This is a genomic window from Streptomyces sp. DSM 116795, assembly GCF_055792905.1.
Genome location: NZ_CM147707.1, coordinates 512,732 through 570,277, shown reverse-complemented (window position 1 = coordinate 570,277; position 57,546 = coordinate 512,732). Strand labels below are relative to the sequence as shown.

General features: G+C 71.2%; 45 protein-coding genes and 1 pseudogene (2 of these 46 only partly in view). 23 read left to right on the top strand and 23 right to left on the bottom strand.

Annotation, left to right across the window (positions count from 1 at the left end):
* Window positions 1-2,637 carry the 5' portion of a HAMP domain-containing protein gene (locus tag ACSMXX_RS02460; protein ID WP_473182372.1) on the bottom strand. 1,791 nt of this gene lie to the left of the window's left edge, so the window shows 2,637 of its 4,428 coding nt (coding positions 1-2,637); the start codon lies at window positions 2,635-2,637; its stop codon lies off the left edge, out of view.
* Between the two features lie 290 nt (window positions 2,638-2,927).
* On the opposite strand from ACSMXX_RS02460, the gene ACSMXX_RS02455 reads away from it, so the two are divergent.
* Complete coding sequence (locus ACSMXX_RS02455; RefSeq protein WP_473184596.1) at window positions 2,928-4,583, top strand: SpoIIE family protein phosphatase; 1,656 nt, start codon at window positions 2,928-2,930, stop codon at window positions 4,581-4,583.
* A gap of 58 nt (window positions 4,584-4,641) precedes the next feature.
* Here ACSMXX_RS02455 and ACSMXX_RS02450 read toward each other — a convergent pair whose 3' ends face one another.
* Complete coding sequence (locus ACSMXX_RS02450) at window positions 4,642-7,323, bottom strand: LuxR C-terminal-related transcriptional regulator (protein WP_473182371.1); 2,682 nt, start codon at window positions 7,321-7,323, stop codon at window positions 4,642-4,644.
* Window positions 7,324-7,639: 316 nt separating this feature from the next.
* On the opposite strand from ACSMXX_RS02450, the gene ACSMXX_RS02445 reads away from it, so the two are divergent.
* Window positions 7,640-10,210: an AAA family ATPase gene (locus ACSMXX_RS02445; protein ID WP_473182370.1), complete on the top strand. Its 2,571-nt coding sequence runs from the start codon at window positions 7,640-7,642 to the stop codon at window positions 10,208-10,210.
* Window positions 10,211-10,324: 114 nt separating this feature from the next.
* On the opposite strand, the gene ACSMXX_RS02440 is transcribed toward ACSMXX_RS02445, so the two are convergent.
* The gene (locus ACSMXX_RS02440; protein ID WP_473182369.1) at window positions 10,325-11,167 is read right to left on the bottom strand and encodes a helix-turn-helix transcriptional regulator; all 843 of its coding nucleotides are present in this window, start codon (window positions 11,165-11,167) and stop codon (window positions 10,325-10,327) included.
* A gap of 112 nt (window positions 11,168-11,279) precedes the next feature.
* Here ACSMXX_RS02440 and ACSMXX_RS02435 point away from each other — a divergent pair, with 112 nt between their 5' ends.
* Window positions 11,280-12,935: an AMP-binding protein gene (locus ACSMXX_RS02435; RefSeq protein WP_473182368.1), complete on the top strand. Its 1,656-nt coding sequence runs from the start codon at window positions 11,280-11,282 to the stop codon at window positions 12,933-12,935.
* 138 nt (window positions 12,936-13,073) lie between these two features.
* On the opposite strand, the gene ACSMXX_RS02430 is transcribed toward ACSMXX_RS02435, so the two are convergent.
* Window positions 13,074-14,279 (bottom strand): amidase, encoded by a 1,206-nt coding sequence (locus ACSMXX_RS02430; RefSeq protein ID WP_473182367.1) that lies wholly within the window; start codon window positions 14,277-14,279, stop codon window positions 13,074-13,076.
* 149 nt (window positions 14,280-14,428) lie between these two features.
* Window positions 14,429-15,232: an IclR family transcriptional regulator gene (locus ACSMXX_RS02425; RefSeq protein ID WP_473182366.1), complete on the bottom strand. Its 804-nt coding sequence runs from the start codon at window positions 15,230-15,232 to the stop codon at window positions 14,429-14,431.
* A gap of 101 nt (window positions 15,233-15,333) precedes the next feature.
* Here ACSMXX_RS02425 and ACSMXX_RS02420 point away from each other — a divergent pair, with 101 nt between their 5' ends.
* From ACSMXX_RS02420 to ACSMXX_RS02395, 6 genes are all read left to right on the top strand, one after another.
* Window positions 15,334-16,821, top strand: coding sequence for an MFS transporter (locus ACSMXX_RS02420; protein WP_473182365.1), 1,488 nt, complete (start codon window positions 15,334-15,336; stop codon window positions 16,819-16,821).
* Window positions 16,818-18,263: a mannitol dehydrogenase family protein gene (locus ACSMXX_RS02415; RefSeq protein ID WP_473182364.1), complete on the top strand. Its 1,446-nt coding sequence runs from the start codon at window positions 16,818-16,820 to the stop codon at window positions 18,261-18,263. Before ACSMXX_RS02420 ends, ACSMXX_RS02415 begins: the two co-directional genes overlap by 4 nt.
* Before the next feature lie 204 nt (window positions 18,264-18,467).
* Window positions 18,468-19,613: an L-idonate 5-dehydrogenase gene (locus tag ACSMXX_RS02410; RefSeq protein WP_473182363.1), complete on the top strand. Its 1,146-nt coding sequence runs from the start codon at window positions 18,468-18,470 to the stop codon at window positions 19,611-19,613.
* Entirely contained in the window at window positions 19,610-20,863 is a 1,254-nt protein-coding gene (locus tag ACSMXX_RS02405) for an alpha-hydroxy acid oxidase (protein ID WP_473182362.1), read from the top strand. Before ACSMXX_RS02410 ends, ACSMXX_RS02405 begins: the two co-directional genes overlap by 4 nt.
* Window positions 20,864-21,074: 211 nt before the next feature.
* Window positions 21,075-21,806, top strand: coding sequence for a creatininase family protein (locus ACSMXX_RS02400; protein ID WP_473182361.1), 732 nt, complete (start codon window positions 21,075-21,077; stop codon window positions 21,804-21,806).
* Complete coding sequence (locus tag ACSMXX_RS02395) at window positions 21,803-22,822, top strand: RibD family protein (protein WP_473182360.1); 1,020 nt, start codon at window positions 21,803-21,805, stop codon at window positions 22,820-22,822. Before ACSMXX_RS02400 ends, ACSMXX_RS02395 begins: the two co-directional genes overlap by 4 nt.
* 105 nt (window positions 22,823-22,927) lie before the next feature.
* On the opposite strand, the pseudogene ACSMXX_RS02390 reads toward ACSMXX_RS02395, so the two are convergent.
* From ACSMXX_RS02390 to ACSMXX_RS02370, 5 genes and pseudogenes are all read right to left on the bottom strand, one after another.
* Window positions 22,928-23,749, bottom strand: a pseudogene (locus tag ACSMXX_RS02390) (lysylphosphatidylglycerol synthase transmembrane domain-containing protein); the annotation flags it as partial.
* Entirely contained in the window at window positions 23,746-24,609 is an 864-nt protein-coding gene (locus tag ACSMXX_RS02385; RefSeq protein WP_473182359.1) for a class I SAM-dependent methyltransferase, read from the bottom strand. The pseudogene ACSMXX_RS02390 and the gene ACSMXX_RS02385, both read right to left, overlap by 4 nt.
* An 11-nt stretch (window positions 24,610-24,620) precedes the next feature.
* Entirely contained in the window at window positions 24,621-25,808 is a 1,188-nt protein-coding gene (locus ACSMXX_RS02380) for a glycosyltransferase family 4 protein (RefSeq protein ID WP_473182358.1), read from the bottom strand.
* On the bottom strand, window positions 25,781-26,179 hold the full coding sequence (locus ACSMXX_RS02375; protein ID WP_473182357.1) for a 6-pyruvoyl trahydropterin synthase family protein: 399 nt from the start codon (window positions 26,177-26,179) through the stop codon (window positions 25,781-25,783). Before ACSMXX_RS02375 ends, ACSMXX_RS02380 begins: the two co-directional genes overlap by 28 nt.
* An 80-nt stretch (window positions 26,180-26,259) precedes the next feature.
* The gene (locus tag ACSMXX_RS02370) at window positions 26,260-27,291 is read right to left on the bottom strand and encodes a zinc-dependent alcohol dehydrogenase (RefSeq protein WP_473182356.1); all 1,032 of its coding nucleotides are present in this window, start codon (window positions 27,289-27,291) and stop codon (window positions 26,260-26,262) included.
* Window positions 27,292-27,398: 107 nt separating this feature from the next.
* Between ACSMXX_RS02370 and ACSMXX_RS02365 the strand changes: the two genes are divergently transcribed.
* The gene (locus ACSMXX_RS02365; protein ID WP_473182355.1) at window positions 27,399-28,190 is read left to right on the top strand and encodes a CDP-alcohol phosphatidyltransferase family protein; all 792 of its coding nucleotides are present in this window, start codon (window positions 27,399-27,401) and stop codon (window positions 28,188-28,190) included.
* Window positions 28,191-28,331: 141 nt separating this feature from the next.
* Window positions 28,332-28,985, top strand: a complete 654-nt coding sequence (ribA, locus tag ACSMXX_RS02360; RefSeq protein WP_473182354.1) for a GTP cyclohydrolase II — start codon at window positions 28,332-28,334, stop codon at window positions 28,983-28,985.
* Between the two features lie 141 nt (window positions 28,986-29,126).
* On the opposite strand, the gene ACSMXX_RS02355 is transcribed toward ribA, so the two are convergent.
* Both ACSMXX_RS02355 and ACSMXX_RS02350 read right to left on the bottom strand, forming a co-directional pair.
* Complete coding sequence (locus tag ACSMXX_RS02355) at window positions 29,127-29,813, bottom strand: histone deacetylase (RefSeq protein ID WP_473182353.1); 687 nt, start codon at window positions 29,811-29,813, stop codon at window positions 29,127-29,129.
* Window positions 29,814-29,992: 179 nt separating this feature from the next.
* Window positions 29,993-30,481 carry a GNAT family N-acetyltransferase gene (locus ACSMXX_RS02350; protein ID WP_473182352.1) on the bottom strand — a complete coding sequence of 163 codons (489 nt, stop codon included), beginning with the start codon at window positions 30,479-30,481 and terminating at the stop codon, window positions 29,993-29,995.
* A gap of 251 nt (window positions 30,482-30,732) precedes the next feature.
* On the opposite strand from ACSMXX_RS02350, the gene ACSMXX_RS02345 reads away from it, so the two are divergent.
* A complete protein-coding gene (locus ACSMXX_RS02345) occupies window positions 30,733-31,587 on the top strand; it encodes an SAM-dependent methyltransferase (RefSeq protein ID WP_473182351.1) in 855 nt (284 codons plus the stop codon).
* A gap of 59 nt (window positions 31,588-31,646) precedes the next feature.
* Here ACSMXX_RS02345 and ACSMXX_RS02340 read toward each other — a convergent pair whose 3' ends face one another.
* Together ACSMXX_RS02340 and ACSMXX_RS02335 are read right to left on the bottom strand one after the other, a co-directional pair.
* Window positions 31,647-32,900, bottom strand: a complete 1,254-nt coding sequence (locus tag ACSMXX_RS02340) for a phytase (protein ID WP_473182350.1) — start codon at window positions 32,898-32,900, stop codon at window positions 31,647-31,649.
* Between the two features lie 320 nt (window positions 32,901-33,220).
* Window positions 33,221-33,661 (bottom strand): subtilase-type protease inhibitor, encoded by a 441-nt coding sequence (locus tag ACSMXX_RS02335; protein WP_473182349.1) that lies wholly within the window; start codon window positions 33,659-33,661, stop codon window positions 33,221-33,223.
* 799 nt (window positions 33,662-34,460) lie between these two features.
* Here ACSMXX_RS02335 and ACSMXX_RS02330 point away from each other — a divergent pair.
* Entirely contained in the window at window positions 34,461-35,438 is a 978-nt protein-coding gene (locus ACSMXX_RS02330) for a ricin-type beta-trefoil lectin domain protein (protein WP_473182348.1), read from the top strand.
* Between the two features lie 102 nt (window positions 35,439-35,540).
* On the opposite strand, the gene ACSMXX_RS02325 is transcribed toward ACSMXX_RS02330, so the two are convergent.
* Window positions 35,541-36,758 (bottom strand): MFS transporter, encoded by a 1,218-nt coding sequence (locus ACSMXX_RS02325; RefSeq protein WP_473182347.1) that lies wholly within the window; start codon window positions 36,756-36,758, stop codon window positions 35,541-35,543.
* A 177-nt stretch (window positions 36,759-36,935) separates the two neighbouring features.
* On the opposite strand from ACSMXX_RS02325, the gene ACSMXX_RS02320 reads away from it, so the two are divergent.
* The gene (locus ACSMXX_RS02320) at window positions 36,936-39,677 is read left to right on the top strand and encodes a glycosyltransferase (RefSeq protein ID WP_473182346.1); all 2,742 of its coding nucleotides are present in this window, start codon (window positions 36,936-36,938) and stop codon (window positions 39,675-39,677) included.
* A 5-nt stretch (window positions 39,678-39,682) separates the two neighbouring features.
* Window positions 39,683-41,161: a radical SAM protein gene (locus tag ACSMXX_RS02315; protein ID WP_473182345.1), complete on the top strand. Its 1,479-nt coding sequence runs from the start codon at window positions 39,683-39,685 to the stop codon at window positions 41,159-41,161.
* Window positions 41,162-41,298: 137 nt separating this feature from the next.
* On the opposite strand, the gene ACSMXX_RS02310 is transcribed toward ACSMXX_RS02315, so the two are convergent.
* Window positions 41,299-41,925 (bottom strand): helix-turn-helix domain-containing protein, encoded by a 627-nt coding sequence (locus ACSMXX_RS02310; protein ID WP_473182344.1) that lies wholly within the window; start codon window positions 41,923-41,925, stop codon window positions 41,299-41,301.
* Window positions 41,926-42,009: 84 nt separating this feature from the next.
* Here ACSMXX_RS02310 and ACSMXX_RS02305 point away from each other — a divergent pair, with 84 nt between their 5' ends.
* Complete coding sequence (locus tag ACSMXX_RS02305; protein ID WP_473182343.1) at window positions 42,010-43,083, top strand: NAD(P)/FAD-dependent oxidoreductase; 1,074 nt, start codon at window positions 42,010-42,012, stop codon at window positions 43,081-43,083.
* A gap of 92 nt (window positions 43,084-43,175) precedes the next feature.
* Window positions 43,176-43,817 (top strand): class I SAM-dependent methyltransferase, encoded by a 642-nt coding sequence (locus ACSMXX_RS02300; RefSeq protein WP_473182342.1) that lies wholly within the window; start codon window positions 43,176-43,178, stop codon window positions 43,815-43,817.
* A 130-nt stretch (window positions 43,818-43,947) separates the two neighbouring features.
* On the opposite strand, the gene ACSMXX_RS02295 is transcribed toward ACSMXX_RS02300, so the two are convergent.
* Window positions 43,948-45,204 (bottom strand): NAD(P)/FAD-dependent oxidoreductase, encoded by a 1,257-nt coding sequence (locus ACSMXX_RS02295; protein ID WP_473182341.1) that lies wholly within the window; start codon window positions 45,202-45,204, stop codon window positions 43,948-43,950.
* A 192-nt stretch (window positions 45,205-45,396) separates the two neighbouring features.
* On the opposite strand from ACSMXX_RS02295, the gene ACSMXX_RS02290 reads away from it, so the two are divergent.
* The 3 genes from ACSMXX_RS02290 to ACSMXX_RS02280 all read left to right on the top strand — a co-directional run bounded on the left by ACSMXX_RS02290 (window position 45,397) and on the right by ACSMXX_RS02280 (window position 48,491).
* Window positions 45,397-46,593: a CdaR family transcriptional regulator gene (locus tag ACSMXX_RS02290; protein WP_473182340.1), complete on the top strand. Its 1,197-nt coding sequence runs from the start codon at window positions 45,397-45,399 to the stop codon at window positions 46,591-46,593.
* Between the two features lie 322 nt (window positions 46,594-46,915).
* On the top strand, window positions 46,916-48,322 hold the full coding sequence (locus ACSMXX_RS02285; protein WP_473182339.1) for a sodium:solute symporter family protein: 1,407 nt from the start codon (window positions 46,916-46,918) through the stop codon (window positions 48,320-48,322).
* Window positions 48,323-48,368: 46 nt separating this feature from the next.
* Window positions 48,369-48,491 carry a hypothetical protein gene (locus ACSMXX_RS02280; RefSeq protein WP_473182338.1) on the top strand — a complete coding sequence of 41 codons (123 nt, stop codon included), beginning with the start codon at window positions 48,369-48,371 and terminating at the stop codon, window positions 48,489-48,491.
* Between the two features lie 27 nt (window positions 48,492-48,518).
* On the opposite strand, the gene ACSMXX_RS02275 is transcribed toward ACSMXX_RS02280, so the two are convergent.
* Window positions 48,519-49,475: an arginase family protein gene (locus ACSMXX_RS02275; protein WP_473182337.1), complete on the bottom strand. Its 957-nt coding sequence runs from the start codon at window positions 49,473-49,475 to the stop codon at window positions 48,519-48,521.
* 157 nt (window positions 49,476-49,632) lie between these two features.
* Here ACSMXX_RS02275 and ACSMXX_RS02270 point away from each other — a divergent pair, with 157 nt between their 5' ends.
* Together ACSMXX_RS02270 and ACSMXX_RS02265 are read left to right on the top strand one after the other, a co-directional pair.
* Complete coding sequence (locus ACSMXX_RS02270; RefSeq protein WP_473182336.1) at window positions 49,633-51,648, top strand: glycoside hydrolase family 5 protein; 2,016 nt, start codon at window positions 49,633-49,635, stop codon at window positions 51,646-51,648.
* A gap of 219 nt (window positions 51,649-51,867) precedes the next feature.
* Window positions 51,868-52,482 carry a hypothetical protein gene (locus ACSMXX_RS02265; RefSeq protein ID WP_473182335.1) on the top strand — a complete coding sequence of 205 codons (615 nt, stop codon included), beginning with the start codon at window positions 51,868-51,870 and terminating at the stop codon, window positions 52,480-52,482.
* Between the two features lie 36 nt (window positions 52,483-52,518).
* Here ACSMXX_RS02265 and ACSMXX_RS02260 read toward each other — a convergent pair whose 3' ends face one another.
* The gene (locus ACSMXX_RS02260) at window positions 52,519-53,256 is read right to left on the bottom strand and encodes a hypothetical protein (protein ID WP_473182334.1); all 738 of its coding nucleotides are present in this window, start codon (window positions 53,254-53,256) and stop codon (window positions 52,519-52,521) included.
* 15 nt (window positions 53,257-53,271) lie between these two features.
* Complete coding sequence (locus ACSMXX_RS02255; RefSeq protein WP_473182333.1) at window positions 53,272-53,592, bottom strand: type VII secretion target; 321 nt, start codon at window positions 53,590-53,592, stop codon at window positions 53,272-53,274.
* Between the two features lie 85 nt (window positions 53,593-53,677).
* On the opposite strand from ACSMXX_RS02255, the gene ACSMXX_RS02250 reads away from it, so the two are divergent.
* Window positions 53,678-54,070: a hypothetical protein gene (locus ACSMXX_RS02250; protein ID WP_473182332.1), complete on the top strand. Its 393-nt coding sequence runs from the start codon at window positions 53,678-53,680 to the stop codon at window positions 54,068-54,070.
* A gap of 118 nt (window positions 54,071-54,188) precedes the next feature.
* On the opposite strand, the gene ACSMXX_RS02245 is transcribed toward ACSMXX_RS02250, so the two are convergent.
* From ACSMXX_RS02245 to ACSMXX_RS02235, 3 genes are all read right to left on the bottom strand, one after another.
* Window positions 54,189-54,569, bottom strand: a complete 381-nt coding sequence (locus ACSMXX_RS02245) for a TraR/DksA family transcriptional regulator (RefSeq protein ID WP_473182331.1) — start codon at window positions 54,567-54,569, stop codon at window positions 54,189-54,191.
* A 222-nt stretch (window positions 54,570-54,791) separates the two neighbouring features.
* Entirely contained in the window at window positions 54,792-56,129 is a 1,338-nt protein-coding gene (locus ACSMXX_RS02240; protein WP_473182330.1) for an MFS transporter, read from the bottom strand.
* A gap of 42 nt (window positions 56,130-56,171) precedes the next feature.
* Window positions 56,172-57,546 carry the 3' portion of an MmgE/PrpD family protein gene (locus ACSMXX_RS02235; protein WP_473182329.1) on the bottom strand. Its footprint extends 128 nt past the window's final position, so 1,375 of the gene's 1,503 nt are visible here — the last part of the coding sequence; its start codon lies off the right edge, out of view — the gene reads right to left on this strand; it ends in the stop codon at window positions 56,172-56,174.

Below are 57,546 nucleotides of genomic sequence, written 5' to 3'. Positions count from 1 at the left end.
CACCTCCGTACGGGCGTTGGCCAGGATGGTGTTGATCGAGACGCCGATGGTGTGCACGAACTGGTCGATGAAGGTCAGGTAGACCTCGTTGAACTTGCTGAACGAGGCCACCTCGATCACTCCGAGTGCCCTGTCCTCGAAGAGGATCGGCAGGATGAGGATGTTCGCCGCGGGTGCGGCACCCAGCCCGGACTCCACCCTCACGTAGTCCGGCGGTGCGTCCTCGATGAGGATGCGCTTCTTCTCCGAGACCGCCTGGGCGAGCAGCCCGCGCAGCGGGGAGTCGGGTGCGCTGGTGTCGTCGCCCCCGCTGGTGCCGTAGCCGGCGATGAACTCCAGCTCCTCGCCCGGCCTTCCGCCCGAGCCGACCAGGAAGAAGGCCCCGGCCTGCGCGTTGACCAGCGGCGTCAGCTCGCGCAGGATCAGGTCGGCGACCTCGACGAGATCGCGCTGGCCCTGCATCAGGCCCGCGATGCGGGTGAGGTTGGACTCCAGCCAGTCCTTGGTACGGGTGGTCTCGCGCAGGTTGGCCACCATCACGTTGATGTTGTCCTTGAGCTCGGCGACCTCGCCGCGGGCGTCGACGGCGATGGAGCGCGACATGTCGCCCTGGGTGACGGCGCTGGCGACCTCGGCGATCGCGCGGACCTGGGTGGTCAGGTTCCCGGCGAGTTCGTTGACGCTGGTCGTGAGGCCCTTCCAGGTGCCGTAGACGCCGTCGACGCGGGCCTGTCCGCCGAGCTGCCCTTCGCTGCCCACCTCGCGTGCGACGCGGGTGACCTCGGCGGAGAAGGAGGAGAGCGTGTCGACCATGGTGTTGAGGGTGGTCTTCAGCTCCAGGAACTCGCCGCGTGCGTCGACGTCGATCTTCTTGGAGAGGTCTCCGTTGGCGACCGCTGTGGCGACCTGGGCGATGTTGCGCACCTGCGAAGTCAGGTTCGTCGTCATGAAGTTGACGTTGTCGGTGAGGTCCTTCCACACGCCGGAGACACCGTGGACCTGTGCGCGGCCGCCGAGGTTGCCCTCGGTGCCGACGTCGCGGGCGACGCGCGTGACCTCGTCCGAGAACGCGCGCAGCTGGCTGACCATCGTGTTGACGGTGTCCTTCAGTTCCAGGATCTCGCCGCGTGCGTCGACGTCGATCTTCTTCGAGAGGTCTCCGTTGGCGACGGCCGTGGTCACCTGGGCGATGCTGCGTACCTGCGAAGTCAGGTTCAGCGCCATGGAGTTGACGCTGTCGGTCAGGTCCTCCCAGACGCCGGAGATGTCCCGCACCTGCGCCTGCCGGCCCAGATTGCCTTCGGTGCCGACTTCGCGTGCGACGCGGGTGACTTCGTCGGCGAAGGCGGAGAGCTGGTCGACCATCGTGTTGAGAGTGGTCTTCAGCTGGAGGATCTCGCCCTTGGCGTCGACGGTGATCTTCTGGCTGAGGTCGCCGTCGGCGACGGCCGTTGCGACCTGGGCGATGCTGCGTACCTGCGAAGTCAGGTTGGACGCCATGAGGTTGACGTTGTCCGTCAGGTCCCGCCAAACACCCGAGACGCCCCGCACCTCGGCCTGACCGCCGAGGTTGCCTTCGGTGCCGACTTCGCGTGCGACGCGGGTGACTTCGTCGGCGAAGGCGGAGAGCTGATCGACGGTCGTGTTCACCGTGCCCATGAGCTGGAGGATCTCGCCCTTGGCGTCGACGGTGATCTTCTTGCTGAGATCGCCCTGTGCGACGGCGGCGGAGACCTGGGCGATGTTGCGTACCTGCGAAGTGAGGTTGGACGCCATGAGGTTGACGTTGTCGGTCAGGTCCCGCCAGGCCCCCGAGAGTCCCCTTACCTCGGCCTGACCGCCGAGGTTGCCTTCGGTGCCGACTTCGCGTGCGACGCGGGTGACTTCGTCGGCGAAAGCGGAGAGCTGGTCGACCATCGTGTTCACGGTGAGCTTCAGCTCCAGCAGCTCGCCCGAGGTCTCGACCATCACCTTCTGCGTCAGGTCGCCGCGGGCGACCGCCGTCGTCACACCGGCGATGTCGCGCACCTGATCGGTGAGCCGCTCGGCCATGGTGTTGATGGCTTCGGTCACCCGCCGCCAGTCGCCGGAGAGCTCGCCCACCTCCGCGCGTCCGCCGAGGTTGCCTTCGGTGCCGACCTCGCGGGCGACCCGCGTGACCTCTCCGGTGAACTTGGACAACTCATCCACGAGACGGTTCAGGCCGTTGTCCAGACGGCCCAGTTCCCCCTTGGTCACGTGGTGGGTGCCCTCGAAGCGCTCCAGGTGCTGGGAGAGGTCGCCGTCCGCCACGGCTTCCAGCACTCGCGTCGTCTTCATCACCGGTTCTGACAAAGCCTCGATCAGCTGGTTCGTCTCGTCGACGCCGGCCGCCCAGGCACCCTGGCCGGGACTCGGCGAGATCCGCTCGTCGAGCCGGCCCTCCTTGGCCACCTGGCGGCGGACCCGGCGCAGCTCCCCTGCCAGGTGCTCGTTCCGCGCGGCTATCTGATTGAACGCCCCGGCGATCTCGCCCAGCACTCCCTCGCTGTCTGTCGCCGCGCGCACCGAGAAGTCGCCGTCGCTCAGTGACCGCATGGCTCCCAGCAGGGGACGCAGCTCAGCCTCGCGCACCGACCGGCCCTGGGGGTCGTCCATGGCATCCCATCCCAAGCATCCTGGATGTGTAGCTTTATCCTATTGTAGAGGCTTTATCGCTATGACATCCGAGTCAGGAGAGGCTTGTGCGACTGCCGTCCGCCGGCCTGAGCGATCCCGCGTCGCGGAGGGCCCTGCCCGCAAGTCAGCTCGCACCCTCCACCGCTCGTGCACTCGTGCGCTCGGAGATCGACAAGTGGGCGCGTTCGAGCGCGACGCCGGGACGGCTGACCCAGCGGCTGGCTGACGATGCGGAGCTGCTCGTCAGCGAGCTCGTCACCAATGCCCTCATGCACGCGGGCACCCGGATCGAGGTGGCCTGCGGCATCGAGACGGTAGCGGCCGCCCCGTCCGGCGGCACCTCCTCGCAGGACACCCCTGACGCCGCTGACTCCGCTGACCCGGACGAGGGCCCGGTGGACATCGCCGCCGTGCTGGTCGAGGTGACCGACAGACAGCCCACCAGCCGGGTCACCGGAGACGCGGCCTCGCGGCGCAGCGGGCGCGGCCTGGGGCTGCAGATCGTCGGGGCGCTGTGCGAGTCCTGGGGCGTGACCTACCGGCGTACCGAGAAGGTCGTCTGGTTCCGCCTGGCGGTCTCAGAGATGGCGACCAAGCCGTCCGGGTCGCTCAGCGAATCGATGCACCGCGAGCTGGACGCCGCCGAGATCTTCACCTCCTCGCCGCAGGCCGACCGCCGCCGCAGCGCCGAGTGGGCCGATCGCGGCGGGGCGTTCCTGGCCGAGGCCAGCGAGCTTCTCTCGGGACAGCTCGACGAGGACATGGTCGCCGCGCTGGCCGGCCAGCTGCTGGTGCCGCGGCTGGCCGACTGGTGCGCGGTGTGGCTGACCACGGAGAGCGGCGCGATGCGCCTCTCCCGTGTCTGGCACTCCGACGAGCGCAAGGTGGACGCGCTCCGCTACGCCCTCGAAGCGGAGCCGCCGCCGCCCGGCCTGCGGACCGTGGGCATCCCCTGGCCCTGGCCGGAGCGGGCGGACGGATCCGGGAAGGGCGGTGCGGCGCTCGCCTTCTCCCTGGTCTCCGGCGGGACCTGCCTGGGCTCGCTCGTCATCGGACGGGCGGGGCCGGCGGAGATGACCGCCTCCGTGGCGCGCACGGTCGAGGACGTCGCGCGCCGGGTGGCGCAGGCGGTGGTCACGGCCCGCCAGTACACGCGTCAGACGAGCATCAGCCGTGCGCTCCAGCGCAGGCAGCTGCCGCCGTCGCTGGCCAGCCTGCCGGGCGTGGAGACGGCGATCGTCTACGAGCCGCACGCCATGGGCCAGACCGTCGGCGGCGACTTCTACGACCTCTTCCCCATGGGCGACAACCGCTGGTCCTTCCTCCTCGGGGACGTGCAGGGCAAGGACCCGGAGGCGATGTCGGTCACCGGCCTGACCCGGCACCTGGTGCGGCTGCTCGCCCGTGAGGGCCACGGTGTGGAATCCGTGCTCAGCAGGCTGAACGCCGCCATGGCGGAGGAGGGCGCCGAGGCCGTGGCGGTGGGCGGCGAGAGCGCACAGCCGCGGTTTCTGAGCCTGGTCTACGGCGAGCTGGAACCGGACCCGGAGGCGGGCGGCGCGCACTGCAGCATCGCGAGCGCCGGACACCCGCCTCCGCTGAAGCTGTCGGCGGACGGCGACGTGGTGCCGGTGGTGGAGTCGCAGATGCTGCTCGGCATCGACGAGGGCACCGAGTTCGCGGCCTTCGAGTTCGATCTGGCGCCGGGGGAGTCGCTGCTGTGCGTCACCGACGGTGTCACCGAACGGCGCAGCGGACAGCGGCAGTTGGACGACGACGACGGCCTGGCGGAGATCCTCGCCGACTGCGTCGGCATGGGGGCCATGGCGGTGGCGGAACGTGTGCGTCAGTCGGCGCACGACTTCGGGCCGGAGCCGGTGGAGGACGACCTGGCGATTCTCGTGCTGCACGCGGTGGCCGCCTGACGGGCCCGCAGGGCGAGGTGGCAGGGCGCGGGTGGCAGGGTTTCCGGGCGTGGTCGGGTCAGGTGGGCCGGGCCGCGGTCATGTCCTCGCCGCCGACGCCGCCGTCACCGTCGCGGCGGTGGTCCGGGTCGCCTCCGAGGACGCCGGCGAGTTCCGTACGGGAGCGGACGCCGAGCTTGGCGTAAACGGTCTGCAGATGGTTGGCGACGGTACGTCCGGCCAGGCCGAGTCGCGCGGCGATGGCCGCGTTCTCCAGCCCTTGCGCCGCCAACTCGCCCACCTCGCGCTGCCGTTCGGACAACGGCTCCTGGCGGGGTGCCGGGGCAGCCCACACCGGGTGGAAGCCTCCGCACATCTCGCGCAGCCGGGCCGCCCGACGTGCGTGGCCTGCGGCGTCCCGTCCGCGCCCGTGGACCGCGGCGCTCGCCGCCGCCTCGGCGGCGATGCCGTGGTAGCCGAGCCCGGCCAGCGTTCCCGAGACCTGGCCGAGCGCTGCCGAGTCGCCCTCCGCGGCGGCCCGCGCATGGAGTGCCAGTACGGGGAAGAGGGCGCTGTCGCAGGCGGCGGCCACCTCCTCCAGGCGTACCGCGGCATCGGCCGAAGGCCGCGTACGAGCGGCGTAGTACAGGGCCTCGGCGGCGTTGGTCAGCCGGCCGCGGGCGAGATACGTCCCGGCGAGGGCGACGGCCTCCGCGGCGGCCTCCTCCAGGCGGCCCGAACAGGCCAGGACGCGCACCCGGCCCAGCGTCAGATGGGCCCGCATCGCCGAGTCCGCGGGCAGCCTGCCGGCGCCGTCCTCCAGTACCCGCCACGCGGCGTCCACCTCGCCGCGGGCGGCCAGTCCGGCGGCCAACTCGCTGCAGACATACGCCTGTACGGGGAACGGCGTGTGTTCGTCAGTGAGTGCCCGCGCTTCCCGGAAGTGTGGCAGGGCGGCGTCGTGGCGTCCCGCCCACGCCTCGCACACGCCCAACTCGAGGCTCAGCAGGGCGGTTTCCTCACCGGCACCCTTCTCCAGCGCGGCTTCGTAGTACTGCCGCCCGGTGGTCAGGGCCGCCAGGAGCCGCCCGTCGAGCACCAGCGCGTGGAGGTGGCAGGCCCGCACGGCGCCGTCCATCGCCGGCCACAGCCCGGTCGGTGGCGCCTCGTTCGTACCGGCCTGCGCCACGACCCTCGCCGGACGGCCGGTGAACGTCAGCAGATAGGCGCGCAGCGGGGCCACCGCACTGGCCACCGCACCGCACGGCGGCAGGTCCGTGAACCGGTCGGCTCCGGCGGCCTCGGGGACATCCATGGCTCCCGTGACATCTGTGAGCCCCGTACCCCCCGTGGCATCCGTGGATTCGGGGAACCGCGCGTCTCCGCCGGAGCCGAAGACCGCCAACGCCAGTTCGGCCACGGCCAGTTCGGGGGCAGTGTCACCGTCGAGGCGTGCGGCGCGCACGAGACCGGCGGCCTCGTCGGTGCGCCGCAGCCCCCAGAAGAGGTTGAGCGCCCGCAGCGCGGCGAGGTGCCGCAGATCCCGCGCCGACAACACGGCCTCCGCCTCCTCGGCCTTGCCCTGCACCACGAGCGCTTCCGCCAGCAGCGCTCGCCCGTCCGCGTCCGCGACCCTGCGGGCGAGCTCCTCGGCGAGCTGCGGGTCGTGGCCCGCCAGGGCTTCGGACGCCGCCGCGAGCACATCGCCGTCGGGGACCGTCTCACCGGCCAGCAGCCGCCAGTTGACCAGCGGAAGGCGCTCCTCGCCGGCGAGGCCGCTGCTGCCGAGTGCGTCCGCGAACCGGGAGTAGACGGCCCGGCGCGCGTCGGCGGAGGTCCGCGAGCGTACGACCTCGCCGTAGAGCGGGTGTCCGGTGCGCACCACCGGCCGCCGGCCCCGCGTCTCCAGAACGATGAGGGACCGGCGCTCCAGCTCCTCCAACTCGTCAGGTCCTGTGAGGCGTTCGAGGACCGGCAGCGGCACGGGTTCCACATGGGCGACGAGTTCCAGCGCACGGGCGGGTGTGTCACCGAGCGCACCCAGCTGTGAGGCGACGAGGTCCCCGAGCCGCTCGTGACCGCCCGGCTTCCCGTGCCACCTCCACACCCCGGCACCCGCGCGCAGGGCTCCGGACGTGCGGCCCGCCGCGACGACGTGCCGCAGGAAGAGCGGGTTGCCCTTCGTCAGCCTGAAGAGCCGGTCGGCGGTCACGCCGTCGACGGGGCCGCCGAGCGTGAGCCGCAGCAGTTCGCCGACCTGATCACGGTCGAGTCCGCCGACGGTGATCTCCCGTACGAGGAGGCGTCTGCGCAGCGCCCGTATCGTCGCTGCCTCCGGTGTGCCCGTACGCGCGGTGACCAGAAGCCGCGCGCTGCCGGCGGCCGCAAGATGCCGGACGAGGGCGGCGGAGACCTCGTCGAGATGGCCGGCCTCGTCGACTCCGAGGACGACGCGGCGTCCGGCTGCTCTCCGGCGCAGTTCCTGTGCCGCCCGGGCGAAGAGGTCCGTGGCCGGTTCGCGTGTGAGCAGCCCGGACGCGGCGCCGAAGGGCAGCGAGCTGCTCGCCTCCGCGCCCGAGATCCGTGCCGTGTACACGCCTTCGTGGGCGCACCGCTCCAGCACCGCGTCGGCCAGCCGGGACTTGCCGACGCCCGGTTCGCCGGTCAGCAGCGCGCCCGGCCCGTTCCCGTCCAGCAGGAGCGAGGAGAGCGTGCCGATCGCCTCGGCGCGTCCCACGAGCGGCCAGGGGGCACCGTTCACGGGGCCGCGCTCATCGCTCGCGAGAGCTGCGCGGCCGCCGTGACGGCGGCGGGCGGCGGGGGCCCCGGACTCGGTGGTCCCGGAGTAGGTGGTCGCAGCATCGGCGGTCCCAGTATCGTCCGCACGCCTGTACGGGGGAACGGTCCGGCAGGGGCGGGCCGGCTTGACGGGGCGAGCCGGCGGGACGGCGGCCAGGGGCGGGCGCCGTCCCGCCGGAGTTCCCCCTTGCCGGCCACCCTTCACCGGCCCGTGTGCACCGGTCATGAGTAAGCCGTGACCATTGCTTTTCCGCCGCGCCCGTGGCCAGGATCGACACGTGCGCTCCGACTTCCTGACCTGCTCCTGGCCGCTGGCCGGCCGGAGCGACGAAGTCGCCGGACTGGCCGGGCGGTTGACCCGGTCCGACACCGGTCGCGTGCTGCTGCTCGGCGAGGCGGGGGTCGGCAAGACCGCGCTGTGGCGCCAGGTTCTGGAGCGGTGCGGAGAGCGAGGGGCGTACGTTCTGTCCGCGGCGGGCGGCGCCTCGACCAGCGACATCCCCTTCCTCGCCCTCTCCGACTGGGCCGGCACGGCAGCGGCCGGAACCTTCGACGGCATGCGCCGGGCGGTCCGCGCGCAGGCCGGCTCCCGTCCCCTGGTCGTCGGGATAGACGACGTGGACCACCTGGACGGCGCGTCCGCCTCCCTCGTCGCCGCCCTGGCGCAGGAAGCCGGCGCGGCGCTGCTGCTGACCGCACGCAGCCCTGAGCCGCGGGAAGGCGTGCTGCCCGGGCTGCTGGGGCGTGTGCCCTGCGAGACGGTGCAGGTCGAACCGCTGCCCGAGCCGGCTTTCGACGGCCTGCTCCGTGCCGTCCTGGACGGCCCGGTCGACGGCCTCACCACGGGCGCGCTCTGGCGGATGTCCGAGGGGAATCCGCTCTTCCTGCGCCATCTGCTGCTCGCCGGCGCGGAGAGCGGCGGACTGCAGCGCAGACACGGGGTGTGGACGTGGCGGGGCCCGGTCGGCGGCCATCCGCGGCTGCGGGACCTGGTGGCCGGCGCGGTCGGTGTGCTTCCGGACGAGGAGGCCCGCGCTCTCGAATACGTCGCACAGGCCGGATCCGTGCCCCGTACCGCGCTGGAAACCCTGATCGGCGCGGACGCCCTGGCCGGGCTGGAGCGGCGGTCGCTGATCACCGTGCTGCCCGAAGCGGAAGGCGAACAGGTCCGCGTCGCACACCCGTTGTACGGCGAGGTGGTACGCGCCGGGACGGGACCTCTGCGGCGCCGGCGCATACACCGGGATCTGGCCGACGCCGTGGACCGGTGCGGCGGTGCGCCCGACCCGATCCGCCCCGTGCTGTGGAGGCTGCGCGCGGGAGCCGAGGTCCCCGAGGCACGGCTGGTGCGCGCGGCCTCCGCCGCGCTGCGGCAATCGGACCCGCGGCTCGCGCAGCGTCTCGTGGCCCACCTGCACAGCCCCGGAGCGGTACGGGTGCACGGCCAGGCACTCGTGGCCCAGGGGCTGGCCGCCGAGGCGGAGGAGTTGCTCGCCGCCCGCGACGGGCCGCCCGCGCTGCGCGCCCTCAACCTCTTCTGGGGGCTGCGCCGCCCCGCTGAAGCACGCGCCGTGCTCGACGGGCTCGACGAGGCAGCCGCGAAGGAGCCGGAGGCGAGGGTGGCCGCACGGGCGCTGGCTCTCTTCACGCACGGCGAGAGCCACGCCCGGGACGTGCTGCCGTCGGCGCTCGACGCCTCGGACAGCGGGGACTGGCTGACCGACAACGCCGCGGCGACCCTGCGGGCCTACGCTCTGACTCTCCGCGGCAGGCCGACGCGGGTCACCGAGGAGTTCGAGCGCGGGGCCGTCGCGCTGCCGTCCGCGTGGGGCTCGATGCGCGGCGCCGCCGAGGCGTGCCACGTGTACGCCATGGTCATGGCCGGCCGGCTGGAGGGTGCGCTGCGTACGGCCGGGCGCTACTGCCGGGAGGCGCTGGAGCGCGGCGACGAGGCCGAGTTGGCGCTGGTGGCGTTCATCCGCGGCGTGGCCCTGTACTGGGCGGGCCGGCCCGATGAGGCACTGGAGCCGCTCCGGGAGGCGCAGGCGCTGGTCAACGAGCAGACGATCTTCCCCGTCGAGGGCATCATCGTCACCGAGTACGCCTCGTGCGCGGCGGCCCTCGGCCGTACCGAAGAGGCCTCCGAAGCGCTCGCGACGGCGGCCGGCCGCTTCCCCGAGGGCTCCAGCATGCGCGAGAACCTGCGCAAGGGTGAGGTACGGGTGCACGCCGCGGCAGGACGGGTGGCACTGGCCGCGGACCTGGCCGACCAGCTCGCCGGGACGTATCTGGCCGGGGGCAGGCTGACCACCGGCGTGGAGATCGCCTATCTGTGCTGCCGGCTGCGGCCCTCCGCCGCTGCCGCACGCCGTCTGCACGAGGCGGCGCAGGAGTGCGACAGCGAGCTCTTCACGCTCTTCGCCCGCCACGGGAGTGCGCTCGCCGGACGGGACACGGCCGGACTCCCGGCGGTGGCTGAGGAGTTGGCCTCACTCGGCTACGCGGGTCTCGCCCTGGAGGCCGTCGAGGCGGCACGCGATCTGAGCAGCGGGCGTGCGTCGGACGAACTCGCCAGGCGGGCCGAGGAGTTGAGGCGAGGCTGCCGCCCGGGCCCGCGTTCCCCGTGGCCCGCTCCCACGCGCGGATCCGGCGAACTGACCGGCCGGGAGCGGCAGATCTGCGAGCTCGCCGCGTCCGGGCTGAGCAACCCCGACATCGCCGGGTACCTGCGCATCTCCGTGCGCACCGTCGCCAATCATCTGCAGCGCGCGTACGACAAGCTGGGCGTCCAGCGCCGCGCGGATCTCTCAGCCGCGCTGGCACTGCCGGCCGCCGGGCGCGGCTCGTGACGCCTGCAGCTCATGACACCCGCAGCACCCTCGCGGCATGTGACGCGACGCCCGCCGGCACGCTACGGGATCCAGGCGTCCCGGGGACCTGACGAGCCGGGGGACCGGGGCGGTTCAGGGGATGATGCCCGCCCGGCGGGCCGCCACCACCGTCTCCAGCCGCGTGTGCGTCCCCAGCTTGCGCATCGCCGAGCGCAGATACGCCTTCACGGTCTCCGGTTTCAGCCCGGTACGGGCGGCCACCGCGGCGTTCGTGCCGCCTCCCGCGATGCACGAGACGACGTCGACCTCACGCGGGGTGAGCGAGACCGCCTCCTCGGGGCGCCCCTTTCTGGACGCCTCCGGCCCGCACGCGGACGCCAGGCGGCCGCACGCGTCGAGCAGTTCCTGCCGCACTTCGCCCTCCGGCAACCGCTGGGCGAGAGTGCGCAGTTCGGCGTGTGCCTCGCGCACCTCCTCCCACGCGCGCGGATCGCCGACCGGAGTCTGCTGCGCCTCCATCAGGCGCTGTGCCTCCTCGCGCACGGCCAGCGTCTGCTCCAGCTCCCGTACGGCGTCGGCGGCGGTGTCCAGCGCGCGGTCGCCCAGCGCGAGCGACTCCCGCAGCGCCGCGTACACCACGCCCCGCACACGGCGGCGCACCACCACGGGCACCGCCAGCACGGAGCGCAGGCCCTCCGCCGCCACGGCGGCGTCGTACTCGTGGCTGATCACACGTGAGGTGCGGTAGTCGGTGACGGAGGCAGGTCTGGCCAGCGCGGCGGCCTTGCCGCCCAGCCCGTTGCCCGGTGCGATCGCCAGGCCGCGCAGCGCCTGCGTCGTGGTGCCGGTCATCTCGGTGATGCGGTAGCCGCGGCCCTCCCCGGTCATCCCCGCGAAGGCCACCGGTATCTCCGTCGTGCGCCGCAGCCTGGACAGTGCCGCCCGTATCGCCCCGGATTCGGCCTGATCCGTCATTGGCAGTCCCCTCTCGCGTGCGCCGCGCGACCTCACCCCCGTTCGGGGGTGGTGAGGCGCAGATCACTCCAACACGATGCTAAAGCCATGGCTCAAGGACGAGGAGGTCCCGGTGACCGGAGAATCCACGGCGCTCTCGTATGCGAGCGGGACCGCCACGACGCCGCTGCTCGGCGAGACGATCGGCAGCAACCTCGACCGCACCGCCGCCGCGTTCCCCGACGGCGAGGCCCTGGTCGACACGACCGACGGCAGGCGCTGGACGTACACGCAGTTCGTCGCGGACGTCGACCAGCTCGCGCGCGGACTGCTCGCGCGCGGCATCAGCAAGGGCGACCGGGTGGGGATCTGGGCGGTGAACTGCCCGGAGTGGCTGCTGGTCCAGTACGCGACGGCACGCATCGGCGCGGTGATGGTCAACATCAATCCCGCATACCGAACACATGAACTGGCCTATGTACTGCGCCAGTCGGGGGTGCGTCTGCTCATCGCGTCCACCGCGTACAAGACCAGCGACTACCGCGCGATGGCGCGGGAAGTGGCCGGCGAGTGCCCGCAGTTGCTGGAGACGGTCCACATCGGCACCCCGTACTGGGAGGTGCTGACCAACGCCGGACACGAGATCACCGACCAGCAACTCAGGGCGGCCGAAGCCGGGTTGAGCTGTGACGATCCGGTCAACATCCAGTACACCTCGGGGACGACCGGCTTCCCCAAGGGTGCGACCCTCTCGCACCACAACATTCTCAACAACGGCTACTTCGTGGGTGAACTGCTGGGCTACACCGAGCAGGACAGGGTCTGCCTGCCGGTGCCCTTCTACCACTGCTTCGGCATGGTGATGGGCAACCTCGCGGCCACCAGCCACGGCGCATGCGTCGTCATCCCCTCGGCGACCTTCGAGCCGGCCGCCGCGCTGCAGGCGGTTCAGGACGAGCGCTGCACGTCGCTGTACGGAGTGCCCACGATGTTCATCGCGGAGCTCGGGCTCTCCGACTTCCCCTCCTACGACCTGGGTTCGCTCCGTACCGGGATCATGGCCGGCTCGCCGTGCCCGGTGGAGGTGATGAAGCGGGTCGTCGCGGAGATGCACATGGAGGAGGTGGCGATCTGCTACGGCATGACCGAGACGTCACCGGTCTCCACGCAGACACGTACGGACGACGACGTGGAGCGGCGCACCGAGACCGTCGGCCGGGTGCTGCCGCACCTGGAGGTGAAGGTCGTCGACCCGGGCAGCGGTGTGACGGTGCCGCGCGGCGAGCCGGGCGAACTGTGCACCCGCGGCTACTCGGTGATGCTCGGCTACTGGGAGGACAAGGAGCAGACCGAGGAGGTCATCGACCCGAGCCGCTGGATGCACACCGGCGACCTCGCCGTGATGCGCGAGGACGGGTACCTCGCCATCACCGGACGCATCAAGGACATGATCATCCGCGGCGGCGAGAACATCTACCCGCGCGAGATCGAGGAGTTCCTCTACACCCATCCCAAGATCTCCGACGTGCAGGTGGTGGGGGTCCCCGACGAGCGGTTCGGCGAGGAGGTCCTCGCCTGCGTCATCCCGGTCGACCAGGACGATCCGCCCTCCGAGGACGAGATCGTCGCGTTCTGCGAAGGCCGGCTGGCGCACTACAAGATCCCGCGCCTGCTGCGCGTCATGGCGGAGTTCCCCATGACGGTCAGCGGCAAGGTCCGCAAGGTCGAGCTGCGCCGGGACGCGATGGAGGGAGCGGGAGCGGAAGCGGCGGTGCCCGGAGTGCTCTGAGCCGTCGCCTGGGGTGCCCCCGGCGGGGGCGGTCAGGGGGACGGCGGGCCGGAGCGCGGGAAGGCCGCGGGTCCGCACGGACCGGGAACGCCCCCGGACCGGCTCCGCCCGGGCGCGCGGCCCCGACCCCGTACCTGTTCAGCTCCGGCTCTCGGCGACCCCGAGGTCCAGCAGCGCACGGTCTCCGCCGCGGTCCGCGATCACACACAGCCCCACGGGCAGACCGCCGGCCGTCATACGGGGAAGCACCAGGCACGGCACCCCCGCACCGGACGCCAGACAGGTGAGCTGGAGCGCCGCGGCCCTGGCCGCGTCCCGCTCCGCCGCGCCGGAATCCCTCGCCGGGGCGGGCGCCGGCGCGGCCGGCAGCAGCAGCGCCGTGCCGGGGGAGAGGACCGCGCGCAGCCCACGGGTGGTCCTCCGCAGGGACTCGCGGGCCCGCGCCAGACGCTCCCCGCCGACGCCGGAGGCCCAGGCGAAACGGCACTCGACGTCCGGCCCGAGCACGCCGGGGTGCGAGCCGACCCACGCACCGTCGGACTCCCACACCTGCGCGGCCTGCACGACGGAGAAGGCGTTCGCACGTTCCTGCGGATCGCCGCCGAACGCGCACTCCTCCCTGCGCAGTCCGAGCCGCCCGGCAAGCCCGGCGGCAGCCGCCAGGAACGCCTCACGCACCGCGGGTTCCACGGGGGCCAGCAGGTCCGGCGCCACCAGCGCGGTGTGGAACTGGCCGGAGTCCTGCGTCCCGTCCGCACCGGGCAGCAGTACGTCGCCGATCCGGGCCAGCGTGGCGGCGTCACGCGCGAGCCAGGCGACGGTGTCGAAGCCGGGAGCGAGAGGCAGCATCCCGGTGACCGGGACGGCCCCGTGCGTGGGGCGCATGCCGTACAGACCGCAGTAGGAGGACGGCACGCGGATCGAGCCCGCGGTGTCGGTGCCCAGCCCCGCGTCCGCCTCGCGCAGCGCGACTGCGGAGGCCGGGCCGCTGGAGGAGCCACCGGGGATGTGGCCGGGGGCCTGGGGGTTGGGCGGGGTGCCGTAGTGCGCGTTCATGCCGTCGAGGCTGTAGGTCAGCTCGTCCGTCTGCGCGATGCCGGTGATCTCGGCGCCCGCGCCCAGCAGGGCGGCGACGGCCCACGCGTGCGTGGTCTCCGGTTCCGCTTCGGCGAGCCAGGCGGGGTTGCCCGCGCCGGTCCGGTGCCCCGCGACCGCGTACACGTCCTTCACGGCGAGGCGCAGCCCGCTGAGCGGTCCGCTGCGGGACGGAGCGAGCAGCGGGGCGCCGCGCTCGCGCCAGACCGCCTTCTCCGCGTTGGTCTCGGACGTCGCGGACGTGGTCATGGGAGCCTCCAGCAGCCAGTTCGGGCGGGGTCGCTCCGGCCGGGGCGTGAACCGGGCCGGGGTGCGATCTGTACCCGCCCGCGGCGGTCCGCCGGCAGAGGCCACTCCGGGCCCCGCCCGGTCGGTCCCCCGCGCGGGGCCGTGCGGTCTCACCGGCCGAAGAGCGGCTCCAGCCGCGCGGCGGTCTCCGTCAGCGCACCGCGCAGCGCCAGCAGCTCCTCACGGGTCACCACGAAGGTGACGGTCGAGATGCTGACCGCGCCGGCCACCTGGTCCCCGGCCGCGCGCACGGGCACGGCGATGCACCTGACGTTGGCCTCGTTCTCCTCCTCGTCCAGCGCGTACCCCTCGTCCCGCACGTGCGCCAACTCCTTCTCCAGGGCGGCGCGATCGGTGACCGTGGCGTCGGTACGGGGCTCCAGACCGGCACGCCCGACCAGCCCGTCGAGCGCCTCCGTGTCAAGGCCGGACAGGAGGCACTTGCCGATCGCCGTCGAGTGCAGCGGCTGGTACATGCCCACCCGCGAGGCCATGGCGAAGGGCTGGTCACCCTCGACCTTGTGCGTGTAGATGATGCGGTCGCCGCTGCGCACCCCCACGTGGATGGTCTGCCGTACCTCCTTCTGCAGTTCGACGATCACGCGCTCGATGCTGTCGCGGCTGCCCGAACCGGTGATCGCGGCGCCCAGCGCGCGTACGGCCGGTCCGATGCTGTAGCTGCCGCCGTCGTGTGCGACCGCCCAACCCTCTTCGGTCAGTACGCGCAGCAGCCGGTGGGCCGTCGGTTTCGACAGCTCCGCGGCGGCCGCGAGTCCGGCGAGCGGGGCGGGCGCCTGCGACGCGCAGAGCGCGTCGATCAGCCGTAGGAGGCGGCGCGGACCGGCTCCGTCGCCTCTCGGGGCCTCCCCGCCGGGGACACGGGAGACCTGCGCTCCCCGGTCGGCAGAAGTCATTGACACCACCACGGACCTCTCCATAGGTTGCCGAAGGATTCTAGTTCACGGAACTCTGTTCCGGGAGACGGAATACGAGTGCGACGGACGTGAGGAGGCTTATGACTGCCCAGACAGAAGTACGACACCTCTCCGACGTCGCAGCCAGACACGTCCTCGCCAAGCACGGCACCGACACCGGCCGCCGCACCGGCTGGCTGATGATCTCGACGATCCTGATCGAGGCGTGGGATCTCTACTCGATCTCCTTCCTCCTGCTCTTCGTCAAGGAGGACCTCCACCCCAGCGCGAGCATGCTCGGCCTCGCCTCCGCCGCAGTGCAGCTGGGCGCGCTGATCGGAGCGGTGTGCGGAGGCTGGTTCGCCGACCGGTTCGGGCGCCGGAAGGTCTTCATCACCACGATGGTGCTGTTCGTGGTCCTGGCGCTCGCCCAGTCGTTCGCCACCAGCATGTGGGAGCTGGTGATCATCCGCTTCCTGCTGGGGCTTCCGCTGGGCAGCGACATCTCCACCGGCTACACGTACATCATGGAGACGATGCCCAAGGGCAAGCGGGAAGTGATGGGCAACCGCTGGCAGGGCATGTTCGGCCTCGGTGAGATCGCCGCCATCGCCGTCATCACCGGCATGTATCTCAGCGGCATGGACCACAGCCTGCTGTGGCGCATCGGTCTCGGCCTCGGTGCGGTGCCCGCGCTGGTGCTGCTGATCGGCCGCATGGATGTGCCGGACACCGCGCTCTGGCTCATCCAGCGGGGCAAGTTCAGGCAGGCGAAGACCGTCGCGAAGAAGATGTTCGACGACGATCTGCCGATGCTGCCCGACGAGGACTTCACGATGGAGCGCCCGCGCACCCGCGACTTCCTCGCCGGCATCCGGAAGGACCCGGTACGCAGGCGTGCCAGCATCTTCGCCTGGATATCCAACGCGATGCAGGGAGCGGAGTTCTCCGCGTTCGCCTTCTATCTGCCGGTCATCCTCGTGCTCACCGGGGTCTCCGGCATCGGAGCCACCAACTTCATCACCGGCGCGATCTACGTCATCGCCACCGTGAGCGGCTTCGTCGCCCCCGTGGTGACGCCTAAGCTGGGGCACCGCGGCGTCGCCCGCTGGGGATTCGGCATGGCCTTCGTGTCCCTGCTGCTGGCCGCGCTCTTCCTCCAGCTCGACTGGAAGCCGCTGGTGCCCCTGGCCGCGGCGGGCCTGATGTGGGGTCACTACTGGGCGGCGTCCAACGGCATGACCATCGCCTCGATGGTCGCTCCGAGCCGCTACAAGGCGACGGCCTCCGGCTTCGGGTATGTCTTCGTGAAGCTGGCCGCCTTCGTGACGATCTTCTTCTTCCCCGTGCTCTTCGAGAGCCTGGGCGTGCCCCTGGCCACCGTCATCGTCTCCGTGCTCTCCCTGACCGGCTATCTCGCCGCCACCTATGTGCTGCCCGAGGTGTACGGGTACGTGGAGCAGGAGGAGCAGAGCGCGGACGCCCAGGACGCCCAGGACGGCCGGGACGGCCGGGACGGGCACGGCAGCAAGCCGGGCGGAGGCGGCGCGGGCACGCCGTCGAAGTCCCTCGCGGAGGAAGGCTCTTGACCGAACGAGGCGGCGCGCACCGCATCCTGCATCTGGGCCTCGGCAACTTCCACCGTGCCCACCAGGCCCTGTGCACCGAGGACGCCGGGCGCCACGGCGACCCCTGGGAGATCACGGGGGTCGCCGGCAGCACCCGCCGCGTCGTGGAGGCACTGCACCGTCAGAGGATGCGCTACAGCGTCGTCACCCTCGGCCCCGGCAGGACCGATGTGCGCCAAGTGGCAAGCATCACCGACGCGTTCGTGGCGGGCGACGAACCGCACAGGGTGGCACGGGAGATCGCCGACCCGGCCACCCGTATCGTCTCGCTGACGGTCACGGAGAAGGGGTACGCCATCAGCCCCTTCACCCGGCGCCTCGACCTCGACGCACCGGACGTCCGTGCCGACCTGGCAGGGGAGGGGCCGCCGCGCAGCACGATCGGCCGCCTCGCCGCCGGCCTGCTGCGCCGCTCCCGCGAGTCGGGAGCCCCGGTCACCCTGCTGAGCTGCGACAACATCACCGCGAACGGCACCACCCTCGCGGGCCTGCTGCGCGACTTCGCGGCCGCCATGCCCTCCAGGGACGGCACCGGACTGCTGGCGTGGCTGGATGAGTCGGTGACCTGCCCCGACACGATGGTGGACCGCATCGTGCCTGCGACGACGGACGCCCACCGGCGGATGGCCGCCGACGCGGGCTTCGCCGACGAAGTGCCGGTTCCCGCCGAGCCGTTCTGGATGTGGGTGATGCGCGACGCCTTCGCCGCGGGACGGCCCGCCTGGGAGGAGGCCGGCGCAGTCATGACGGACCGCGTCCACGACTACGAGACCGTCAAGGTCCGCCTGCTCAACGGGAGTCACTCGCTCCTCGCTTACCTCGGGCTCCTCACGGGACGCGCCCTGATCGCCGACGCCGCCGCCGACCCCGGGGTCGCCCGCGCGGTGCACCGGCTCGGCGACGAGTACGAACCGACGCTCGCCCTCCCCGAAGGGCTCGATGTCGCCGCCTACCGCGAGGAGCTCGGCGAACGGTTCGCGAACCGCCGGCTCGCCCACCGCACCACACAGGTCGGAGCCGACGGCTCCCTCAAGCTCGCCCAGCGCGTGCCCGACGCCGCACTGTGGCATCTGGACGCCGGACGCGTACCGCCGGCGCTGGCCCTGACCGTCGCCGCATGGCTGCGCTGTACCGCGTATCCGGAGCAGCTGGACGCGGACCGTACGGGAGTGCCGGCCGATCCGAACGGCGAGCGGATCCGCGCACTGGTCCAGTCCGGCGCCGGAGGCGGCGGCGCGCGTGGACGGGCCCGGCACCTGGCACAGGCGTCGCTGGTGGACGAGGCGCTGCTGGGGCAACGGCTCGGCGGGCACGGGGAGTTCGTGGATTCGGTCGCCGGGCTGCTGGAGCTGCTGGAGACCGGGGGAGTGCCGGCGGCGGTGCGGGCGGCGTGCGAAGCCTGACGGGCGTCCGGGCCCCGGCGCCTCTGTGACGGCGGTGGACGCGGAACGCGAACGGTACGCACAGTAAGGAGAGGACGCACAGGACGCACAGGACGCACAGGACGCACAGGACGGAGAGCGCGAGCAGGGACGGACAAGGCGGAGAGCACGAGCGGGACGGACCGGACCGGACCGACGTACAGGAACCGGCGAAGGAGGTGCGTGATGCTGACCGCTGTCGTGCACGGCGCGGGCGATCTGCGGGTCGAGCAGCGCCCTGACCCCGTCGCGCAGCCGGGCGAGGTGCTCGTCGCGATGACGCACGGCGGCATCTGCGGTTCGGACCTGCACTACTACCGCGAGGGCGCCGTGGGCTCCTTCGCCGTACGCGAGCCGCTCGCCCTCGGCCACGAAGTCGTCGGAAGGGTCGCCGAGGACCCGGCGGGCCGGCTGCGCCCGGGAACGCCCGTTGCCGTCCATCCGGGCACCTCTTGCGGTACGTGCCACGAGTGCGCCGCAGGGCACCCCCAAGTCTGCCGCGACACACGCTACTTGGGCTCAGCGGCCACGTTCCCGCACACACAGGGCGGTTTCACCGGGCGGCTGGCCGTCCCCGCGGACCGTCTGCATGCCGTACCCGACGGGCTTCCGCTCTCCAGGGCCGTACTGGCGGAACCGCTCGCCGTCGCACTCCACGCCCTGCGCCGCGCGGGCGGTGTGGCCGGGGCGCGGGTCCTCGTCAACGGTGCCGGGCCGATCGGCGCCCTGACCGCGGGAGCGGCCAGGGCCTGGGGTGCCGTGGAGGTGTGGGCGAGCGACATCCGTGACGCGCAGCTGCGCATCGCCGAGCGCACCGGGGCAGGCACCACAGTCCGCGTCGGCGAGGACGCGCTCCCCCGTGAGCACTTCGACGTGGTCGTCGAGGCGTCCGGTGCGCCGCAGGCGCTCGCCGCGGTGGTGGGCGCCGTACGCCGACGCGGAGTGATCGTCCAGCTGGGCTCGGCTCCCGCGGAGCCGGTGCCGGTCTCCTTCGGACCCGTCGTGGCGAAGGAGATCGAACTGCGCGGCACGTTCCGCTTCGGGGGCGGACTCGGCCTGGCCCTCGCCATGCTCGCCGCCTCGGACCGCCTGGAGGCCGTCGTCACCCGCACTTTCCCGCTGCGTGACGCCGTCGAGGCGATGGAGACCGCCGCCGATCCCGCGGTCCCGGGGAAGGTGGTCCTGCTGCTCGACGACGGGGAGAGCACGGCGACGACTCCGACCACGGCGGCGACTCCGACCACGGCGACCGACAGTGCAACGGCGACCGACAGAGCAACCGCATCAGGCCCGGACCGCACGACCCGCACCACACGGAGAGCATCCCCATGACCCGACTCGAACGGCGACTTCCGCGCCCGAAGGACCTGGCGCCGCTGCTGAAGCTGAAGACCCGGCCGAAGAGCGCCGTCGAGCGCAGGCTGGCCGGCGCCCACACGATCTGGGACCTGCGGCGCATCGCCCGGCGCCGCACACCCGCGGGCCCGTTCGACTACACGGACGGTGCCGCGGACGGCGAAGTCGGTGTGCGCCGCGCCCGGGAGGCGTTCGAGGACCTGGAGTTCCGGCCGGGCGTCCTGCGCGACGTCGAGACGGCCGAGACCTCAACAACCGTGCTCGGTGGGCACTCGGCGCTGCCCTTCGGCCTCGCGCCCACCGGCTTCACGCGGATGATGCACGCGGCGGGCGAGCGCGCCGTCGTCGCAGCGGCCGAGCAGGCGGGCATCCCGTACGCGCTCTCCACCGTGGGTACGACCTCGATCGAACAGGTCGCCGAGACGGCGCCGTCGGCGCGCAAGTGGTTCCAGCTCTACCTGTGGAGGGACCGCGACCTCTCGCGCGAGCTGGTGGCGAACGCCAAGGCCGCCGGGTACGAGGCGCTCATCGTCACCGTCGACGTCCCCGTGAACGGAAACCGCCTGCGCGACCTGCGCAACGGCATGACCATCCCGCCCCAGCTGACGCTCAGGACGTTCCTCGACGCCTCCTACCGCTGGGAGTGGTGGCTGAACTTCCTGACCACCGAGCCGTACACCTTCGCCTTCGACAAGGACGGCCACGGCGCACTGACCGAACTCGTCAGCAAGCTCTACGACCCGACCGTCACCTTCGCGGACCTGGAGTGGATACGCGAGGTGTGGGACGGCCCGATCCTGGTCAAGGGGATTCAGACCGTCCGCGACGCCGAAGCGGTCATGGCGCACGGAGCGGACGGCGTGGTCGTCTCCAATCACGGCGGCCGCCAGCTCGACCGGGCGCCCGTGCCGCTGCACCTGCTGCCGGACATCGCCGCGGCGGTGGGGGACCGGGGCACGGTCATGCTGGACACGGGGATCATGAACGGCGGCGACATCGTGGCCGCGCTGGCCCTCGGCGCGGATCTCGCCCTCGTCGGACGCGCCTATCTCTACGGCCTGATGGCCGGCGGCGAGGCAGGCGTGGCCCGCGCGATCTCCATCCTGGCTGCCGAGACCGAGCGCACCATGAAGCTGCTCGGCGTCACCAGCGTCGCCGAACTCGGCCCGGACCACGTGCGGTTGATGACCAGGCGCGCCCCGGTCGTACCGGACGGGAAGGGCTGAGGGAGCGGCGCGGAGGGGCCGGTCCTGTCCCGGCGGGACTTCCCGACGGGCCCGGTGCGAAGTCCCGCCGCGACCCGTGGCCGCGTCCCGCCGGGGCTGGTGGCCGTGCTCTTTCTGTGGAAGCGTGATCGCGGCGCACGAGCGCCCGCCGCGCGCGCCGCTCGTCAGCGGTGCCGCGCCGGCGCACCGCACCAGAGGAGCAGAACCTTCCATGGACACCCCCGCCCCCGCCGTCCGCGCGCTGCCGCTGGAGACCACCGGCGACGCGGCTGAGCGCAAGGCCACGGTGGCTCTCCTGCCCGTCGGGAGCTACGAACAGCACGGCCCGTACCTGCCGCTGTCCACGGACACGCTCATCGCCTGCGCCGTCGCCGAACGGGTCGCCGCCTCGTACCCGGTGCAGCCGCTGCCGCCGCTGACCGTCTCCTGCTCGCAGGAGCACGCGCAGTGGCCCGGCACGGTCAGCATCACGGCGGGCACCCTCAGCGCCGTCGTACGGGACATCGCCCACTCGCTGCGGCGCTCGGGCGTGCCCGGGCTGGTCCTGGTGAACGGCCACGGCGGCAACTACGTACTGCGTAACGTCGTGCAGGAAGCCACCGCCGACGGGCACCACATGGCGCTCTTCCCCGTCGCCGCGGACTGGGAGGACGCCGCCGCCAAGGCCGGTGTGGAGACCCCCGCGCGCAGCGACATGCACGCCGGCGAACTGGAGACGTCGATCCTGCTGCACGCACGGCCCGACTGCGTACGCGATGGGTACGAGACCACGGACTGGCTCAGCGACGACCGCAGGCACCTGCACACACTGGGCCTCGGCCCCTACACAGAGTCGGGCGTCGTCGGCCGGCCGTCCCTGGCGACCGCGCGCAAGGGCGACGAAGTGCTCACCGCGCTCGCCGGCGCCTTCGCCGATCACCTGCGCGTGCTGGAGTCGTGGTGACGCGGCAGGGCCGGCCCGCACCGGCAGCGCCGGAAGCGCACATACCCGGCCGTCCTGCCGGCGGCGGCGCGGTCGCCGAAGGCCTCGGCACGGAAGGCGTCGGCATGGAAGGCCTCGGCGCCGAAGGCTTCGACACCGAGTCGGCGTGGGAGCGGCTGCTCGGAGTCCGTACGCCCGACGCGGCCGCAGAGGCCGGACTGCTGCGGGGCGAGGACGGGGTGTGGCGCTGGGAGGTGCCCGCGTCGCACGGGGCGCAGACCCTCGCCGCGCTCTACACCCCCCTCTGCCTCGGCGGGTCCGCCTTCGCCTTCGCGCAGCTCGGCCAGAGCATCGACGGCTTCATCGCCACCCGGACCGGTCACTCCAACTACGTCACGGGGGAAGAGGACCGCCTCCATCTGCACCGGCTGCGCGCGCTGTCGGACGCCGTCCTCGTCGGGGCGGGCACGACCATCGCCGACGATCCGCAGCTGACGGTGCGCGCCTGCGCCGGCACCAATCCCGTACGTGTCGTGCTCGACCCGCGAGGCCGGGCCGGCCGTGAGAACCCGCGGGCGCGGGTCTTCACCGACGGCAGGGCGCCGACGCTGCGCCTCGTCGGCACAGGCCAGGGCGGCCAGGGCCGGCAGGCCGCCGGGGCGGGTCAGGCGGGCACGACCGGCGAGGGCGGCACCCCTGCGCCCGGTCAGGGCGACGAGGAAGTCGTCGAACTCCCCCGCGGGGAGGCGGGTTTCGAGCCGCGGCTAGTACTGGAGACCCTCGCCCGCCGCGGCCTTGGCCGGATACTTGTCGAGGGCGGCGGCGCGACGGTGTCCGGGTTCCTCCGCGCGGAAGTGCTGCACCGGCTCTACGTCACGGTCGCGCCGGTTCTCCTCGGCGACGGCGTACCGGGGCTCCGCTTCCCAGGGCCCGTACGGATGGGGGAGGCCCTGCGTCCCCGTACCCGTGCCTTCGGCCTCGGCGCGGACATGCTCTTCGAACTCGACCTCCTGGACCTCCTCGACGGCACGGCGTGAACGCCTCGCCGCGAGCAGCCGGCAGGCCAGCACACCGGCCCCCGGGAGGCTCGAGAGCAGGGCCAGCGCCCCGTAGACCACCGCCGACGCCAGACCGTGGGCCGCGCCCAGGCCCGCGGCGCCGAACGCGAGCGCGCACATGCCTTCTCGGGGGCCCCAGCCGCCGACGTTGACGGGCAGCACCATCACCAGCAGCGCCAGCAGCAGCGGAGGCACCAGGGCGGCCAGCGGCGCGGACGAACCTGCCACGCGCGCCGCGGCGAGGAAGAGCGCGAGATGGCCAGAGAGGGCCAGCACGGACAGGGCCAGCACGCCCGGCCAGCTGTCGCGGGCGAAGAGCGAGGCCCGCGCGTCGATGAGGAAGACCCCGAGGTCACGCCGCCACTTCGCCGAGCGCCCGCCCCGTCCCGCCAGCACCGCTCCGGTGACGGCGGCCAGCGCGCACAGCACCAGGCCGGCCGTGGCGAAGGGCACTTCGAGGGCGTCCAGCACCGGCAGCGGCGGAGGCGCCACCACCAGCACCACGACGCCCGCGGCCACGATGACGGCCTGGCCCGCGGTGCGCTCCAGAATCACCGCCCGCACGCCGCGGGCGACGTCGCCGGCTTCTCGGCCGTTGCGGACGGCACGGTGCACGTCGCCCAGCACTCCCGAGGGCAGCGTCGCGTTGAGGAACAGCGCCTGGTAGTAGTCGGCGACGGCCGTACGCAGCGGCAGAATGATCCCGAGCCTGCCCGCCACCAGACGCCACCGCCACGCGCTGAAGACGGTGGCGGGGACGCTGAAGGCGAAGGTGATCAGGACGGCCTGTGCGTCGATGCGGCCGAGTGCCCCCAGCAGGGCGGAGGTTCCCAGTTTGTGGACCACCACGCCGAGGATGACGAGTGCTATGGGTACGCGCAGCCGGCGCCAGAGAGGACCCTTCATGCCGTGGCGGTTCCGGCCGTGCCTCCGGGCAGCGCCAGCAGGTCGCGGTGGTGAACCACGGCCCGTAGCGCGCCCGCCTCACAGGAGTCGAGTCTGCGCCGCAGATAGTCCTCGCTCGCCGCCTCCAGCGACGGCTCCTGCGCGCAGGCCGCCGCCACCCATCCCAGCAGCCACTGCGCCGTCAGTCCGCTCTCCTGCGGACCGAGCCGCCACGGGCTGGAACGCGTCAGCACGGAGAAGCCGTTGCGTTCGAAGGCGGCGGTCGCGGCCTCGGCGGCGTCCGGCCCGAGCAGCCTGCGGCCGGCGTCGGCACGGCGCTGATGAGCGTCGAAGGCCGCGGCGAACTCCTCGTCCAGCGGATCGGACGGATCGAGCTCGACGTGCCCGTCGACGGACAGCGCCAGCAGTACGGCGCAGCCCGCCGCGGCACAGCTCGCCGCGAGCGACTCCACCTCGTCGGCGGTCAGCAGGTCGAGCAGCGCGGAGGCGGTCACCAGGGACGTGCCCGCCAGGTCGTCGCCCGTCAGGCGTGTGATGTCCCGCTGCTGCGGCACCACTTCGAGCGAGCTGCCGTCCCCGGCCTCCCGAGGCATCCGGGCGGCGATGTTCTCCAGCAGCACCGGATCGCGGTCGTACATGAACCAGCGCTGCGGACCGCCCAGGCGGGCGGAGAGCCAGCGCCCCATCGAGCCCGTGCCGCACCCCAGGTCGTGGATGGTCAGCCGGTCACCCGACGCGGTGGTGTCCGCGAGGAAGGCGTTCAGCGGACCGGTGAGCTCTTCCGCGCGGGCGCGGGCGTCCGCGTCCTCGCGCAGGGCGAGCCACTCGGGGGCGTAGCGGGGCGAGCCGACAGTGTTCAAGCACTACTCCGTTATTCGAGCCGGAGATGCTCCAGAACCCCGGCCAGCTGACGAGAGCTTTCGGGCCAACCCTGCAGCTTGGCGCGCCGCCCGCGCGCGGATGTTGTCAGATGCGAACGAATTCCTGGATCTGTGAGCCAAGTGTGCAGCGCAGCGGTTAGAGCTGCGGAATCGCCGGGTGGCACCAGAATGCCGGGAATGCTCCCGTCCGGCGCCGTGCCCACCGTGTACGGGACGGCGCCGGCCTCCGTGGCGAGCACGGGGACGCCCCGGGCGAGCGCCTCGGTGAGCACCATGCCGTACGTCTCCGTGTGCGACGCCAGTACGAGAAGATCCGCCGCGTCGTATGCGGCTGCAAGGTCCTCGCCCGAGCGTGCGCCCGTCAGCCGCACCCGCTCGCCCAGGCCGTACTCGCCGATGCGGCGGCGCAGTTGCTCCACGTAGCCGGGAGCCCGGTCCAGCGGGCCCGTCAGCTCGCAGGTCCACGACGAGCCGCCGGAATCCCCCGCGGGCGGACCCTGCCCGTCCGGGAAGACCGGCCGGAGGGCGCCCAGGCCGGCGAGCGCCTCGACGAGCAGATCCTGCCCCTTGCGCGGTGTGAGTGCCGCGACGCACAGCAGCCGCGAGGCACCGTCGGTGCCCCGGGCGAGCGGGGCGGGGTCGGTGCCGGGCAGGACGGAGTGGACGCGCGCCGCTTCCAGTCCGTGCCGCCCGGTCACATCCCGCGCCGCCCACTCGCTGGTCACGACGACGGCGGCGGCCGCATGCAGCGTCCGCCGCTCCAGCCGCTCCAGCTCCTCGGCCTCCGCGGGAGCGAGGCCCGTCTCGTCCGCGAGCGGCAGATGCACCAGCACCGCCAGACGCAGCCGCCGGGCGTGCGGCACGACGACGTCGGGGACGCCGCACGCCACCAGCCCGTCGACGAGCACGACCGCCCCGTCGGGCAACTCGCCCAGTACGCCTGCCAGTTCGTCGCGCGCCGCCCCGGAAGGGCGCGGCCATGTCCCCGCGACGGCGCTCGTGCGCACCGGCGTTCCGGCCGCGCTCATCTCGCGGCAGACGCGGCGGTCGTAGCTGTTGCCGCCGCTGACGGAGAGGGCATCGTCGACGTCCCCGGGCATCACCACATGGACGGGCCGCGCGGATGTCCCGTCCGGCCCGTCCGCACCGCTCACAGGGTTCGCTCGTAGCTGGCCCATGCGACGTGCGACTCGTGCAGCGTCACCGAGACGGCCTCCAGCCCGCGGGCCCCCTCACCCAGCGCGCCGGCGTGGATCCGCTCCGCGAGGCGGTCCGCGACGACCCTGGCCAGCATCTCGGTGGAGGTGTTGATCCCGGCGAAGGCGGGTTCGTCGTCCAGATTGCGGTAGTTGAGGTCGCCGAGAACCGCGCTGAGCTCCTGCGTCGCGGCGCCGATGTCCACGACGATGCCGTCGGCGTCGAGTTCGCCGCGCCGGAAGGTGGCGTCCACGAGGAACGTCGCACCGTGCAGTCGCTGTGCCGGGCCGAAGACGTCACCGCGGAAGCTGTGGGCGATCATCATGTGGTCACGAACGGTGATGCTGTACATCGGCTCACTTTCCTGTACGTGCCTGTACGCGTCCTGTGTGCTGTACGGGCGGTCTGCGTTGCGGTGCCTGCCCGCCGTGCTCAGCCGGCAGCGGCGTCCTCGTCGTTCTCGGCGTCCTCGTCGTCCTTGCCGTATGTGACGAGGTGGCACAGGGCGGGCAGTTCTCCGCCCGCGATACGGGGCATCACCCCGGGCAGGTCGCCGAACGCGGATTCGCCGGTGATCAGGGTCTCCAGCGCCGGGTCGGCGAGGAGATCCAGCGCGAGCGCCATGCGGTCGGCGAAACCGCGGCGCGTTCGGCGCGACGGCGGCAGCGCGCCGACCTGGCTGCTGCGCAGCGTCAGCCGCCGCGAGTGGAAGGCCTCTCCCAGCGGGATGCTGATCATCCGGTCGCCGTACCAGCTGAGTTCGATGATCTCCCCGTCCGGTGCGAGCAGTTCCAGCGACCTGGTGAGCCCCTCCTGGGACGCGCTGGCGTGCACGACGATGTCGCACCCCCCGGCGGCCTCACCGGGCAGGGCGAAGGGGACACCCAGCGCCCGGGCGACGGCGGACCGTTCCGGATCGGCGTCGACCAGTTCCACGCGTGCGGCGGGGAAGCGGGAGAGCACCGAGGCCACGCAGGACCCGACCATCCCCGCTCCGACGACGGCGATCCGGTCGCCCAGCGCGGGAGCCGCGTCCCACACCGCGTTCACCGCGGTCTCCACCGTGCCGGCGAGCACGGCGCGCCTCGCAGGCACCGTCTCCGGTACGGGCGTCACCGCGTCGGCAGGCACGACGTACCGGGTCTGGTGGGGGTAGAGGCAGAAGACTGTGCGGCCCACGAGAGCCGGGTCCCCTCCCTCACCGGTCTCTTCGACCACGCCCACATTGAGGTAGCCGTACTTGACCGGCCCCGGGAAATCGCCCTCCTGAAAGGGAGCCCGCATCACATCGTGCTGGCTCTGCGGCACCCGGCCGTCGAAGACGAGGGTTTCCGTTCCGCGGCTGACGCCCGAATAGAGCGTACGGACGAGGACTTCGCCGGGCCCGGGAGAGCGCAGAGCGACGGTACGGATCTCACCGGAACCCGGGGAGCGCAGCCAGTAGGCATGAGCGGTGCGCTCCATCTATGTGTCCTCCATGTATGACGACAACTGCTAAGCCTTCACATCCCAGCGGCCACTCGTACCATAATCAGCCCCCTTCGACTCCGCCATATGCACCAGGAGGCGCGATGAGCAGCCAGCACAAGCAGGACCGGCGGGCTACGGACCAGTTGAAATTGCAGACAGGACTCGGGCTGGCCGGGCAACTGCTGCTGCTGGGAGTCCTTTGGGGTGTCACCGGTCTCGGACCCGTGGGATGGGTGGTGGGGACGGCCTGCGGCGTGACCGTCGGCGCCTTGCTGCTGCGGTCGGGGACCCCCGCGCTCGGACCGGCAGATCTGGTCACTTTGAGCAGAGCGTGCCTCGCGGGGGGCACGGCCGCACTCGTCGCAGATCAGGGCACGGACGCGTCCCTGGTGGTGGTCGCGGCCGTGGCGAGCGTGGCGCTGGTGCTCGACGCGGTGGACGGGCTGGTGGCCCGGCGCACGGGGACGGCCTCGCCGCTGGGCGCACGCTTCGACATGGAGGTCGACGCGTTCCTGATACTCGTCCTCAGCGCCTTCGTCGGCCTGTTCGTGGGCATGTGGGTGCTGGCCATCGGTGCGATCCGGTACGCGTTCGTCGCCGGCCAGTGGGTGCTGCCGTGGCTGCGCGGGCCGCTTCCGCCGAGCCGTGCCCGCAAGACGGTCGCGGCCGTCCAGGGCGTCGCGCTCGTGGTGGCCGGATCCGGACTGGTGCCGGGCCCTGTTGCGGTATTCGTGGCAGGCGGTGCGCTGTCGGCTCTCGTGTGGTCCTTCGGGCGGGACATCGCCTGGCTGTGGCACGTGCGCACGCTGCCCGTCATCGCGGAGGGCGCCCTCGACTTCGCCGTGGTGCCGCGGAGCGGAAGCTCGCCCGCGACCGGCGGGCACAGGGGCTGAGCAGGCGCCATGAGAGACGAAATGCCCGGGAAACCGCACATTCCCCTCCGGTCAGTGCAATCAATTCCACGTACATGCAACCCGGTTGAGGATTCTCCTAAAAAACCAGATGCGGAGTTGGCCGACGGGTATGCTCCCCGCATGGCGTACCAGGAACTCTCTGTGAACAGCTCCCCGCGGCAAACCGCCGCTGTCGAGAGGGTGGTGGAGGTCCGGCTTCCCACGGTCCATGGAGAATTCCGTGCCATCGGATACATGGACCGCCGCACCAACCAAGAGCAAGTCGCGCTCGTGCACGGCGACATTGCCGCACACGGCGCACTCACGCGTGTGCATTCGGAGTGCCTCACAGGTGAGGTCTTCGGGTCCACTCACTGCGAGTGCGGAGACCAGCTCGGCACAGCGATGCGGATGATGGTCGCGGACGGTTCCGGCATCCTCGTCTACATACAGGGCCACGAAGGCCGCGGAATCGGTCTGCTCGCGAAGCTGAAGGCGCTGCAACTGCAGCAGGAAGGCCTCGACACCGTGGAGGCCAATCTGGCACTCGGCCTTCCCGTCGATGCGCGCGAGTACACGGTGGCCGTCGAAATCCTCAACGATCTGGGCGTGGAGTCCGTGCGTCTCCTCTCGAACAATCCCAGAAAGCGGGACGCACTGGAGGCGAACGGCATAACAATCGCCGAGCGCATTCCTCTGCTCATACCGCCGAACAAGGAGAATCACCAGTATCTCCTGGCCAAGCGGAAGCGGCTCGACCACAGCCTTCCGCATCTCGACGGCCTGCTCGGCTGAGTCCGGGCGGCCCGGTAATCACTTCTGCGGTCCCGGATTCGCGCGTACGTGCGCGGGTCCGGGACCGACGCATGCACCGGTGCGCCCGGGCACCGGGACCGGGGGAACCGGGACGCCGGGCCCGGGGCCCTGCGCGCGGTTTCAGCCGGCCACGGGGGCGCCCGGCGGTGCCGGAAGCAGACCGGCGACGGCCTCCGCACTCCAGTGCCCGGCGGCGCCGGGGCGCGTGGCGAGATACTCCCCGATGCGTTCGCCGGGCCAGCCGTGCGACTCCGCAAGCCCCGAGGCGAGATGTCCCAGATACGCGGCGGCCGGCGGATTCCCCGGCACACCCTCACGCCCACAGGGGGCCGTGAAAGTCAGTACGGGGTGGCCGTCGAGGGTCCCGGCGCAGACCAGCGTCTCGTAGCGTCCCGTACCCAGCTCATGCCTGCCGGAGGAGATCACCTCCCGCAGATCCAGGTCCTCGCCGGGCTCACGGTGCATCTCCTGCGCGGCGATGTCGGCGAACTGCCCGGCCGTGACGAGCCAGGCCCGGGCTGCCGTGCGGCCCTCCCCGTCGGGGTCGTAGAAGGCCGTGCCGCCCGTCCACACAGGGGATTCCAGCGCGAAGTAGAGCTCCCCGGGGAGCATCACCGGCAGCGCCCGCTCGGGCGGCCGCGGATCACGGCAGCCCGGCTGGGCGCGGCGACCGCCGGGCGGACAGCCGCCGGTGAGGTAGCAGCTGAGGCGGGAGAGGTGCATGTTGGACCCGAACGCCGCATACCAGACCTTGCGCGGGGCGGTGAACTCCCGCTGTGGCGGGCCTGGTTGGCGTGGGACGAACACAGGTCTCCCTCCGTGCGGTGCGCGGACGTCGCGGGGTCGCGGGCCGGGCGTCCCGTGCGGGCCGGCCCGGGACGCACCTACCCGGGCCGGCGCGGCGCGGAACCGTGTGTCCGGTCACGCCGCGCGTCGCCCGGAGTTCAGGGGTCAGGGGTCAGAGGTCACGGGTCAGGGGTCACGGCTCAAGGAGCATCGAGCGCGTAGACCGTGACCGGATTGCCGAACAGGCTGTCCTCGCGGCGGGGGGTGAATCCGAGACGCCGGGCCACCCGGATCGATGCCGCGTTGTCCGGGTGGATCATCGCGGTCACACAGGCGAGCCCGAGCTGTGAGAACCCCCAGTCCACCACCGCTGCCGCGGCCTCGGTGGCGTACCCGTGACCCCAGGCCGATGGCTTGAACGTCCAGCCCGCCTCGACCTCGTCGAACTGCGGCCAGTGCTGGAGGCCGCACCGTCCGATGAACTCGCCCGTCGTCCGCAGGGTGACGGCGCACAGGCCGTGACTCCGCCGCGACCACTGTTCCTCGATCCCCAGCAGGCGCTGCACAGCCTGCTCATGGGAGTACGCCGGTACGAACCGGTTCACCCGGGGATCGGCATGAAGATCGACGAGGGCGTCCACGTCATGCCGGGTCAGCGGGCGCATCGTGAGCCTGTCAGTCTCGAACACGGGAGCCTCCCTGGTGGTCGTCCGCGTGGCCTGGATGGCCGACGTGGCCGGTGGCGCTCGTCCCGCAGTGGGCGGTCTCCGGTGCCGCTCCGGTGCGTTTCGCGCTGACAAGCAGCACCGTGGGGCCGCGCAGCGCGCCCCGTGCAGGCGGACGGGACGGGCGACTGAGGGACGGACTGAGAAGCGAACCCAACGTGGCTAGTATCGCCGGGAGTTGACGTCGAGAGCCGAAGGGGACCGAGGAGCCGCCGATGGAAGAGACGCCCGAGTGGATGCACACTGATCCGCCGCCTCCGGTGGATTTGGAGGTCGGCCGGCCGCACGGCGCGCGCGTCTACGACTTCCTCCTCGGCGGCAAGACCAACTACGCGGCCGACCGGGAACAGGCGGAGAAGGTCCTCGTCAGCATCCCGACGGCCGCGGCGAGTGCCAGGGAGAACCGCGCCTTCATACACCGGGCGGTGCGCCTTCTCGTCGCGGAGCACGGCATCCGCCAGTTCCTGGACATCGGCACCGGCATCCCTACACCGCCCAACCTGCACGAGGTCGCGCAGTCCGCCGATCCGGCAGCACGGGTCGTGTACGTCGACAACGACCCGATCGTGCTGACCCACTCCCGCGCCCTGCACATCAGCTCTACGGAGGGCGCCACCGCCTACATCCAGGCCGACGCGACCGACCCCGGGCGCATCCTGAACGCACCCGAACTGCGCGGCACCCTGGATCTGAAGCAGCCCGTCGCGATCACCCTCTGTCTGCTCCTGCACTGGCTGCCTCCCGGCTACGACGCGTACGGCATGGTCAGGACGCTCCTGGACGCCGTACCGGCCGGCAGCGCACTGATGATCACCCACGTCACCAAGGACTTCGACGAGCGGGCCGGAGGGATCGAGGACGACTTCAAGGACACCGGCTCGACGGTGCGCACCCGCACCAGGGCCGAGGTCGAGCGCTTCTTCGAGGGCCTGGATTTCATCGACCCCGGCCTGCGGGCGCCGCACCGGTGGCGGCCCGACCCGGGGGAGATCGAGGCCGGGGACCGTGAAGTGCTGGGCGAGAACGACATCCCCGTCTGGGCTGGCGTCGCGCTCAAGCCGGTGCGCTGAGCGGCGGCCGGCGGCCACCGCTCAGCGCACCTGGTCCCTGGGGCCCGTCCCCGGTCCCGTCACCCGTGCCGGTCGGTGTCGCGCGGGTCGAAGGATTCGGTGTCGACGGTCAGCGGCGCCGGGAAGGCGGCCGCGACGTCGTCCCACCTGACGAACTTGAAGTCCGTGCCCTCACGTTCGCCGTCGGCCGGCGTCGCCTCGCCGTCGTGGGTGACCAGCACGCCCTTGGGGAACGCCCCGCCCAGCGGGACGTTGAGCGCCATGGCGCCGTCGGAGTGCTGCACTCCGTCGGTCTCCGGGCCGTCCGCGACGGTGAACGACCCGATGTACGGGGTGCGTCCGCCGCGTCCGTAGACCGCGAAGGTGTCGTCGCCCTGGCTGGAGGCGAGCACGTACCCCTCGCCGTCGCCTGCGTGATAGACCGTGACGCCCTCGGCGTCGGCGCTCAGATGACTGCCTCCGTGCCCGGGATCGCCCGAGTCGTCGAGGACGCACTCCTCCTTCGCCTCGTCGTACGTCCACGGCACGCCGTACTCGCGCACCTTGTCGAACAGTGAGGGGCCGCCGAACTCGCCGTCGTCGAGGGCGATCCGCCACAGACCCACGTCTTCCTGGGCCGCGTAGAGCACCTGCTTCTCCTGGTCGACGGCCATGCCTTCGACCTGGGCGCGCTCGCCCGGGTCCGTGCACGGCGTCCAGCTCTTCCCGTCCGGCAGGGTGAACGAGCCGGGCAGGTCCGCCGCGTCCTCGGTGGCGTAACCGACCCTGCCGCCCTCGTCCTTGAGCCTCAGCAGCTTCAGCCGGGTCTCGGCACGCCGTGAGACGACCGCGTACGCCTCGTCGTCGTCGCTGTACGCGGCGAGTCCGTACGCCGTGTGCTGCTCGTCGACCTCCTCCTCGTCCGCGGCGAACACGGGACCGGCGGAGGCCGCGGTGACCTCGGTGAGCGGTGGTTCTCCGGCGGCGACCGCCGCCGGGTCTATCGCGTAGGCGCGCAGCCGGTCCCGGCCGCGGTCGCTGACGAGGGCCAGGTCGATCGGGCGTCCGCCGAGTTCGAAGCCGTAGACGATGTCGACGTTGTTGAAGCGGCCGGGCTCCGATCCCTCACCCGGTGCGGGCGGTGCGTCGATGTGCTGCAGCCGCCGGCCGTCCAGCCCGTACACATCGAGACCGGCGTCCTTGAGGGTGCCGACGACGAGGCTGCGCCCGGGGGCATCCGGGTCGACCCAGACGGCGGGGTCGTCCGCGTCGGCGTTGCCGCCGGCCTCGTCGTCGTGCACAGCCGGGGTCTCGGCCGTCGCCGTGGTCCGCACGTTGCGGCGCGTCGCCGGCCGCCGGCGCGGCAGGCGCGGAGGCGACGAGCAACAGAGCGGCCAGGACGGCGGCGTTACGGGCGACCGCAGGACGGACGAGAGCGGTACGGGCAACTGCGGTACGGGCGAGTGCGGTTCGGGCGAGTGCGGTACGGACGGCGGACGCACGGGCGGTGGAAGGTCTCACGGCTCTCCTCGGGCAGGGATACGGGTGGCTGCTCAAGCCTGAACCGGAGCGGTGAACTCCCTTCCACCGCACGGCATCTGAGGCACGATCAGTGCATGACCGTGTCGTCCGGGGTGGCGCTGACTCCGGCGGGTCAGAAGGCGAAGACGTTCCCGCCGGACTTCTTCAGCGTGCAGGAGTTGGCGAAAGTGTGCTGCCAGGAGACCCGCTGACCCTTCCACACGCCGTCAGCGGTGACGACGATGGGGTCCCAGATCCTGGTGCACATCATCCCCGGCGCCGTGCCGGTCACGAGCTCCTGGAACCGGCCGTCGACGGAGCGGACTTCGGCGCAGGCGCGGCCGGCGGCGGGGTGGGTGCCGCTGGGCTTCGGAGCGCAGTTCAGGACCACTGCACGCTGGACCGCGGCGGTCGCGGCGTCCGAGCCCTTGCCGACGGTCAGCACGAGAGCCGACGGTGCGTAGAGGCTCTTCGTCCCGACGGAGTCGGCGTGCGCGACCCCGCCTCCGACCACCGTCACGCAGCCGACGGCGACCGCTGCCGCTGTACCCAGGACCTTGAGACTGAACCGCATTTCGAACACTCCTTCACTTGTGTTTCCAGATATCGGACGGATGTCGGATGTGGAGGACTCTGGCGCAAGCCAGACGGAAACGCACACCGAACGATCACTTCCGGTCACGGAGAGTTGACGAGGCCTCGACTGGGGGTGGATCGGGCCAGGTGGGAAGAGGTCCACGGCCATTCGGGCACGTGTCCGGCATGTGGACAAATCGGCTGTGGTTCAACCGGAAACATCTTTCTGAGCTGCGGAAACGAGCCCCCGGGTGGTTGCCCGGCCCTCTCATCTCGGCCGGAAAGCACCGCTTCCGGGCCATGTGCGCCGGGCGGTTCCGGCCGGCGCCGCTCGGCAGGCCGCGAGTGAATGTGCGGGTCCGCGTGTGAAGTTGCAGCTTTCCCGGACCAACTGCTGGAATTTCACACGGATATTCACGGACATGCCGTAGAAAAACCTCAGCACGGAAACGGGTACGACGTCCCGGAAATGATTGTTCGTCCCGTTACGTTCGAGCCTTTTCTTCCGCGATTGGCTTTCACCCGCCCAGGGTTTCCCTGTTGACTGGCCTGGGCGGGCAACCCGCGCCCGCGCGGCCGTGTACACGGAGGGACGTCACGATCTGAGTCCCCCGGCTTCCGTCGCCACGGGTGTACGGAAGGGCCGAGTGCAGGTCAGCGCGGACCGGGAAGCCGGTCCGTCCGCCAGGTCCGTCCCGTCGCGGAGTCCGCGGACCAGGCGGACCAGAGGGCGAGTTGACGGAGTCCGGCCACTCCATTCCTTTCAGAACATTGCACGTCTTCACCGAGAGGACCCGATGACCGATTCCCGTGATGAACAGCAGGCCCATGGGGATTCCCGGAACGAGGAATCCGCCGCCTCCGCGCGCGCCGCGGAAGAGACGTCTGCTTCATCGCAGGATCAGCAAGAGACCAACTCCCGGGCGCGCTCCGGCGGCGACGCCACCACGGACGCCGCCGACCGCATCGTCACGACGGTGAATCCCCGGATCGTCCCCGCGGGTTCGCGGAACCCGGCACCTCCGGGACCGCCGCCGCCGAGCAGGACCCGCATGGCAGTGCTCGCCGCGGTCGCGGCCCTGGCGATCACCGGGCTGTCGACGGGTGCGTACGTGCTGTACGGCGGCAGCGACGACGACGAGATCTCCCGCTCGGGCGTCACGCCCGGCCCCGAGTGGAAGGGCGGCCAGGAGAACGACGCCCCCGGTACGGCACCGCCTGCCGGCGAATCCTCGCCCGGCAAGGGGAAGGACAAGGAGCCCGGCGCCGGGCGCAGTTCGGATTCGGAGTCGCCCGACGAAGGAAGGGACCGCCCGCCGCAGGGAGACGGCGACGGAGCGCCGGAACCGGAAGATCCGCCTGGGGACTCCGGCGGCGGAGGGAACCCGGACGGCACCGTCCGGATCGGGAACCACAACTCGGACCAGTGCATCAACGTCCCGGAGGGCCAGGCGCGGGACGGCATGTTCCTGGAGATCCGCACCTGTTCGGGCGCCTCCTCGATGGAGTGGAAGTTCGAGGACGACGGCACGGTGCGGGCCCTGGGCCTGTGCATGGATGTCGCCAACGGGTCGAGGGAGAACGGCGCCGTGATCCAGCTGGCCGAGTGCAGTGGCAATCCGGCGCAGCAGTTCGTGCTCAGCGAGGCCAGCGACCTGGTGAACCCGCAGGCGGACAAGTGCGTGGCGGTCCGCGACGGCGACGTGCGCAGCGGCCAGCACCTCCAGCTGTGGGACTGCAGCGGCGACGACAGCCAGAAGTGGAGCCCGGTCTGAGGCGCAGGCCGGGTCGTTGCGAGGCGATGGATCCGCCTTGACATGTGCCTCGCCCGGCCGGATCAGGCGCCTGACCGGGCGGGGCGCCTGACCGGTCACCGGTCACGCGGGGCCGTCGCCGCCCCGTCCCGTCTGCAGCAGTTCCCGCTCCGCGGACGGGCGCCGGGGCTTGCGCCTGCTTCCCCGTATCGCCAGAGCGGTCGGTGTGATCAGCGCGGTCAGCAGCCCTACGAGTCCGATCGACACGGTGAGACTCGTCAGCGAGGCGACCCCGCCGACCAATGGCGGGCCGCCGAGGAACCCGGCGTACGCGACCGTCGTGACGAAACCGAGCTCCCGCTCGCCGCCGCTGCCGTCCTCGCGGCGGCCCGCGTCGCCGGCCAGCGCCATCGCGACCGGGAAGCAGAACGCGAGGCCCGCGCCCGCGAGGGCGAACCCGGCGTAGGCCACCGCTCCGGCCGGAACCGCCGCCGAGGCCGTGAGTCCGCAGGCGGCGACGAGTCCGCTGCCCGCGAGCACCCGGTAGGGCCCGAACCGGGCCTCCACGCGCTCACCGACCAGCCTTGTCAGCGCCATCGTCACGCAGAAGACGGAGTACGCGGTGGCCGCGACGGCCTCCGTGACGGCACGTTCACGTACAAGGAACAACGCCGACCACTCGGCGCACGTACCCTCGGCGACCGCGGCGCACAGCGCCACCGCGGCCAGCAGCCACAGCCGTTTGCGCACGACGACGTTCCGGAATCCGCCGCCGGTGCGCTGCTCTTCCTCCGGCCGTTCCCCCGGCAGGGCCCGCCCGGTGCACAGCAGTGCCAGCAGCCCTGCTGCCGCCACGAAGCAGAAGTGCACGGGCGGCGGCACGCTCAGCGCGGCGGCCAGCGCGGCGCCCAGCGACCCGAGCAGTCCGCCCGCGCTGAACCCCGCATGGAAGAACGGCATCAGGGGGCGGTCCAGCTCCCGTACGACGGCGACGGCCGCCACGTTCATCGCCACGTCGACCGTGCCCATCAGGCCGCCGAGACCGGCCAGTGCGAGGCCGAGCGTCAGCGGCGACCCCGCCAGGCCCACCAGCGGCAGTGCCAGGCAGGCGGACGCGAGCGCCGCCACGATCACCGAACGCGCTCCCCACGCCGCACACGCACGCGCGGCCAGCGGCGCGGTGACGATCATCGCGATGCTGGGGCCCAGGAGCGCGAGCCCGAGCCCGGCCGGTTCCGCTTCCACTTGCGAGGCGAGTGCGGGCACCCGGGCCGCCCATGAGCCGTAGAGCCCGCCGTTCACGACGAACACCACGGCCACGGCGGCGCGGTGGGAAACCACGCGTGCCCCCTTCTGTCGGCGACGGATCATCGGCTGCGCGGGAGGTCAGGCTATTGGCAACTCCGCTTCCGTGGCTGGAAGTTGATCGAATCGCGGTGTTCCCGTCAAACCTCGGCGGGGGTCGCCTAATGTCTGGACCAGACTCAGCGGCACGTAAGGGCAGGAGTACCGGAGTCCATGACTGTTCTGTGGGGAATATCGTTCGACGCCACTCCGATCTCCGGTGTGGTGGTGGAGTTCGTCAAGACAGCCCGGCACTTCCGGGAGCGGGGCTACCGGGTGCATCTGGATCTCGGCTACGACGTGAAGGCCGACAAGAACGCGTTCTTCAAGCCCTACTCGGACGAAGCGGCGCTGCTGCCGCACTGGATACGGCTCGACCGGGTCGAAGGCCTCGCCCAAGTCCCCGGATACGACCAGGACTTCGTCTCCGCCGTGCTGCGCGAATGCGTGCAGGACGGTGCGGGCGGGCACCTGCTGCCCCGCGTGGAAGCGGCCGCCGAGGCGATCAGCGAGCGCATCGTGGAGACCTGGGAGCGGCTCGATGTCTCGTACGTGCTGGTGGAGAACGGCACGCTGCCGGAGAACATCACCTACACCACGGCACTCCGCTCGGCCATCGAACGGTACGGACGGCGCCGCCGGCTGGGCCGCTTCGTGCTGTGGCGCGACCACGACCTGATGTGGCAGAGCGAGCCCGGCACCGGCAAGTACGGCACCTTCCCCTACCCGGGCACGGTGGCGCCGGCGAACTCGCCGTACATCCGGTACCTCGCGCTGCACGAGGAGGCGCGCACCAAGACCCTCGAGTGGGTACCGGACTTGGAGAACATCGACGTCCTGCCCAACACCTTCACGCACGCACCCGGCGCCGGCGCGTACGGCAGCACCTCGGGCGCCTCCGGTACCTCCGGCGGCTTCCCGGCTCCCGGCCGCGAGCAGCAAGACGGTCGTTTCCGCCGGGACTTCGGGATTCCGGCGGCCGCACCGCTCATCGCCCGCTTCACCAGGATCATCCCGCAGAAGCGGATAGACCGTGACATCCATCTGGTGGCCCGTCTCGCGGACCGAGCCGGCGTCCATCTCTTCGTCGCGGGCGACACGGAGGAGTCGCCCGAGGAACACAGCAGGCTCGTGCGCCTGGCCGAGTCGCTCGGCGTACGCGACCGCGTCGTCTTCGGCGGACGGCTCGCGCCGCACGAGGCCGGTACCGGAGCCGCGCGCGGCGACGGACACTCGGTCCGCGACCTGCTCGCCCACGCCGACCTGGCGTCCTTCCTGACCTCCTACGACTACGAGAGCTACGGGAACCCGATCGGTGAGGCGATCGCCTCGCGCGTCCCGTATCTGACCACCCGCTACCAGCTCTACGACACGGTGTACGGGGACAAGGGATTCCGCGCCCCCGTCATGGAACTCACCGACGGCGACCTGCCCACGCAGAGCTTCGTGGACAGCGTGGCCGAGCTGATCCTGGACGAAAGGAAGCGCGAGGAGATGGCGGACTTCAACCACCGGCTCGGCGAGCGGCACTTCGGTGCCGACCGTGCGGGCGAGCTCCTGACCGAGCTGTTCCTGCCGCCCATGGGCGAGCGGACCCGCATCAGCGTCGTACTCCCCGTCTACAACGAGGCGGAGAACCTGCCTGCCGTGCTGGACTCGCTGCACGGGCAGCGCGGCCCGGACGGCCCGCTGGACAAGTCGCTGTACGAGGTCGTGCTGGTCGACAACAACTGCACCGACGAGACGGTGCGGATCGCACGCCGGTTCGCCGCGGAGCACCCCGATCTGGCTCTGCACGTCGTCCCCGAGCCCGAACAGGGAGTGGCCTGTGCCCGGAAGACCGGCATGGACTTCGCGTCGCAGCGCAGCGCCCGCCGCTCGGCACCCGACGCGGAGCAGCGCTTCTATCTGGTCTCCGCCGACGCCGACTGCCGGGTCGACGAGCGGTGGCTGTGGGAGCTGCTGACCGCCATGGATTCGGGCAAGGCCGCGATCGGCGTGTGCGACTACTACTACGAACCGGAGCACTTCACCGCGAGGCCGCGGCTGTGGGACGCCATCCAGCGCACGCTGCGATGCCGTGCGGTGACGTTCGCGCTCTTCGGCGGCTTCCCGGACGGCAAGGGCTTCGCCGTCGACCGGGACGCCTACGAGAAGGTCGGCGGCATCGAGATCTTCTACCAGCTGCAGAACGGCCGATTCGTCAACCACCTGTCCGACGACTGGGACTTCGGGATCCTCGTCCGCGGCTCCGGAGAGGAGATCACCTACGTGCCGGGCTCACGGGTGGAGATCAACCCCCGCCGGGTGAACCACGCCATCGACGAGGTGATCACGGGCCGCGCCTACGGCTCGGACGGGATCATCGTCATGCGCGACATCCGGCCGGAGTCCTCCGAGGACCGCGACGAGGGGCGCGACGGCGACCTCGGCGAGGCCCATGACCTCACCGAGCCCTCTGACCTGACCACCGAGCCGCCTGACCTCACCGAAGAAGAGGCCCAGCAGGCCTGGGAGTTCTCCGTCAAGGACTTCACGCCGAAGAACACCATCCTGCCGGTGCTGCTGACGCCGTCACTGCTCGACGACGACGCAGTCGTGGAGTTCTTCGGTCCATCGCTGGCCGAACGGCTCGGGAGGCGGATCGCCGAGATCACGGACGAGATGCGCGTGGTCGACTTCACCCCGATCCACTCGTACAAGACGCCGTCCTACCGGCTGTACTTCGAGTTCGCCGACGAGATATTCGCGAGGCTGCGCGCCACCGTCGGGGAGGACATCGGCCATCCGCCGCCGCTGCCGGAGTGCCTGCGGGACGTACCGCCGGAGCGCTTCGCGGAGTTCGTCAAGTACTACTGCGAGGACCGCGAATCCGGCGAGGCCCACAACTACTTCGGGAACGGGGGCGTGTTCTGATGACCATGAACATCGAGCTGTCGGGGGGCGAGCACAGGCAGACGTACGAGGAGTCCCTCGCCTCGCTCCGGCAGACGGACCCGGGTCACCCCGAACCGTCGGTGCTGGAAACGCTGGCCGCCCCGGAGAACCGGCATCTGCTCGAGTACGTGACCGAGGACCCGTTCGGCGCGCACGTCTTCCCCGGCAACATCCCCGGCTTCTCCCCGGCGGACTTCCTGACCGACCTCGACGCCCAGCTCGCCTCGACGGCACCCATCCACCTGTGGTCCTACATCCCCACCTGCGCCTACCGCTGCCGCTTCTGCCAGTACCCGGTGGTGCTGGTCAAGGGAGCACCGGAGGTCGCCGACAGCAAGGCCAACCAGTGGGTCGACTGGAACATCCGCGAGGCCGAGCTGTGGCTGCGCGAGGTCCCGAACCTGGCGTCGGCACCCGTCGGCGAGTTCAACGTGTTCGGCGGCACGCCCTCGCTCCTTCCGCCGGACGCCATCCGCCGCCTGCTCGACTTCTACAAGGAGAACTTCAACTTCGCCCCGGACACGGCGATCCGCTTCGAGGGCGACCCCAGCACCTTCACCCCCGGGAAGCTGGAACTGCTCGCCGAACTGGGCTGCACCAAGCTGAGCAGCGGCGTGCAGTCCTTCGACGACCCGGTGCTGGAACAGTGCGGCCGGGAGCACACCGCGCAGATGTGCGTGGACTTCATACGCAACGCACAGCGCACCGGGTTCGAATGGATCAGCATCGACCTCATGTACGGGCTGCTCGATCAGACCGTGGACAGTGTGCGCCGGGACCTCGACATCGTCGTCGAGAACGAACTGACCGCCGTCGTGTGCACGAAGCTCCACCTGGCGTCCTACAGCGACACCAGGACGGGGGTGGCCGGAGTGCAGCCGGCGGCGTGGCAACTGCCCGACTACCGGGACAAGTTGGTCAGGGACGGCCACCGGTGGCCGACACTCGGCGAGCAGTACCAGATGCGGGAGTTGCTCACCGAGGGCCTCGAGAGCGCCGGCTACAGCGAACAGCCGACCATGTACTTCGCCCGTGACGGCCTGGGTCCGGAGAAGTGGAAGGCCATCATGGTCGACCAGGACAAGCAGGAGGCCGAGGTCGCGATCGGGCTGGGCGGAAGCTCCAGCTGCCGCACCTCGGAAGCGATCACCGACGTGAACTGGAAGACGTACTCCGAGGCGGTCGAGGCGGGACGTGTCCCGCTCGGGTCCGCGACCCGCTTCAGCGAAGAGGGCCAGGAGGCCAGGGCGGTGAAGATGGCCCTCTCCACGCTGCGCCCCCTCAGCGGACGGCTCCATCGGCAGCGCTTCCCCGGCACATCACTCTTCGAGGAGCCGTGGCTCGGCAGGTTCGGTTCGCTGGAGGAACGCGGCCTGGCCGTCGTGGACCGCGACGCGGACGAGATCCGGCTGACGACGGAGGGGAAGGTGCTGGTCGAGGCGGTCATCAACTCCGAACTCTGAGCACGGTACTCGGCACTCGGCACTCGGCACGCTGAAGGGGGCACGCGGAACGCGGCTACGCCTGTACACGGAACGCGCGCACGCGGGAAGGCGGGAAGGCCCGACGCCCCGCAGCGGAACGGCGGTTCGGGCCGCGGTCAGGCCGACGCGGAGGACTGTGCCGAGGCCGAGGCGGGGCGGGCCCGCACATGGATCCGCTCGCCCTGCGCTCCGAACAGGCTGATGAATTCCACAGGACGCCGCCCGGCGTTGGCGAACCCGTGCGGCACCCGGGTGTCGAACTCGGCAGCCTCCCCCGCCGTGAGGACGAGATCGTGCTCGCCCAGGGCGAGACGCAGCCTGCCGGAGAGCACGTACAGCCACTCGTAGCCCTCGTGCGTCCGCTGCTCCGGCCGTACGTCCCCGGCCTCCTCGTGATCCTTCCGCGCCGGGAGGATCTGTTTGTACGCGTGGAGCCCGCCGAGATGGCGGGTGAGCGGCACGAACGTCTGGCCGTACCGGGTGAAGGGACGCGGGTGGATGCGCGGGTCGCCGGTGGCGGGGGCGCCGACCAGTTCGTCCAGCTGTACGCCGTAGGCCTTCGCCAGCGGCAGGAGGAGCTCCAGGGTCGGTCTGCGGCGGCCGGACTCCAGGCGGGAGAGCGTGCTGAGTGAGATGCCGGTCATCTCGCTCAGCCGGGACAGAGTGGTGCCCCGTTCCTCGCGCACAGCCCGCAGCCGCGGGCCCACGGCGTTCAGTACGTTCGTGAGTTCGTCGTCAGCCATGCCTTCATTTTGCCGAACCGGCAAGAATGTTTGTCAAGCGAGGGAGGTTGGGCGGACCATCTCCGGTGAACGGAGGTACTTCACATGACGGAACAATCGGAACCCCGGGACCGCGAGAGACTCCCACGAGCGGGCGGGGAGCGGCGCTACGAAGCCGTTGTCGTGGGCGGCGGCGCGGCCGGTCTGAGCGGGGCGCTGACCCTGTCACGGGCCCGGCGCTCGGTGCTGGTGATCGACGAGGGCAGGCCGCGGAACGCTCCGGCCGCCCACGTCCACGCGTACCTGGCACGTGAGGGTGTGGCGCCCTCGCAGCTGCTGGCGGACGGCCGCGCCGAAGTGACCGGCTACGGCGGCGAGATCGTCACGGACCGCGTGATCGCGGCCGAGCGGCTGGAGGCCGGGGACGGCTTCCGCGTCCTACGCCGCGACGGGCCCACGGTGCTCGCCGACCGGCTGCTGGTGACCACCGGCCTTGCCGACGAACTGCCCGACGTGCCCGGAGTGGCCGAGCGCTGGGGGCGCGACGTGCTGCACTGCCCGTACTGCCACGGCTGGGAGGTCCGCGATCAGCCGGTCGGCGTGCTGGGCACCGGGCCGCTCGCGGTCCACCAGGCTCTTCTGTGGCGCCAGTGGACCCCGGACGTGACTCTCTTCCTGCACACGGCGCCCGAGCCCGCGGAGGACGAGTACGAGCAACTCGCCGCTCGCGAGATCGCGGTCGTGGACGGGAAGGTGGTCTCGCTGGAGGTGACCGGCGACCGGCTCACGGGCGTGACCCTGGACGGCGGCCGGGTGGTCCCGCGGCGGGCCCTGGCAGTCGCGCCGCGCTTCACGGCCCGCGCCGCGATCCTCACCGGGCTGGGCCTCGGCACGACCGAACAGGAGATGGGCGGCCATGTGGTCGGCAGCTACGTCGCCGCCGATCCGTCCGGGGCGACAGAGATCCCGGGCGTGTGGGTGGCCGGGAACGTCTCCGGCCTGACCGAGCAGGTCATCGGCGCCGCCGCGGCGGGCGCGCGGGCCGCCGGGGCCATGAACGCGGATCTGGTCGCCGAGGAGACCCGCCGGGCCGTCGCCGCCCGTCGCGCTCCCTTCTCCGCCTCGATGGAACGGGAGGTCTGCGGACGCACGTCCGGCAGCCGTCGGCACGGCCTGTGACTCGGACCCGGACTGGGCTCCGGAACGCGAACGCGGCACGGCGGCGGGAGAAACCCCCCGCCCGGCAAACGACGAAACGAGAGGACACACCGATGACCGACGACACGAACAGCGCCTCGGCGGAGGAGTTCTGGGACGACCGCTACGGCGAGAGCGAACGGATCTGGAGCGGCGACCCCAACGCCGTCCTGGTCCGTGAAGTCACCGGCACGCAGCCCGGGCGAGCCCTTGACCTGGGCTGCGGCGAGGGAGCGGACGCGATCTGGCTCGCGCAGCAGGGATGGCGCGTCACCGCCGTCGACATCTCCCGTATCGCCCTCGAACGTGCGAGCAGGCACGCGGAGCAGGCGGAGGTCACCGGCCGCATCGACTGGGTGCAGGCCGATCTGAGCACCTCCTTCCCCTCCGGGAGCTTCGAACTGGTCTCCGCCCAGTTCCTGCACTCCCTCATCGAACTGCCCCGGGAGAAGATCCTCCGGGCCGCCGCCTCGGCTGTCGCGCCCGGCGGGGTGCTCCTCGTCGTCGGGCACGCGGGGTGGCCCTCCTGGGAGCACTGCCCGGATCACGACGTGGAGTTCCCCACCCCGGCCGAGGTCCTCGAATCCCTCGAACTGGCCCAAGGGCAATGGGAGGTGCTGCTGAGCGACGAACACGAGCGGACGCAGACCGGGCCCGACGGGCGGGAGGGCCACCGCACGGACAACGCGCTCAAGCTCCGGCGCCTGCCCGGCTGACTGCCTGATGCCTGAACTGCCGGGCCGCCCACCGGTTGCCGGGCCGCCGGTCGGCCAGCCGGGAGCCCGGCGGCCGCACGGACAACCGTGGCCCGCCCGCGGCCTCCCGCAGCCGGGCGCCGCCGCGGGGTTACGCCCGTACTGCCTGCCGGCTGGGGGAGAGGAGCCCGCTGACCGCCGGATCGGGACGGTCCGTGATGAGATCGGCGACCATGCGACCCGTGGCCGGACCGAGCATCAGGCCCAGCATGTTGTGCCCTGAAGCGAGATAGACACGGGACTTTCCGGGGACGAGACCGATGGCGGGCAGTCCGTCGGGGGTCATGACCCGGGCGCCGACCCATTCGTCCTGCCGTGCGGACCATGCCGCCGACTTCAGATAGCCGCGTGCGGCGGCGACGATCGCCGAGATCCGCCGCGGATGGAAGGCCTCGGCGTCGCTGTCGAACTCCATGGTCCCGGCGACCCGCAGCCGCCCGCCCATCGGCGTGAACACCACTCGTGCGTCGCCGAGATGGACGACGCGCTGCGGCATCGGGTCCGCGTCGACGGAGAAGCTGTAGCCCTTGCCGGGGAAGAGACCGACGTCGGCGCCCAGGCCACGGCACAGTTCACGGGACCAGATCCCGGCGGCGACCACAGCGGTGTCACTGACGAAGTCGCCTTCCTGCGTACGTACGCGGGTGCGGCCGCCGGCCTCTTCGACCGACGTCACCTGCGTGCCCTCCACGATCTCGACTCCGCGCTCCCGCAGAGCACCGGCGAGCCGGTCGACGAAGAGCGAGGGGACCACGGACCACTGGTCCTCGACCAGGATCCCCGCCCGCGCACTCGGCCCCAACGCCGGTTCCAGCTCGGAGAGTTCGGCGCCCCGCACGACCGAGGACCCGAGCGGCGCACCGATCTCGCGGAAGTTCCGCAGCGCACGGCCGGCACTGTCCGCCGAGTGGTACGCGAAGACGAAGCCGCGCTTGACCGGGTCCGCCTGAACTCCGGCCGCCTCCAGTTCCTCGAACAACCGGAAGCTGCCGGCGGCCAGCCCCGACAGCGCGCGGACGCCCGAGGCGTACCGCCGCCGGGTGGAGTTCCGGCCGAAGCGGAGGAGGAAGCGGACCAGTGCGGCGTTCAGGCGCGGCCGGATGTACAAAGCGCTGTCGGAACGGGGCAGTCCGCGGAGCGCGGGCCCGATGACGCCCGGTGCGGGAAGCGGTGTGACCAGATCGGGGCAGATCTCGCCGGCGTTGCCGCGGGAGGCGCCGCTGCCGACCCGGTGGCGCTCCACGACGGTGACGCGCAGCCCGGCCTCCCGCAGGTAGTACGCGCAGCACAGCCCGATGAGCCCTCCGCCGGCCACCGTCACCGACTCGGTCCTGCGTGCAGCGGTCACGTGGCCTCCCATGTACGGGTGTGCGGGCTGTCCGCGGGTACGCTCCGCGGTCCGCGGGCGCGGTCCCGCGGCCGGTCACCGACGACGTTAGACAGCCGGACCGGGGCGGAGCATCAGGCGAAGCATCCGAGAGGCTGCCGGTCCGGGCGGTGTTCTTCGTATGGTTGGTCCGACGACAGGGCGGAGGCGGCCATGGCGGATCCCGGCAGGGCACCGGCACTGACCCCGGAACTCGCGCAGGAGATCGCGGGGGAGACGAGCGCCGTCATCGGGCTGAACGTGCTCATCACCGACCGGGAGGGGACGGTGATCGGCAGCGGCGACACGTCCCGGGTGGGCTCGGTGCACGAGGCGTCGCTCGAGGTTCTCCGTACGCTGCAGGCCCGCACGCACTCCGCCGAGGAGGCCGGCCGGCTGCGCGGCGTACGGCCAGGCATCACGCTGCCGATCGTGCACGACGGCGTGCCCGTGGGCACCGTCGGTCTCACCGGGTCGCCGCGCCGGGTGAGGCAGTTCGGGCTCGTCGTGCAGCGGCAGACGGAGATCCTCCTTCAGGAGTCGGTCCTGCTGCGCTACCGCCTGGTGCGCGAGAAGGCACGCGAGGACCTGCTGAGGGACGTCGCCTTCTTCGACCCCGAGTCGGCCGACCCCGGGGTGATCGTGGCCCGCGCCGCGGAACTCGGCGTGGATCTGCTTGTGCGCAGAGCAGCGGTGCTGGTCGTCACGGCGCTCCAGGAAGCGGAAGCCCCCGCCGGCCCGCCCGGAATGCTCCCGACCACGTCCTCCCCGCTGCGCACCGCACGCGAGATCTTCGGCGATCCGCACGACGTGGTGGCCGAGATGCGGGCCGGCCGGATCGCGGTGCTGTCCAGGGTGTCCGCGGGTGAGGAGTGGGCGTACGGACTGGAGGAGCGCTGCCGCGACCTGGTCCACGAGCTGCGCCGGCGCCACGGGGTCACCGCCCACGCGGGATTCGGGGAGGCCGCCTCGGACGTGCCCGCTCTGCACGCCTCGTACGCGGACGCGGACGACGCGGTCCGCATCGGTCCGAAGGCCCTGCCCGGCGGCGATGTCTTCCCTGCCCGCGCCCTGCGCGTTCAGCAACTGCTCGCGAGTACCAGGCCGCAGGCCCGTGCGCGCTTCACCGGCGCACGGCTCGGCGGGCTGGCGGCGGAGCCGCCCGGTTCGCCGCTGCGCACGACCGTGGTGGCCTGGCACGAATCCGGGTTCAATCTGGTGCAGGCGGCGAAGAGGCTGCACATCCACCGCAACACCCTGCTCTACCGGCTGGACAAGATCAGCAAGCTCACGGGCAGGAACATCCGGGAGCCGGTGGAGGCGACCGCCGTCTACCTCGCCTGTCTGGTCGACCAGCTGGGCAACCGTTAACGCCTCGCCTCCCTAGGGGGTGTCGTCAAAGTCCCGTCTGGGTCGCGGCGCCTGGCACGCACGCTCGCTGCGTTGTCGATCGTCGGCGCAGCCCGCTGCGCTCTCCTCCCTCCGCCTTGCGATCGCACGCCCCAGACGCCGCGGCCCCCGCCCTGCGGGCGGACGACGCTACTTTGACGACACCCCCTAGGACGCTTCGTACGAAAGAGGCGGCGCGGAGCGCATGGATACCAGGCACTTCGAACAGTGACGCGGAATACGGCACTGCCTACTGTGATGGCCCTCTACCTGGCCCTCTATTGCTCGGAGGAAGGTGAATGCCGTGGGGTTCCTCGACTGGGTCATGCTCCTTGCCTATTTCGTTCTCCTCGTCGTCATCGGAGTTCAGACCATTCGGAAGGTGAAGTCCGAGGAGGATTTCGCCGTCGCCGGGAACCGCATCGTCTGGCCGGTGTTCTTCGGCTCCCTGGCGGCTTCGTTCCTGGGCGGGGGAGCGTCGCTGGGAATGGCCGGGAAGTCCTTCTCCGACGGCTACGTCTACATGTTCGCCTTCTTCGGATACGCCGTCAGTTTTCTTCTCGTGGGCCTGTTCGTCGCACCGCGGCTCAAGCGCTACGCCGGCGCGCACACGGTCGGCGACATCATGGACGAGCACTACGGCAGGACGGGCCGTCTGCTGACGGGTGTGCTGTCGATCCTGTTGTGCGCGGGGATTCTCGGCGCGCAGGCGCTGGCGATCGGCACGGTGGTCAACGCCACCCTGGATCTGCCACAAGGGCCGTCGATCGCGGTCGGCATGGCGGTCGTGGTGCTCTACTCGTCCTTCGGCGGCGCCTGGGCCGTGATCCAGACCGACATGCTGCAGTTCGTATTCCTCGGCGTCTTCATTCCCGTCACCCTGATTCTGGCGCTCGGCGAGGCCGGCGGACCTTCCGGGCTGGTCGAATCGCTCCCGGACGCGCATCTCACGTTCGGCGGCAGCTACAGCGCCGCGGCATTCATCGGACTGTTCGTCGCATTCCTGCTGGGCGAGACCCTCGTACCGCCGTATGCACAGCGGACGTTCTCCACACCGGACGGCAAGCACGCACGGCGGGGATTCGCACTCACCGGGATCTTCGCCTTTCTCTTCTACTTCGTCGCCGCCACGCTCGGTCTCGTCGCGCTCGCGCTCTACCCGGACATCGAACCGGACCAGGCCATCCCGACGCTGGTGATCAAGCTCGTGCCGGCGGGACTCGTCGGACTGGTCGTGGCGGCGCTGCTCGCCGTGGTGATGTCCACGGCGAGTTCGTATCTCAACGCCGCGGCCGTGGCCTTCGTGAAGGACGTCTACCAGCCGCTGACAGGCGGAGAGACCGGCACGCGGCGCAAGCTGACGCTGGAGCGCGGGCTGACGCTGGTCGTCGGCGGGCTCGCGACACTCTTCGCCCTCGTCGTCCCCTCGATCGTGGACGCGCTGATCTACGCGTACTCGTTCTGGGCGCCGACCGTCGTCATACCCCTGCTCATCGCCCTGCTCTTCGGCAGCCGGTCGAAGCCCGCTGCCCTGACCGCGATCGTCGCGGGGGCGGCGGCCACGCTGATCTGGCTGGTGTGGTTCCAGGACAGCACCGGGCTGGACTCGATCGTCGTGGGCGCCGCGGTGAACCTGGTCGCCTTCGTGACCGCGCACGCAGTGACGCGCAACCGCGGGGGCAACCGCAAGCGCCCCCGCACAGCGGTCTGACGGACCCGCAAGAAGACCTGTGAGAGCTCTGAAAGGAGGAGAGGCAGTGACTGTCTATTCGGTGCTGCTCTACGCGGTCCCCGCGCTGGTGATCGCGGTGACGCTGTACACCGGCTACCTCGGTTTCAAGTTCTACGTGGCGGAAGTCATCAGGGAACCGGACGAGTGAACGGGCGGGCCCCGGTTCCCTTCGGGGTCAGCCGTCGCCGCGCTGATCCCACACACGGCCGAGGAACTGCACGATGCGGCCGGCGTGGTGGAGGCCGGGGTCGAGGTCCGGGTTGTAGATGCACAGCGTCATGCCCACAAATCCCGGCGCTCGCAGGGCAGTTGCGGTCAGCAGTTCAAGCTGCGGCCACGTCAGGCCGCCGGGCTGCGGGTAGTCGACGGCCGGCAGGGCCTCGGTGGACAGTACGTCGAGATCGACGTGCAGCCACCAGTTGCCGGCCCGCCGCAGAACGCGGTCGGCGGCCTCACTCGCGTACAGCCCCGGGGAGTCGTCGGACGCGCCGACTTCGTCCCCGGTACGCATGACGATGCTGCCCGCCAGCGAGGGGACGCGGTGCGTGGCCAGCTCCCCGGAGTCGCGGGGTCCCAACGCGACGACGGCCTCGGGGCCGAGGGTCGGCAGCAGCCGCACCAGCGAGGGCGGGAGGTTCTCGCGGTGCATCCCCAGAAGGAAGCCGAGCTCGCAGTCCGCGGCCTCACCGGTGGTGCTGCGGTCCGGTGCCCAGGCGTCCTCGTGCCCGTCGACGAACAACAGGCCCAATTCTCCGGCGACATCGGCCGCGCCGCGCAGGCAGCCCAGCAGTACGGGGCAGTCGCCGCCCAGCACGAGGGGATGTTCACCTTGCTGCAGGGCGTCGGCGACCGCCTGGCGCACCGAGGCGGTGGCCGTCTCCAGGCTGCCGGGCGAGATCAGCCCCGACCGGGTGTCCCGCTCGGGGCTGAGCGCGCCGACGTGCACGTCGCCCACGTCGTGTACGTGATCCGTACGGGCGGGGCGCTGGCCTCCGGCGTCCATCGCGGAGGTGCCGGCCGGATTCCGGTCCTGAAGGCGGCCGATGAGCCCGGCGTCGCGCAGCGCCTGCGGCGCACGTGCCACCCCGTCGGGGCGGCCCGCGGAGTTGAAGGGAACGCCGAGGATTCTCAATGGTCCTCCCGAGTCCTGTGTGCACCCCGGGCGGGCGCCCGCCCGGACGACGGTGACGTCCAGCCTCGCCCGGGCGGGTCGGCGCGGACCGCAGAATCGCCGGTCCTCATATGGGAGACGGTGCGCGCGGCGGGCACTCGGGAGCCGCTGCGGGCGAATGGACCGTACCAAGTCAGGGAAACGTGTGTTCGTGAAGAGATCCTTCGTCAGAACAGCGCTCGCCGCCGCCATTCTGGGAGTCGCGGGCGTTCCGCTCGCCGCGCCCCAGGCTGCGGCCCGTGCCGCGCCCGAGCCGCCGCCCGCCCACGCCGCCGGACGTACCGCGGATCTGCCGCAGCGTCCTGCCGCCGCCCCCGCGGAGGACTGGGAGCCGCCGCTGAGCACCAGGGGCCGCTACATCGTCGACGCCCGGGGCGAACGGTTCAAGCTGAAGTCGGGCAACTGGCACGGGGCGAGCGGCACTTGGACCGGTTCGGGTTCGCCCGACGACCCGGCGGACAACCACGCGGGGGAGAAGTCCGACCGTATGCCGCTGGGACTCGACCGCGCGCCGATGTCGGAGATCATCGCCGGTTTCCGTGAACTCGGACTCAACAGCGTCCGTCTCCCCTTCTCCAACGAGATGATCCACGACGGACGCCCCGTCGCGGACGCCTCGGTGGCCGCCAATCCCTCCCTGAAGGGCAAGACGCCCCTTCAGGTCTACGACGAGGCCGTCGAGGCCCTCACCGGTGCCGGACTCGCTGTGATCCTCAACAACCACACCAACACCACGCGTTGGTGCTGCGGAATCGACGGAAACGAACGCTGGAACACCGGCCAGAGCACGGAGGAATGGGAGAGCGACTGGCTGTTCATGGCCGGGCGCTACCGCAACGACCCGCGTGTCGTCGGCGCCGACCTCTACAACGAGGTGCGCCGCTCCGTTCTCGACGACCCCAACTGGGGCCTCGGCGACCGGCACGACTGGTTCGCCGCCTCACAGCGCCTGGCGGACCGCATTCTCCAGGAAGCGAATCCCGATCTGCTGATGATCGTCGAGGGGATCAACTGGACCGGGCTCCCCGTGGACGGACTCCCGCACGGCCGGCCCACGCTCGAACCCGTCCAGCGGCTCTCGCACACGCTCGTACGCTCCGGAAAGCTCGTGTACTCCGCCCACTTCTACGGCTACACGGGACCGAACCACAGCGGCGCCACCGGAATCGGCGAGACATCCGACCCCCGCTACCGCGACTTCACCCGCTCCGAGCTGTATGACGTGCTCCGGCGGCAGGCCTTCTACGTCGCCGCGCAGCGGGACCGGCATTTCACAGCGCCCGTGTGGATCAGCGAGTTCGGGACGGGCCGGGAGGGGAGCGGCCCGAAGGAGCGGGCCTGGTTCGGGAACTTCACCGACTTCCTCGCCGAGTCCGACGCCGACTTCGCGTACTGGCCGCTCGTCGGCTGGCACGAGAAAGGGAAGGGCAACGGCTGGGCGCTGCTGGAGTGGGACTCCGGCGGCCGCCGGATGAGCGTCCTGGACGGTGACGACTGGCGCGGCGACGCCTGGCGACGGCTGGTCGAGGCGCCCGGCCGTACGGGCGAGGTCGCCCGGGAGGACCGCTGGTCGATGCTGAGCCCGGACCACGGGGACTTCGTCGCGTCCCTCCGGATGCGCGGGCTGCCCGACTGGGACCACGGGGCACGCAAGGCCGCCTGCCCGGACGGCCAGCGGCTTGCCGGGCTCAGCCACTCCGGCAACCGGGGCCTCTGCACCGACGCGGGGGCCCGCGGTCCCGCGGCCCTGGGCCCGGCCCGGACGGAGTCCGGGGGAGACGCACACGAGGTCGTCCGCGACGAACGGCACGTGGAACCGGACGAGGACTGGGCGTCCGGATACACCAAACTCCAGTGTCCCCCGCGCATGTTCGTCACCGGCTACAGCGTGCGCGGCGCCGCCGTCTCCGCGGCCCTGTGCTCCGGGGCGGGGCAGAGCCTCGGGGCCGACGGCCGTACGGTGTGGTTCGACCGGTCCGACAGCCGCCCGCCTGACGCCGCGGGAGGCGACTTCGCGTACGGCCATCACAAGGGCCAGTGCGCGGACGACGAGTACGCCGCGGGCATCGCCTACACCCGCCGTGCGGGATCGTCCGGGGCCCCCGACGCGCTCCTTTGCCGGAAGCTGGACTGACCGGGACCGCAGTCGGTGCGGGACCGTAACTAGCGTGTCGACAGTGCTTGCCGCTCCCGCAGTCGTGCAGCAGCCCCGGCGCTCGGCTGTGAACATTCACGCCTGCATCTGCTGGAGACTAATGCAGTGGCCACCGGGGGATGTTGGCAACTTCTGGACCGTGGCCATGCGTGTGCGAGGATGCCGGTGGTCGCGGGTCTAGACGGAGGTGAGGGAACCATGACGGAACTCAGGGAGACGGTACTCGGGGATCCGACCCAGTTGCCTGAACAGGGTCTGGGAGGGCGGCTGTTCGGCGCTGTGCTACTGCTGTTTGCGTTGGCGATCTGTGCGAGCGGCGTCAGTATGGTGCTGACTGCCTCGGGTGTTCAGGGAGTTCAGGGCCAACTGACCGTGGAGCGCTGCTGGGAGCAGGATCAGAGCGGCAAGGCGTTTGATGAGCCGCGTTGCTCCGGTACGTTCCGGCCCGACGGTGGCGGCGCCCCCGTGGAGGATGCGGAGTACCGGGGTGGCGGAGCTGCCTCTGTCTCGGAGGGGGAGAAGCTGGCGGTGCACGAGGACGGTGCGACGTACAAGCTGTCCGGCGGGAAAGGTCAGGCCCAGGGCGCCTTGGTGATCAGCAGCGGGGTTGCCTTCTCTGCTCTCGGGGTGCCGTTCCTGGCAACTGGCATTCAGCCGCGCTGGTTCGGGGGCGGTGACAACCGCATGCGCGTACTGGCGATGGTGACGTTCGGTGTCAAGGGATCAACGGCAGGGCGCGTGCGTAATCTGGTGCTGTGGGCTGGCTTGGCGGGCATGCTGATCTCGTACTTCACGTCCGCCATGGCCAGTTGAGCACTACGAGCCCCTTGAGCACATCACCCCTCAGACTCAGACCGCCGGATGGTCGTACGAACCCCCCACTTCGGGGAAGTCTTGGAGCGCTGCCCCGAGACCGCCAGTGATGGCCCCTGCCGCCGTTGTCGAGATCAGCACGGCCCGTTCTGCGGCGCTATACGCCTCAGTGATGCGGCCCCACGTCTTGATCATCTGGACGATCTCTAGGGTTGCCACCGCGTAGCCAGCAATAAGTCCGACACCTGTCTCTGCGAGGATCGTGCCAGCGGCCAAGGCGACTCCGGCGATGATGGCCTCGTCAATGAGTTGCTTGAGCAGGCCTCCGATGAGGTCGGCGGCGGACCAGACTGCGGCATACAGCTCGTCATAGTGCTGCTTGAGGGAATCCAGGTCGTCCTGGAGTCCGTCGATCTTGTCGGCGAGTTGCTCGAAGTAGACGAACGCGGCGTCAGCGGCGTGGCCGTTCCAGGTGTTGTCGAGGGTGCCGTTGCCGCTGTCCAGGTTCTGGGCGACGCCGGAAGTCAGCTTGCCGATGTTGCCCCATGCGTCGGCGCACTTGGCGTAGCCCTCCCAGTCACCGGCGAGCCATTTTGAGGCCTCCTTGAACGGGTCTTTGTCGATGGCGGTCTCAATTGCCAAGGCGGCCCACGAGGACGGGCTGAGCAGGTCACTCACTGCCGAGATCGAGTCGCTGATTGGCCCCTTCTCGGGCTCTTTGAGCGTTGGCGGCTTGAGGTGCGACGTAGGTTCGATCGAGTCGGTGAAGGACATGTCGCGATCCCCCGATCAGCGCTTGGAGGCCGGGTAGGTGGCGTCCTGTCTGGCGGCCTCGTTTTTGTCGGTCTTTTCGTAGTTGTCCGCAGAGCGCTTCAGTTCCTTGGAACTGGAATCAAGCAGCTTACGCACCCGCTCCATGGTCTCTTCAACCTTTTCCACAGCTTTCGGATGCAGGCCTACCATGTGCAAAATAAGGCCCTCTTGACCTTTGTCGACCACGGCCTCGCCGTACTTGTTGGAGTACCTCTTGGCTTCCTCCACGTCCTCGGCAGCCCGTCCTACCTGCTTGCCGAAGCTCCGAAGGTCCTCCGGCTCGACGCCGAATGTCACTCAGTCCCCCTCTGCCACGCCTCCACTGGTGTTGGATACCGTAGCTGACATCCAAGCAGCCTTCACAAGTGAGTTGTGTGCACCGATGAACGAACGCGAAGCCGTCGAGCAGCAGTTCACCGAGATGACCCGGGACCCGGCGCGAGCGCGCCAGCTGCGCAAGTCGCTCGAGACCATCGCCGCCCGTGGTGGGGATCCGGCGCTGCGGGAAATGGCTCGCGAAGTCCTCTCGGGACGGCTCGGGTTGCGGGAGGCTGCGAACGTCCCCGCATACGGCGAGGCGATGCGCCAGCCCGTTCAGGAAGGTCTGCGGGCCTACAAGTCGATGTCCGAAGAGGAGCGCAGCCAGGCCGCAGAGGAGGGCCAGCTTCAACTCGACCGTATGCAGCGGGAGATGGACGACGAACGGCGAGGCGGCACGGGTGGGGCGGGAGACTCCGGTTCCAGCAAGCACAGTGGCCGCGGATGGCAGCTGTGAGCTGACGGGATTTGCGGTTCGGCACCGCTCGTTCCTCTGCTCGTACACTTCACGGTCCGGACGGCCGACCGAGCCCGATTACGGTCGGCTGCCGTAAGCAGCGACTGGTTCGCACATCTCAACCGCCGGCCTTCTCCGCGCAGGCGACGCAGGTGCTCGCGGTCGGCCGGGCATCGAGGCGGGCCGTCGGGACGGGGCCGCCGCACCGCTCGCAGACCCAGTAGTCACCGGTACGTACGCGCTCGGCGGCGCGGTCGAGGTCGTCCAGGTCCGCGCGTGCCTGCTTCAGCGCGTCACGCAGCTGGGCCCGTTCGAAGGCGACCGTGGCGCCCTCGGGGTCGTGCTCGTCATCGATGTTGGTCATGGCGGACGCTTCGACGACCCCGTCCCACAGGCGCGTCAGAGACGCGATGAGACGCTCACTGCCGGCCCGTGCGGCGTCGATCCGTTCGGCTGCGGCCCGGCGCTGCTCTTCCGGGATTCCGGCTGGGTCGGCCATGTAGGTCCTCCATACGGCAGACAACGGTACGGGCGGGCGGACCACTCCGCCCGTACCGTCCTGGTCCGCGCCGTCCGCCGGTCAGAGGGATCCGGGAGTGGTCCAACGGGCGGCGCCCGGCACCGTCGGGCAGGCGATCCCTGCGGTCCTTGCCCCTCCAGACCGGACCCCGCGCAGACCTCGGGGGCCTGTGAGCGCCCGAGGCCGTGAACACCCGGACGCCTACGGCGACTTGGCGGCCAGTCCCGCCTCGCTGCCGGTGCCGTCCCCGGGCGGCACCGCACGCGGCCCTTCGCGCTCGGGCAGCAGCAGCATCGCTCCCGCGCCGATCACGGCGAGCACCGTCATCACGACGAAGCCGCTGGAGTAACTGCCGGTCGAAGTGACGATGAAGCCCATCACGGACGGTGCCACGATCCCGGACGCGGCGAACGCCGCGTCGGCGAACCCGGCCGCGGCGCCCGGCTGCGAAGGCAGCGCGTCGATCGAGGCGACCCACCAGATGCCGCCTGTGACGAACCCGATCCCAACTCCGATCGAGATGAAGGTGATCGAGACCGTCAGGGACGGCGCCGCGAAGATCGGGATCATCGCGGCGCCGGAGCCCAGCAGCGCCACACCCATGATGGTCAGCCGGCTCCTGGGACTGCCCGTCCGCTTGAAGACCCGGTCGGTGAGCAGGCCGCCGATGATCGCGCCGACCACCCCGGACGCCCACGGCGCGACGGAGAACAGTCCGACGTCGGTGATGCTCAGGTTGTACTGGTCGGACAGGTAGCCCGGCAGCCAGTACATGAAGCCCCAGAACATGAAGCCCCACGCGAAGTAGCCCACCGAGATGATCCACAGGTTCCGGTTGGTCAGCAGGGGCCGCCAGCGGACCTTGTCCATCGAAGGGCGTTCCTCGGCGAGCTGCCCCGCGGCGATGTAATCGCGCTCCTCCCGGGACACCCGCCCGTACTCCTCGGGTGTGTTCCACAGCAGCGCCCAGGCGACGGCGAACCAAAGGACGCCGATCCCGGCGAGCACCCAGAACATGCCGCGCCAGCCGACTCCGGCGATGAGCTGGGTCATCACCGGCCCGCCTATCAGCAGCGAACCGGACACGGCGACGCCGCCGACCATGGCGAGCGCGATCCCGCGTTCCTTCTGCGGTATCCAGCGGCTGACCGTGCGGGTCGCGGCGGGGAAGCCGGGCCCCTCGCCCGCCCCGAGGATGATCCGGGCCACGAACAGTCCCATGAAGGAGCCGCTCACGGGGGTCACCGCGGTGACGATCGACCAGAGGGCCACACCGGCCAGCAGCACGCGCCGCGATCCGTAGCGGTCGACCAGCGGGCCCGCCAGGAACGCGAAGACCATGTAGCCGATGGAGAAGGCGCTGCTGATCAGTCCGTACTCGTACTTGGTGATTCCGAACGACTTGGTGAGCGGTTCGATCGCGAAGCTGATCGCGCTCCTGTCGACGTAGTTGATGACGATGAGGCTGACGATCAGAGTGAGCGTCAGCCACCGGTAATGGGTCCGGGTCTGGTTCCGGGCCTGGTTCCGCGTACGCATGGGGTTCACCTCACGCTGGTGTGGTGGGGAGTCTCGGGTGCCTCAGGTGCCGGTCACCGCGTTGGACAGCGCACGGGTGAGACCCGCGGTGTCGTGGGAGTTGCCGATGTTCCAGATCTCGTCGGCCAGAGCCTTCACTGCCCGCTCCGCCTCTGGACCGCCGCCCGTGCCGAGGGCGTTGGCGGTGAACTTGGCAGTGAGTTCTCCGGCTTGCAGAGGGTTTTCCGGGCTGCCCCTGTTGACCATGACCCGCTCGGTGACGGTGGAGCCGTCGTCGAGTTCCGCGGTGAGCACGGCAGGGAACTGTTGGGGGAAGACCTCGGTGCACTCCTCGTCCGCGACGCAGGTGACGCGGCCGGCGAGCGCGAGGCGTGCGGGATCGGCCGCCGCCTCATCTGTGAAGTCCTCATGGAACACGCCCAGTCCGTCCGAGGAGGCAGGGCCGTCCGAAGAGGCCGGTACGGGCGCTAGCAGTCCGGCGGCCACGGTGTACGGGCCGCTGAACGCCGCGTGGTAGCCGGAACGCGGATGTGCCTTCTCCTCGGCGGGTTCGGCGATCGTACGCAGCACGGGTGCGGGCACGCCTAGCGTCAGCCGGACGACCGAGTCCGCAGTCACGCCCCGGTCCCGCAAACGCATCGCGGCGTCGACCCCGGCGTGCGTGAAGTGGTTGCAGGGGTACGGCTTGACGAACAGCCGTGACAGCTCCCAGCGCCGGCCGAGGTCCCCGGTCAGAGCAGCGGCGGCTCTCTCCGCGTCGAACCGCTCGCCGCAGTACGCCCGGAAGAAGCCGAACCTGCCCTCCAGGACGGTGGGCGGTCCCGTCAGCCCGAGCCGGGCCATGTCCGCGGCGACCACGCCGGCGTGCGCGGCCCAGCCGCAGTGCACGCGCTTGACGGTGCCGCCGGTGCGGTTCGCCTCGATGATCCCGGAGCCCATGCTGGCCGCGATGCCGACGGCGTCACAGACACCGTCGGCGTCCAGTCCGCGGAGCGTGGCCGCGGCCACGGCGGCACCGATCGCACCGCAGATCGCGGTGGCATGCAGACCGTGGTCGAAGAAGACCGAGTTGCCCAACTCCGCGTCGTACTGCGCCATTCCGAGCCGGCACGTCACCTCGATGCCGGCGGCGGAGGCGGCCAGCAGCTCGGCGCCGCTCGCGCCGGCCGACTCCGCGATGGCGAGCGCGGCAGGCAGCACGGACGACGAGGGGTGCAGCACGGACGGCAGATGGGTGTCGTCGAAGTCCAGGCTGTGCGCGAGAGTGCCGTTGACCAGAGCGGCGGAAGGCGCGGGCAGCCGCGTGGCGGAGCCGATCACGGTGGCGGCGGGGGCGCCGCCCCACTCCTCCGCCAGCTCCCGCACGGCTGCGCCCGGCCGCTGGGGGAGTGCGGCGAGGCTGTTGCCGAGCATGTCG

Bases quoted from the DNA above. Each gene is read 5' to 3' on its own strand.
- ACSMXX_RS02455 (WP_473184596.1), top strand. From the start codon at position 2,928: ATGCACGCGGGCACCCGGATCGAGGTGGCCTGCGGCATCGAGACGGTA.
- ACSMXX_RS02440 (WP_473182369.1), bottom strand. From the start codon at position 11,167: ATGACGGATCAGGCCGAATCCGGGGCGATACGGGCGGCACTGTCCAGG.
- ACSMXX_RS02430 (WP_473182367.1), bottom strand. From the start codon at position 14,279: ATGACCACGTCCGCGACGTCCGAGACCAACGCGGAGAAGGCGGTCTGG.
- ACSMXX_RS02425 (WP_473182366.1), bottom strand. From the start codon at position 15,232: ATGACTTCTGCCGACCGGGGAGCGCAGGTCTCCCGTGTCCCCGGCGGG.
- ACSMXX_RS02420 (WP_473182365.1), top strand. From the start codon at position 15,334: ATGACTGCCCAGACAGAAGTACGACACCTCTCCGACGTCGCAGCCAGA.
- ACSMXX_RS02410 (WP_473182363.1), top strand. From the start codon at position 18,468: ATGCTGACCGCTGTCGTGCACGGCGCGGGCGATCTGCGGGTCGAGCAG.
- ACSMXX_RS02405 (WP_473182362.1), top strand. From the start codon at position 19,610: ATGACCCGACTCGAACGGCGACTTCCGCGCCCGAAGGACCTGGCGCCG.
- ACSMXX_RS02400 (WP_473182361.1), top strand. From the start codon at position 21,075: ATGGACACCCCCGCCCCCGCCGTCCGCGCGCTGCCGCTGGAGACCACC.
- ACSMXX_RS02380 (WP_473182358.1), bottom strand. From the start codon at position 25,808: ATGGGCCAGCTACGAGCGAACCCTGTGAGCGGTGCGGACGGGCCGGAC.
- ACSMXX_RS02375 (WP_473182357.1), bottom strand. From the start codon at position 26,179: ATGTACAGCATCACCGTTCGTGACCACATGATGATCGCCCACAGCTTC.
- ACSMXX_RS02370 (WP_473182356.1), bottom strand. From the start codon at position 27,291: ATGGAGCGCACCGCTCATGCCTACTGGCTGCGCTCCCCGGGTTCCGGT.
- ACSMXX_RS02365 (WP_473182355.1), top strand. From the start codon at position 27,399: ATGAGCAGCCAGCACAAGCAGGACCGGCGGGCTACGGACCAGTTGAAA.
- ribA (WP_473182354.1), top strand. From the start codon at position 28,332: ATGGCGTACCAGGAACTCTCTGTGAACAGCTCCCCGCGGCAAACCGCC.
- ACSMXX_RS02345 (WP_473182351.1), top strand. From the start codon at position 30,733: ATGGAAGAGACGCCCGAGTGGATGCACACTGATCCGCCGCCTCCGGTG.
- ACSMXX_RS02335 (WP_473182349.1), bottom strand. From the start codon at position 33,661: ATGCGGTTCAGTCTCAAGGTCCTGGGTACAGCGGCAGCGGTCGCCGTC.
- ACSMXX_RS02330 (WP_473182348.1), top strand. From the start codon at position 34,461: ATGACCGATTCCCGTGATGAACAGCAGGCCCATGGGGATTCCCGGAAC.
- ACSMXX_RS02320 (WP_473182346.1), top strand. From the start codon at position 36,936: ATGACTGTTCTGTGGGGAATATCGTTCGACGCCACTCCGATCTCCGGT.
- ACSMXX_RS02315 (WP_473182345.1), top strand. From the start codon at position 39,683: ATGAACATCGAGCTGTCGGGGGGCGAGCACAGGCAGACGTACGAGGAG.
- ACSMXX_RS02310 (WP_473182344.1), bottom strand. From the start codon at position 41,925: ATGGCTGACGACGAACTCACGAACGTACTGAACGCCGTGGGCCCGCGG.
- ACSMXX_RS02305 (WP_473182343.1), top strand. From the start codon at position 42,010: ATGACGGAACAATCGGAACCCCGGGACCGCGAGAGACTCCCACGAGCG.
- ACSMXX_RS02300 (WP_473182342.1), top strand. From the start codon at position 43,176: ATGACCGACGACACGAACAGCGCCTCGGCGGAGGAGTTCTGGGACGAC.
- ACSMXX_RS02290 (WP_473182340.1), top strand. From the start codon at position 45,397: ATGGCGGATCCCGGCAGGGCACCGGCACTGACCCCGGAACTCGCGCAG.
- ACSMXX_RS02270 (WP_473182336.1), top strand. From the start codon at position 49,633: ATGGACCGTACCAAGTCAGGGAAACGTGTGTTCGTGAAGAGATCCTTC.
- ACSMXX_RS02265 (WP_473182335.1), top strand. From the start codon at position 51,868: ATGACGGAACTCAGGGAGACGGTACTCGGGGATCCGACCCAGTTGCCT.
- ACSMXX_RS02260 (WP_473182334.1), bottom strand. From the start codon at position 53,256: ATGTCCTTCACCGACTCGATCGAACCTACGTCGCACCTCAAGCCGCCA.
- ACSMXX_RS02250 (WP_473182332.1), top strand. From the start codon at position 53,678: ATGAACGAACGCGAAGCCGTCGAGCAGCAGTTCACCGAGATGACCCGG.
- ACSMXX_RS02245 (WP_473182331.1), bottom strand. From the start codon at position 54,569: ATGGCCGACCCAGCCGGAATCCCGGAAGAGCAGCGCCGGGCCGCAGCC.
- ACSMXX_RS02240 (WP_473182330.1), bottom strand. From the start codon at position 56,129: ATGCGTACGCGGAACCAGGCCCGGAACCAGACCCGGACCCATTACCGG.